Here is a 44,090-nt window from a genome sequence, read left to right on the forward strand (position 1 = left end):
GGCGGGCGTGGCTGTGAGGTCGAAGCGGAACGGGTTGGTGTCAGCAACCGAATCCTACGCCGTTTCAGCCACCTATGCTATGCTCGCCAGCCTTCGAACGGCGCCGTCACGAATAAGATGGGCTAGCTTCGCCTCTTGGGCTCTTGCCGAAAGCGGCGCGTCTGACGCAAAATGCGTCTGATTGCGAGTATAGCCGATGGCGTCGGACGAATTGCGCAAATTCAGATTGCAGCGCGCGAAGGATTTCGCCGAGCGTGATCGATCGAATTCGGGCGCCAATATCTCCCCCGAAGAACTCGCCGCCATCACAAAAAAAGCCGTCGATCTCGACGCCATTCAAAAATCTGTGTCGGACGCGGCGGCGGTCGGCGCGCCGCTTTGGCTCTCCTATATCTTCCTGCTGTTTTACGTCGCCCTTGCCGCCGGCGGCGTCACGCATACGCAATTGCTGCTCGAATGCCCGGTCGATCTTCCGTTTCTCAACATCAAACTGCCGCTGAAAGCCTTCTTTATCCTTGCGCCCATTCTGTTCCTGATCGTCCATGCTTACGTGCTCGCGCATTTCGCCATGCTGTCGGACAAGGCGAAAGCCTTTCACGACCGGCTTGCTGCGAAAATCACCGCAGAGGTCGAAAACGACCACGCGATTCGCGAGGGGCTGCGCCAGCAACTGCCGATCAATGTCTTCGTGCAGTTTCTCGCCGGGCCGACGGATATTCGCGAAAGCGCCTTCGGGGTGATGCTCTGGGTCATCGCCTGGACGACGCTGGTCGGCGCGCCGGTCGCGGTCCTGCTGTTGCTGCAATTGCAGTTCCTGCCCTACCACGACACGCGCGTGACCTGGCTGCATCGCATTGTTCTTTGCCTCGATCTCGCGATCATCTGGTGGCTTTGGATGAAAATCCTCGCCGACCGAGACAGAAGCTGCCCGAAGCATCAAAGCCGCTGGATGAAGGCCTGGGACGATTTTCTGTGGTTTTTTCGAAAATTCGGCGCTCCGATTGCGACGGCGATGGTCGTTATATTTTCTGTCCTCTTCGCGACATTTCCGAGCGAGTGGGACGAATTACCGTTTCGTTGGGCGAAGTGGGCGGAGCCGAACGCCGCGACCGAATTCATATTCGGCAAGGTCGATGCGCTGAACGAGGACGAAAACAAACGCATCTCTGGAAACTGGCCAGTCAATACGCTGCGATTGCGCGAGTTTGATATTTACGCGGCGCAGGGAGTCGAAGGGCCGGGGAAGCTTACGTGGAAACCATACAGCTTCAGCCTCAAACATCGTCGCCTCGAACGCGCCGATCTGCGCGATGCATGGTTCGACAATATTGATCTGCGCGGGGCGAGGCTCGACGGCGCCCTGCTCAATGGGACGAAGCTGCAAAAAGCCAACCTCGATGACGCGCAGCTTAAGGGAGCGACGTTCTATGAGACGCAGCTTCAGGGCGCGTCGCTCGATGGTACGAAGCTTCAGGGCGCATCGCTCGATCGGGCGAAGCTTCAAGGCGCGTCGCTTATAGGAGCGTACCTTCAGGGCATGTCGCTTCAGGAGGCGCGGCTTCAAGGCGCGTCGCTCGGTGGGTCGCAGCTTCAGGGCGCGTATCTCGTGGGGGCGGAGCTTCAAGGCGTGTCGTTCGAGTCGGCAAACCTTCAAGGGGCGTTGCTCGGTGTGGCACAGCTTCAGGGCGCGTCGCTCAAGGATGCGCAGCTTCAAGGCGCGTCGTTCTTTGCGGCGGAACTTCAGGGCGCGGATTTCACGTTCGCGCAGCTTCAGGCCGCATCGCTCGAATCCGCCCATCTGTGGCGAGCGTGGGGCGAACTAGAATTTGATTCGATCCAACCGATCTTCTTGCCCAACGTCACTTGGGCGCCTGAGAGCCTTCGAGGCCCGAACGGCCCGACATCCTGGACGAAAGAGACCTATGACGAATTGTACAAGACGATCGAGGCTGTTCCGCAAGGAGAGCCGCGCAAAAATGCCTTGCGGCGCATCGCCCGTCTCGACTGCAAGGCGAAAGGAGACGATCTCGCCCCTTGCGCAGCGAATGCAGAACCGTCGCCCGCCGCCAAAAAGTGGCGCGAGCTTCTTGAAGCCGCTCAGGTCGACGAAGCGACATATGCGAAAGCGCTCGCGCCACGCCTGCGTGAGCTCGTGTGCAATTCCGACGCAAATGCGATCCATATCCTGCGCGGGATCAGCAAAAATTGGCGTCTGGTCGCCACCAGCCGCGAGGCGCCGGCGCTGATCGACGACATTCTCAAAGGGAATAACTGCCCCGTCTCGTCCGAGTTGACCGACACCGACAAGACACGCCTGCGGGAGATCAAGGCCGAGGTTCTGAAGGACACTTCGAAGCCGCCCGATGCGGCGAAGGCGCCGCAGCCCTCCCCTGTCGCTTCTCCCCCCGTCCCGCCGCCCAAAACGCCCGCCAAAGACACACGCGGCCCACCGCCCCGCGACCGCCCGCCGCCTTGACGAAACCGCGCCGCTCATGCCTTTTGGCCGCGATTGAGCCCGCGCCGGCGCGAGATTACGCCAGGGAGACGCAAATCCATGAATATCCATGAATATCAGGCCAAGGCCGTTCTGCGCGACTTCGGCGCGCCCGTCGCCGACGGTTTCGCCGTGCTGCATGCGGAAGACGCCCGCGCGGCGGCCGAAAAGCTTCCCGGCCCGGTCTATGTGGTGAAGGCGCAGATTCACGCCGGCGGGCGCGGCAAGGGCAAGTTCAAGGAAGCGAGCGCCGGCGACAAGGGCGGCGTGCGCATCGCCAAATCGATCGACGAGGCCGAAGCCTTCGCCAAAGAGATGCTCGGCGCGACGCTCGTCACGCTGCAGACCGGCGAGGCCGGCAAGCAGGTCAACCGCCTCTATATCGAGGACGGCGCCGATATCGACAAGGAATTCTACCTCTCGATGCTGATCGACCGCTCGACCTCGCGCATCGCTTACGTCGTCTCGACCGAAGGCGGCATGGACATCGAGAAGGTCGCGCATGACACGCCCGAAAAGATCGTGACCTTCTCGGTCGATCCGGCGACCGGCCTGATGCCGCATCACGGCCGCCAGGTCGCCGACGCGCTCGGCCTTAAGGGCGATCTCGCCAAACAGGCGGGGGAGCTGACCGAAAAGCTCTATGCCGCCTTTGTCGGCAAGGACATGGAGCTGCTCGAAATCAACCCGCTGATCGTCACCAAAGACGGCAAGCTGCGCTGCCTCGACGCCAAGGTCAGCTTCGAGAACAACGCCCTCTATCGCCATCCCGACATGGTCGAGCTGCGCGACAAGAGCGAAGAGGACGAGAAGGAAATCGAGGCGTCCAAATACGACCTCGCCTATATTTCGCTGCCCGGCAATATCGGCTGCATGGTCAATGGCGCCGGCCTCGCGATGGCGACGATGGACATCATCAAGCTCTACGGCGAATTCCCGGCGAACTTCCTTGATGTCGGCGGCGGGGCCACGACCGAGAAGGTGACGGCCGCGTTCAAGATCATCACCGCCGACCCGAATGTGAAGGGCATTCTGGTCAATATTTTCGGCGGGATCATGCGCTGCGACACCATCGCCGAAGGCGTGATCGCGGCGGTGAAGGAAGTGGGGCTGAAGGTTCCGCTGGTGGTGCGGCTTGAAGGCACTAATGTCGATCTCGGCAAGAAGATCATCAATGAATCGGGCCTCAACGTCATCCCCGCCGACGATCTCGACGACGCCGCGCAGAAAATCGTCGCGGCGATCAGGGGGACGTAAACGGCGCGCCTCTGGGCCGTTGCGCGATCGTTGGGTTTTTCCTTCTCCCGCTTGCGGGAGAAGGGTTCGCGCCGGTTGACTTGGCTACTCTCCGCAAGCGGCAATAGCCGAGCGCTTCTTTCGCCTTGCGGGAGTGGCGCAAAAGGGCCATGTTTGGCGGCGACTTTAGCCCTTCCCGGCGACCGCGCCTCAAGCGTCGCAGTTTTCGCGCCTCGCTCGGCCCGTCGCCTTTTAGGAAAGCGCCAGTGCCCAAATCAGCTCTTCTGCTTGCGTCCTCCGCCAGCCGCGCGAGACGCGCTCTGGCGCGCCTGTCCTGCGCTCTCCTTGCCGGAACCGGCGCCTTCGCGCTCTCCTGCGATAGCAGCCTGGCGGCGCGGGAAAACATTGTCATCGCCCGGCCCTTTGAAGTCGGCGCCAGCCTCTCGGGCAATTATCTTGCCGCGATCATCGCCGGCGCGCAGCGCGACACGCTGGCCGCCTCGACGTTTTTCCGCGAGGCGTTGCGCGAAGATCCGAAGAATCCCGATCTCGCCGACCGCGCCTTCGTCGCCGCTCTCGCCAATGGCAATATGGCCGAGGGCCTCGCGCTCACCGGGCGGGTGATCGCGCATGACCGCGCCAACGGCCTCGCGCATCTCGCGCGCGGGGTGGACATGATCAAGAACCGGAAATACGCCGCCGCGCGCGCTGAATTCGCGAAAGGCGGCGGCGACCGGCGCCGCGACATCACCTCGACCCTGCTCTCGGCATGGAGCTACGCCGGCGCCAAGGATACGCGTCGCGCGCTCGCGACGCTCGATACGCTCACCGAAGACGCCTTTGTGGTGTTCCGCGACTATCACGCGGGGATGATCGCCGATCTCGGCGGCAACAAGGCCGAGGCTGAAAAGCGCTTCAAGTCGGCCTATGGCGCTGAGAAGAATACGCTGCGCCTCGTCGACGCCTATGCGCGCTTTCTCGCAACGCACGGAAGGCGCGACGAAGCCAAGCAGCTCTATCTCACCTTTAACGAGGTCGCGCCCAATCATCCGATCGTCGTCGCGAGCCTCGCGGCGCTCGACGAAGGCAAGCCGTTGCCGCCCTTCGTGCGTAGCGCCAACGAAGGCGCGGGCGAGGTGCTGTATGGGCTCGGCGCCGTCGGCGGACGCCAGGGCGACGAACTCGCCTCGCTCATCTATCTGCGCCTGTCGCTCTATCTTGCGCCGGAAAATGCGCTCGCGCTCGTCACGCTTGGCGACGTCTATGAGCGCATGAAGCAGGAAGAGACGGCGATCGATCTTTATCAGAACGTGGCGAAGGATGATCCGCTGCGGGTCAACGCCGACGTGCAGGCGGCGCTGCTTCTCGAAACGCTCGGCAAATCGAAAGAGGCGACCGAAGCGCTTTCCGCTATCGTCGCCGCTCATCCGCAAAATCAGGAAGCTCTGACCGCGCTCGGCAATCTACAGCGCTCGCGCAAGGCGTTCGCCGACGCCGCGGCGACCTATACGCGGGTGCTGGATCTGCGCACGCCGACCGACAAGAGCCAGTGGCTCCTCTATTATTATCGCGGGATCGCCAATGAGCGGCGCAAGGATTGGCCGGCGGCCGAAGCCGATCTTAAAAAGGCGCTGGAGCTCAACCCCGATCAGCCGCTGGTGCTGAACTATCTCGGCTACTCCTGGGTCGACCGAGGCGCCAATCTCGACGAAGCCTTCAAGATGCTGCGCCGCGCCGTCGATTTGCGGCAACGCGACGGCTATGTCGTCGACAGTCTGGGCTGGGCCTATTACCGCCTCGGGCGTTATGACGACGCCGTGCGCGAATTGGAAAACGCGATCGACCTGAAGCCGTCCGATCCGGTGATTAACGACCATCTCGGCGACGCCTATTGGCGCGTCGGCCGTCAGCTCGAAGCGCATTTCCAGTGGAATCATGCGCGCGATCTCAATCCGGACCCGGACGACCTGCCGAAGATTCTCAACAAGATCAAGAACGGCATGACGGACAAGCCCGAGATCGCCGGAAACAACGGCAAGACGGGCGGCTAGATCGCGCTGCGTTCAGGCGGACTCGCCTGAACGCAGATAACGTGATCGATTCTAATAATTTAGATCGCGCCATATTCGGCTGCAATCGACCGATGCGCTGAGCGGCGCGCCTTAATGCGGCGCGTCTGGCTCGCGATTCCACCAGCCGCCGCCCAACGCCATGAACAGCGCCGCCGTATCGGCGAGACGCGTGGCTTCAGCCTGCACCCGCAACAGCGACGCCGAGAAATAGATTCGCTGCGCGGTAAATACCGCGATCTGGGAAACCTGGCCGTATTTGAGTTGCATGCGCACGATGTCCAGGCTGCGTTTCGCTGCGTCTTCGCTCTTGCGCGCGGTTTCGACGGCCCTTGCGTCAGACTGCAAGGAACGCAGCGCATCGGTCACGTTCTGAAACGCATTGACGACCGTGCTGCGATATTGAGCGTCGGCCTGCTCCAGCGCGGCGACGGCAGAACGCTCCTTGTTGAGAAGCGTCATGCCGTCGAACAGCGGCTGCGCCGCATTTGCGGCGAATGTGTAGAAGCCCGTGCCCGGCGCGAAGAGCTGCGCGAGATGAAAGGCGCTCGCGCCCAGATTGGCGGAGAGCGTGATGTTCGGCAGCCGAGAGGCGCGCGCCACGCCGACCGCGGCGGTCGCGGCATGAAGATTGGCCTCGGCGGCGCGAATGTCCGGACGTTGCTCGACGAGCGACGAGGGCACGCTGACCGGAACCGTCACGGGAAGTTTCAGTCGCGTGAGGCTGAATTTCTGCTCGACCTGGTCAAAGGAGAAACGGCCGGCCAAAGCGGTCAGAAGGTCGCGCTGGAGCGCGAGTTGCTTTTCCAGCGGCGGCAGCGCCTGCTCGGCCTGCGCGAGCGCCGCCTCCTGCGCGACGACATCGGCTTTGGCGATGGAGCCGAAGGAATATTGTCGATTGAGGATTTCGAGCGAGTCCTTCAAAATCGTGATGATATTCTTCGTCGCCTCGATCTGTCCTCTAATCGACGCCTCCTGAATGGCCGCGACGACGACATTGGAGGTCAGCGCCAACCGCGCCGCCTCCATCTGAAACGCCGCCTGTTCGGTCTGTGCCTCGAGCGACTCCAGCGATCGCCGGTTCAGCCCCCAGATGTCGGGGGCGTAAGTGATCGAGAGCTGCTTCAAGAACAGGCCGTAAGGCGCGTTCGGATTGGTCGTAAAAGGGCTCGGCGTCGGTTGTCGGGTGATGATGTTATAGGGGCTCGGGAAATACTGGTTAAAGAGGGACTGGTTGATCGCGCTCAGCGCGCGGTTGTTTGACTGGATGTTCTGGCTTTCGTTGGCGAGTATCCCCACCTGCGGCAGGAGCGCGCCCCTTTGCGCTTCGGCGTTGAAATAGGCGATGCGGATCGCCGCCTCGGCCGATTCGAGCGAGGGATTATGTTCGAGCGCCTCGCGCACCAGCGTGTCGAGCGGCTTTGACCGATAAAGCGTCCACCAGTCTTCCGGAATGTCGCGCCCTTCGGCGAAACGCTGACCCAACCCGGGCGATGTCGTCTTTTCCGGCGTGAAATGCGGGGCGTCGGGCGCGGGCGGCTTGATGAAGTCGGGGCCGACCATGCAACCGGAAAGCGACGCTGCGAGCCACGCTACGGTCGCGGCGCGCCTGATGCGCGCGGCGCCGGCCCGTGGCCTCGAAAGGTCGCTCGTCTCGTCCATCTGCAGATATCAGACCCGAAGAGCTTCTTTCGCGCTGCCGCTCATGCGCCTTTCTATAAAGCGTTCGATGACGAAATGCAGCGTTGGAATGACAAAGAGGATCAAACCTGTCGAGGCGAACAGTCCGCCGACGATTACGGTGCCGAGCCCGCGTTGAACGTCGCTGCCCACGCCTGTCGCCAGCGCCGCCGGCAACATGCCCACCATCGGCACGGCCGAAGTCATCAGCACCGAGCGGAACCGCTCCCCGGCGCCATCAAGAACCTGATCGCGGAAGCTCGCCTGCTCGTCGCCGATAATGTCTTCGTCTGTGGCATCCACCCCGAGATGGCGCGTGCGGGCTGACGCGACATGCACCGCGGTGACGCGATTGAGATGCGACACCATGATGATGCCGTTTTGCACCGCGACGCCAAATAGCGCGAGGAAGCCAACGCCTGTCGCGACATTTAGCGTCTCACGCGTCGCGATCAGCAAAATCAGCCCGCCCAGCGCCGACAATGGCACGACCCCCAAAATGAGCAACGCGTTTCGCAGCTTGGCGAAGCCGATGTAAAGGATCAGCAGCATCAGCAACAGCACGACGCCGACGATGATCGTCAGCCGCGCCTGCGCGCGCTGCTGGTTTTCGAATTTTCCGCTCCACACGACGCTGTTCGCCTGCTTGTCGTAGGAAACGGCCTCGGCGACTTTCTTTTGCGCCTCCGCGAGATAGGAGCTGAGATCCCGATCGGCATAGTCGAGGCGAATGGTCAACACGCGTTTCGTCTTCTCGTGGGAGATGGCGCTCTCGCCGTTCTGCAGCGTGATTTTCGATATTGCCGACAGGGGAATCTGCGCGTTAGAGGAGGAAGATTTCACCAGAAGATCGCTGAGCTCTTCCGGACTGCTGCGCGACTGAAGCGGAAAGCGCACCGTCATATCGTAGCTGCGGTCGTTCACGTAAACCTGTCCGATGGAGGCGCCGCCGACTCCGATCTGAATCATGTTCGAAACGTCGGCAACGTTTATGCCGTAGCGCGCAGCTGCGGCGCGATCGATATGAAATGCAATTTGCGGAATCGGCGGCTCCTGCACGATCGACGTCTGGGTCGTGCCTTTCACGGTCTTCAGCGCGGCGACGATCTCGTTTCCAATGCGGCGCGTCTCCTTAAGGTCTTCGCCGAAAATCTTGACCACCATTGCGCTGTGAGCGCCGCTGACAAGATCATTGACATTGTCGATGATCGGCTGGCTCACGCCGACATCCATCCCCGGAAGCTGGCTGAGGCGCCTTGTCAGCTTGGTGACGAATTGCTCCTTCGTCTCGCGATCGGGCCATGAATCATAGCGGTTCAGTCCGACCGGGGCTTCGATATGACTTGTCGTCCAGGGATCCGTGCGATCGTCGTTTCGGCCGATCTGCGTGATGACGTAAGAGACCTCCGGAAACTCCATCACCGCGTTACGCAGGTCGCTCGCCATATCCGACGCTTTTTCGAAAGATATGCCGCTCGGCAGCTGCACCTGCAGCCAAAGCGAGCCTTCGTCGAGATTGGGAAGAAAGTCGCGCCCGACCGCGCCGCCGGCCACGACGAGGCCCCAAATCGCCAGGGCTGTCGTGACATAGATGATCGGCGGTCGCTCAAGGCACTGATAGAGCATATCTTTGTAGCGCCGCTCCATCCATTCGAGCACGCGATTGTGAAAGGGCTTCGCTGGATAGCGCAGCGCCATATAGGCAAGACCCGGCACGAGCATCAACGTGCAAAGAAGAGCGCCGATCAGCGCGTAGGCGATCGTATAGGCGACGGGCGCAAAGAGTCTGGCCTCGACGCGCTCCAGTCCCAACAGCGGCACATAGCCGGCGATGATGATCACAGTGGCGAAAAAAATCGGGCGCACCACCTGGCCGACGACGAACTGAACGTCGACGACCTGAAGCTCGCGGTCGGGATTATGCTCTCGCAACCTGAGAATCGATTCGGTCACGATAATCGCGCCGTCGACGATGATCCCGAAGTCGATCGACCCGAGGGACAGAAGATTCGCCGGCAGCCTGGTGAAATTCATCAGGATGAAGGCGAAAGCCAGGGACAGCGGAATGGTCGCCGCAACGACGAGCGAACTGCGCGGGCTGCCGAGAAAAAGCATCAGCACCACGACGACCAGAACAATGCCTTCGGTCACCGTGTGCGCGACCTTTGAAACCGTTAGCTGCACCAGCTCGTTACGGTCCATATAGGGAACGATTTTCACCTCTTTCGGCGCAAGCTGTGCATTCAGCTCGTCAATTCTGTCGTGCACCGCCTTCAAAACCACCGTGGCGTTCTCGCCCTTCAGCATCTGCACGACGCCTTGAATGGCGTTCGAATTGTAATCCTTGCCGAGCATGCCTTCGCGCTCTTGCGCGCTGTAGCGCGGAGTCCCGACGTCCTTGGTCAATACCGGCACGCCGCCATGTTCGGTAATGACGATATTTCCGAGGTCCTCCTTGGTGCGCACAAGGCCGATGCTGCGAATGACGTAAGACTGTTCGCCGCGCGTGATGCGGCTGCCGCCGGCGCTGGCGCTGTTGGCGACGATGGAATTGGTGACGTCGGTCAATCCAAGCCCATAGCGCTGCATCGCGACCGGATCGAGCTGGAGCTGAAACTGACGCGTGACGCCGCCGAAATTGGCGACGCTTGCGACGCCAGCGACCTGGTTGAGCGCCGGGATGACGATCCAGCGCTGAATTTCCGATAGTTCTTCGATATTTTTTGCGTCGGACTCCAAAGTGTATCTGAGGATTTCGCCGGTCGGGCCGGTCAACGGACCAAGCGCAGGCTGAATATTGGGAGGAAGCGAGACCTGCGCGATTCGCTCCAACACGCGTTGGCGCGCCCAATAGTCCTCGACGCCGTCCTTGAAAACCATTGTAATGAGCGACAGCGCGAACGTGCTGGTCGAGCGTATCGTGAGGAGGCCCGGCGTACTCGCCAGCGCGCGCTCCAAGGGCACGGTGATTTGCTGCTCCACCTCCTCGGCGGCAAGCCCCGTCGCCTTGGTGGTGACGATCACCGTCACGTCGCCGATTTCGGGATAGGCTTCGATCTTGAGTTGCGTCCATGAGTAGACGCCGAAGGCGAACAGGATCGCCGTCGCCAATATCACCCCGTAGCGGTGCTTCAGGCAAAACTCGACGATGCGCTCAATCATTCAGGAGGACTCCGCCCCGCACGACGATGCGCTGGCCGGCGTTCAGTCCCGCAACCACCGTCACGCCATCGATGTCGGCGCCAGGCTGAACCGGCCGCCGCTCGAAAGTCCAGGGCGCGACTTCGACGAAAACGTTTGAGGTGTCGTTGACCATCATCAGCGCCGACGCCGGGACGACGACGCGTTGCGCCGGCGGCGAAAAAAAGCGCACCGTCGCGAACATGTTCAGTTTGAAGATGCCCTTCGGATTGTCGAAGGCGATACGGACCTTGTTGCGTCGCGTATCCGCTTCGAGCAATTGGCTGATGATTTCGACCTTGCCGGGAAACACTTCGCGCGGATAGGCGACGAGCGAAACTTCGACGCGCTCGCCCATTTGCACAAAGGAGAGATCCTTCTCCTGCACGCTCGCCGTGACCCAGACGCGATCGAGGTTGGAGATGGTCATCATCGGCGAAGTCGTATTGTCGATGAAGTCGCCGGGCGCCGTGTCGAGCGCGGTGATGGTGCCGTCGATCGGCGCGTTGAGGGTGATCTTGCGCTGGCCGGTGACCTTGCTGTTGTCGCCGATCACATCGAGCCGGGCTTCGGCGCGCTTCAGTTCCGAAGTCGCCTGCATATAGTCGTTCTGCGCCTGTTCTACTTCCCTCAGCGCAAGCCCGCCCGCCTTGTTCAATCCCGTCGCCCGATCCAAGGCGCTCTTTGTGAGCTTCACCGAGGCGCGGGCCTTTTCCGCGTCGGCGACGGCCTGCGCCAAATCGCCCGAATCGATGGTCGCGAGCGGCTGGCCCTTTTTGACATTGTCGCCAAGCTCGACGTCGAGTTCGCTGACGCGTCCGTTAACGGGCGCCAATATTCTCACTGTCCGGGCCGGATCGGCTTCGACCGCGCCAGGCACGACGCGACTGAGGCTGACATTTCGGCTTTGGACCGGCGCGACGGCGATATGGGCGCGATAGGGTGAGCCCTCGGGAACGAAGATCGCCTTTCCCTTGCGCATGAGCGGCGGAACGCGCCGGCGATCCGACGCCTGTCCAGCGTCGTTGCGGAATAAACTCCCCTCCGGACCGATCAGAACAAACAAGGCGCCGGCCAGCGCCAACGCGCCGACCGCCGCAATGAGAATTTGGCGTCGGCTCAATGGAATATGGCTCGCGAGACCCAACGCCTGTTTCACTTCCAGATTGTCGTCCAGCCGACCGGTTCCAAATGCCCGCGCCTTCTGTCACGAGCGCTAGAGCAGGATCAAGACATTACTCTAGGGGAGATGGACCATGACTGAATAATGACAGCGAACCCACGCAAATATCTTCGCCGAAAGCATTTTGTTTCTGAATCATTGCTGCGCCGCCGAGACGCCGGCCAAAAAAAGATCATTGGCGTCGGGGCTCGGGGGCCAACGCTCCAATGTATCGCCATCCAGGGTCAGCCGGTTCGGCGCCGGGCGCATCTTCTTACAAAAAAGTCAAAATACTCATAGTCATGCAGTCGCGACGGGCATGTCATGCGCATGCACGTCGCGGCCCGAGTGTTTGGCAAGAATATGCATGGCTTTTTCTTCCAGCTCTGAATTTCGCGTTCGCACCCAGAGCAGCAGACCGCCGTGGTCGAGTTGCTCTTGCAGATATTTTGCGTGACGCTCGTCCATATATTCGCCGAGCACGGCGCCGATCAGGCCGCCAAATTCGGCGCCGACGACGCCACTCACCAGAAGCATGGCGAGCGCTCCGCCCGAGGCGAGCACGGCGCCAGCCGCGGCGGCCGCGCCGACATAGACGAGAGCGCCGACGAGAGCGCCCTTTTTTGTGCCGCGCGATTCTCTTGGCACATAGGCGACGCGCGGCGCCTTGTCGTCGTTTTCGACCTGCTCGACCTTTTCATATGTATGGCCAAGCTTGCTTGCGACGGCTTTCTCTCCGGCAAGCAGACTGATGTCGCCAAGATCGAAGCCTGAATTCAGCAATTCCGCCACGGCGCTCTCGAGCGCATAGCCATCCGAGAAAACGCCGACCGCCTCGCGGGTTCTTCCGCCATCCGCACCAGTCATGCCGCCCTCCCCTCCGCTCGAAACGCCCTGAATCGGACTGCCGCCTGGGAACGGATCAGGGCCGAGAGTGCTGCGGAAGAGCGGCCTTGGCAAGAGCCGTTTCATGGCCAAAAAAGCCGACGCTAAGCCATACGAGACAGGGCGGCCGAGGTCGCCAGCAAGCTAAGGTATTCCCATGCCATCGTCGCGCCGGCGAGCGCGGTGATTTCGGAGACGTCATAGGCGGGAGCGACTTCGACGACATCCATCCCGACAAAGCTCACGCCGGTCAGTTTGCGCATGATCGACTGCGCCTGCCAGGTCGCGAGACCACCAACTTCCGGCGTTCCGGTGCCGGGCGCGAAAGCCGGATCGAGCGCGTCGACGTCGAAGGTCAAATAGACCGCCGCGCCGCCGACGCATTCGACAATTCTTGAGGCGACGGCGGCAGGTCCGATTTCGTGGACTTCCTGCGCGGCGACGATCGTGACGCCTTTCGCCAGCGTCCAGTCGTAGACCTCGCGCTGCACGGGCGAGCGAATGCCGATCTGAATCATCCGGCGCGGGTCGACAATCCCTTCGTTGATCGCGTGATAGAACATTGAACCATGCGCATAAGGCTGGCCGAAATTGTCGGGCCATGTGTCGACATGGGCGTCGAAATGAATCAGCGCCAGCGGTCCGCGCCGTTTCGCGCAGGCGCGCAGCAAGGGCAACGTAACGCCATGATCGCCGCCAAGAGTTACGAGATGCGCGTGGTTTGACGCCTGCGCCTCGATGAGTTTCAAACTCGCGGCGATGTCGCCCAGCGCGATGGCGAAATCGCCGACGTCTGCGAGCGAGAGATCGCCCGGCGACGTTCTGTGCGCGGGATGAGCGCCGTCAATCAACATTCGGCTGGCGTGACGAATCGCGGACGGTCCAAAGCGCGCGCCGCTGCGATTGGTCGTGCCGATGTCGAAAGGAACGCCGGCGATGACGACCGCCGCATCGGCCCGCGCTTCGACGCCAAGAAAGGTTGGTTTCGCGGCGAATGTCGGCGTATCGCTCATGGCGAACCGTCCAGTTTGACGAAGCGGAACACCGCCGCGGCGACCGCGCAGATCCATTCGCCGCGCCGTGCACCTTGCGCCGCAATGAGATTTTGCTGTTTGATGTCGGCGTCGCGCAGCGCGTATTCCAACGCTGTGAGACGATGACGATGCGCGCCGACGCCGCGCGTCAGGAAGACGCATTGTGGAATGGGAAACATCTCACGCGCTCCGCAGCGAAAGAAACCCGCCGCCTCAAATAGAACGAAAACGCCGCTTTGCCATAAGCGCGTAAGCGACCCGCGTCTATGGCCTCGCGCGCGCGAACCGGTTAGCATCGTCGGGCGTGGCTACGGTCCCTGACCTCTGAGGCAGATATCTCGACGACATGAAAATATTGCTGCTCGGCGGCTCCAACGCCGGAATACGGGATGGCTGGGCGTTCCAGTTTCAAAGGCAGGCGTCGGAGCACGAAGTCGAGAATCGATTTCTCGGCGCGGTTGGATCGCTCTACGGCTTAATGGCGCTGTTGAGGATGGAACGCGCAGGAGTGGCGCCTCCGGAGATCATCATTTTCGAATATTGTCTAAACGACATTTTGCTTTTCGCAGCCAATTGCCTGCGAGAAGCGCTCGTCGTCGATGCGCTGCAGGCTTTCGCAGCCTGCTGTGCGCGGCGGGGAATTCGGTTGATGTTCCTTTGCCTCGATCCCTGCCGGACGCCCTCCAAAGAGTTGCGCGGCGCAAGGCGGCGCGCGCGCCGGCTCTATGCGGAAGCGGCGACTCGTTATGCGACGCCTGCTATCTGGCTGGAGGAGATTTTTCCCGGCGGAGCGACGCCGGCGCATTATCAGGATCAAAATCACCTGACGGTCGAAGCCTCGGCGGCGGTGGCCGCCGCGGTCTTAAGGAAATTGGGCGAGGCCCGAATCCCCGTGGCGCGCGACGCAGAGATCCGTTTCGATTACGTCGACGCGACGCGCGCGCGGGCGAGCGACGCATGCGAGCGGCGCCACATTCAGTCCAAGGTTTTCGAAGGCGACTTCATCCGCCTGAAACGACCTAGCGAAAGCCATTGGCCCGGACACGGCCGGCTGGTTGGGCTGATGCTGCATTCCGACGAGACGAGCGGCGATTATCTCATTCGCGCGCCGCGATGCGTCCGGCGCAAAAATCCACGCTCGAAGATGCAGGAAATCGTCGCCAATCTCATGCTGCTACATTATGTGTCGAGCGTGATCGCCACGGACTGCGGCGTCGTCATTGCAATGCCTGACGATGAAGCGGCGCTGAGACGCGTTCCAGAGGATGCGACGCTTCTCGCCGTTCCGCCGACGGCGCGTTTCCTGGACCAGACGCTCGATATTCACGCCGCAATCTACTGGCGTCCGCGATCGCTTGCGAAGCGAATCGGGGCGCTCTTGGGCCGCCGGTGAGCCGCCAAACGCCCTTCTATTTTTTGCAGGCCGGGGTCGGCTGCAGGACCAAATCAGTCATATCGCCGCGCAAGACGAAGTCGCCATAGTCGAGCGTCAGCGCGCGAGAGACGCCGTTCTCATAAAGGTCGAAAGACAGCACGTAAATCGGCTGGCCGTCCTTTTTGCCGAGATCGAAATAGGAGATGGCCACCGGCCAGCGGCGCATGTTTTTGAGCTCGTCGACGCGCGCCGCCTTTTCCTGCGGCGGCTCGGTCGTTGGCTTGCCGATCACCGTCAAAGTGTCGAACGCCTTTTCGCCGTCTCCCGTGCCGTCGAAGATCCGCGCTTCAAGCAGATGTTCGCCGGCCATGGCCGTCTCGACGATTCTGCGCAAATGTTCGGTCGGAAAAAGCATTGGACCGACAAGTTCCACTCGCGCGCGCTTGGGTTTGGAGAGATCGACGGAAAGCCGGGCGTCGCTCGATTTTTTGGCAATTCCATCGACTTCCTCGGCGCGCGAATTGTCGACCTTGGTTTCCACCTTGAATCGGAAATCGGCGCCGTCGCCGCCCTCAAAAGTCGCCGAGCGCATATCGGAGAGCTTCGCGGCCCCCTCCGAGGGTTGAAGCTCGGTAATCTGGCGAAAGTTCTGCACATAGCCCTCGCAGGCCGATCCGGAGAAGTCGAAGGCGATACGGCCGCGCGCCTGGGCCGGCGCTTTCGCGCCGCTCGTTTTTAAGAGGCTCAGATCATACACGGCGCGATGGTTGGCGAGCGCAAGCGCGCGCTCCGCCAACGCCTCGCCGAGCGGCGTTCCCACGCAGATTGCGGCGGCCAGCACGCGTAACAAAATCATCGGACCTCTTTCAATGTCGGCGCTTCAACGCCATTGCGTCGCTTGAATTAGGAAACTAGGGTCGCGCATTCCTGGGAGCAACGACTTTCTCTTTGGGGAGGCGCCATGACCGCATCGACTGATACGCCGCTTGCGCGGCTGAAAGAACTGGGCCTGTCGCTGCCTGCGGCGGCAGCGCCGCTCGCCAATTATGTTCCGTTCGTGCGCGCCGGCGCTTTGCTGTTCATATCGGGACAACTGCCGCTCGGCGCCAATGGCGTCGACCCGGCGCATCGCGGCAAACTCGGCGCCGGCGTTTCACTAGAGGACGGTCAGTCCGCGGCGCGCCAGGCGGCGCTCAACGTCCTCGCCCAAGCCAACGCCGCCGTCGGCGATCTCGCCAAGCTGCGCGCGGTCCGGCTTGGCGGCTACGTCAACAGCGCGCCAGATTTCGCCTCACTGCCGCAGGTCGTCAATGGCGCTTCCGATCTCATCGCGACGGTTCTCGGCGCGAACGGCAAACATGCGCGCTTTGCGGTCGGCGTCGCGCAATTGCCGCTCGACGCCGCCGTCGAAGTCGAGGGGATTTTCGAGATTCTGGCGTGATGAGGCCTGATCTTTCATGGCTGACGGCGCGCCCGATCGCGCATCGCGGCCTGCATGACGCGGCCAAGGGCGCGATTGAAAATTCGATATCGGCGGCGCGCGCGGCGATCGCCGCCGGCTTTGGCGTCGAATGCGACGTGCAGCTGACCGCCGACAGCGAACTTGTCGTTTTCCATGACGAGACGCTCGAACGCCTGACCGAAGGCGCCGGCGCGGTCGCGGCGCAGAGGGCGGATGAATTGAAACGTTTGCGCCTGCGCGGTAGCAGCGACGCTATTCCCACTTTTTCGGAATTTCTCGCGGCGGTCGGCGGGCGAACCCCAATCGTCGTCGAAATCAAGAGCGCCTTCAATGGCGACACGACCGCAGCGCAACGCGTCGCGCTGGCGTTGGCGCGTTACGACGGCGCTGTCGCAATCGAAAGCTTCGACCCAGATCAGATCGCCTTTCTGCGCGCCCGCGCCGCGGCGCTGGGGATTGCGCATCGGCCGCTCGGCATCGTCGGCGAAGCGCATTACCGCGAGGAGGATTGGCCGCAATTGTCGGCGGCGCAGCGCGCCGAGCTTACGCATTTCCTGCATTACAAGCGCACGCTGCCGGATTTTCTGTCATGGAATGTGCGCGATCTCCCGCATGCGATTCCGCTGCTGCTGCGCGACGCGCTCAGGATTCCGGTAACCGCCTGGACGGTACGCTCGCCGGAAATGGCGGCGCGGGCGCGAGAATGGACCGACCAGATCGTCTTTGAAGGCTTTGCGCCGTAAAAGGCCGCGAATTTGAACGCGCCCTATTCGGCCGGAACCAGTCCGTTGACCGGTTCAAGCCCGCGCATCTCCTTCAACTCGACGCGAATATTGTAATCGCTGGCCGCCTTGATGAAATCCTGAATCGTTTCCATGATGTCCTGATCGACAAAGTTTGCGCGCGTGCCGTCGATCACGAGATAGCCGTTCTCCTCGATCTTCTCGAGCAGGCTGCGCAATTGCGCCTTGTTGAGGAAGGACACGTCCTTTTGCAGCCGCAGAAGGTAATTTCGGCCGTCGCGCGTCAGCGTGAACGCCGAGTGGTAATTCGCGCGCAACACGAAGAACAGACCGACGGCCATGCCGATGGCCATGCCTTTGAGAAGATCCGTCATAAGAATTGCGCCGACCGTCATTGCAAAGGGCGCAAATTGATTGAAGCCTTTTTCATATTGCTGCATGAAGAGCGTTGGCTTCGCGAGCTTATAGCCTGTCAAGATCAGCACCGCCGCGAGGCAGGCGAGTGGGATCAAATTGAGCAGGCTCGACAGGAACATCGCGCTCAACAAAAGCAACAGGCCGTGGACAAAGGACGCCGACTTGCTTCGCGCGCCCGCGTCGATATTGGCGGAACTGCGCACGATCACGGCAGTGATCGGCAGCCCGCCCAACATCCCGCTCAAGAAATTGCCGACGCCCTGAGCCTTCAGCTCGCGATTGGTCGGCGCGGTGCGCTTGAGTGGATCGAGCTTATCGACGGCTTCGAGACTGAGCAGAGTTTCAAGACTGCCGACCAGGGCCAGAGTCGCGGCCGTCACATAAATTTGAATGTCGATCAGCCGGGTGAAATTCGGAAAGTTGAGCTCCCGCGCGAAATCCATCGGCCCGAAGATCGCCGGAAGGTTGACGAGATGTTGCGAGGCGATCGCCAGCGAGGGAAACAGCGTCTGCGCCACGACGTTATAAAAGACGCCGAACAGGACCGCGACCAACGGACCTGGGGCGAGCGACAGGTAGCGATGCTTTTTGATATAGGGCGATTCCCAAAGCAGCAGGATCGCGAGCGACACAAGGCTGACGATCACCGCTCCGGTCGAAAATGAGCGAAACGCGTCCCACAGAAACGAAAGGCGCGTGTGGCTGTCGTCCTCGAGGAATGACAAATCGGCCTCTGCATCGGCGTCGTAGCCGACCGCGTGCGGCAATTGCTTCATGATCAGGATCAGACCGATCGCGGCGAGCATGCCTTTGATGACGGCCGACGGAAAAAAGGCGCCAATGACGCCCGCGCGCAGAAACCCCATGGCCAATTGAATCAGGCCAGACACCGCAACGGCGAGCAGCATGGCGTCGAAGCCGAGCTTTTCGACCGCGGCCGCCACAATGACCGTCAGGCCCGCGGCCGGACCAGAAACGCTCAACTGCGAACCGCTGAGAAGCGAAATAAGCAGCCCGCCGATCATCCCAGCAATAATTCCGGAGAACGGCGGCGCGCCGGAAGCGACTGCGATGCCAAGGCACAGCGGCACCGCGACGAGGAACACCACGACGCCTGCGGGAATGTCGCGATCTAGGTGACGGTAGTAGTAATCGATATGCCGCCTGAACACGCTTGAGCTCTCCTCGATTGGCGTTTTGCGCGCCTTGCTATAGATCGTCGCCGTATTGCTTATAGATGGCGTCAACGTCGCTGCCGGGCGGCAAGGTGACGAGCTGTTGCAATATTCCGTCTTGGAGGCCGAAAACCCAGCCGTGCAACATCGGCCGCTGGTCTTCTTTCCATGCAGTCTGCACGATGGAGAATTGCGACAAACGGATCACTTGCTCGATGACGTTAAGCTCGACGAGCCGATTGGCTCTTTCCGTCTCCGAGTTAAGCGCGTCAATCTCGTCGCGGTGCATCCGATAGGTGTCTTTGATGTGCATGAGCCATTTGTTGAGCAGCGCCAGATCGGGACGCTGTCGGTCGAGCGCGGCGCGAACGCCGCCGCAGTTATAGTGGCCGCAGACGATGATATGCGGCACTTTCAGCACCTGCACCGCATATTGAATGACGCTCAGGCAGTTAAAGTCCGTGGCGATCACCTGATTGGCGATATTGCGATGCGCGAAAATCGCGCCGGGCCGTGCATTGACGATGATGTCCGCCGGCACGCGGCTGTCGGAACAGCCAATCCACAGGAATTCCGGCTTCTGAGCGGCCGCGAGCCGATCAAAATAGCCCGGGTCGCGATCCTTGACTTCCTCGGCCCAGGCTTTGTTCTCAAGCAACAGTTTTTCGAAAGATTGCATCCGGCGCCCGTTTCTCCCAGCCGTCGCGCTTTGAAGCATGCCGGCAGCGACAGCAATATGGCGGCGACGGTTGCCGCTTGTGGCAACAGCGCGAATCGCGGCGATCTCTCGTCCGCATCGGCTGCGCCTACGCTCAAGCGTTTGAGTCTACGAAGGTCCAATCGTCGGGACAAGTCCACTGGCTGAGTTTCAAATGGCGCGGCGGCCACCTGCGCCGCTCTGAAAACCAATCACTTCAGAAGGTTAGTTCGGCTGCGCGGCGCACAGCTCCCGCCAGACCTGGGGCAAAGCGGCGATGACGTCGTCGGCGATCAATCCGGGGCCAAAAATCTCGGCCGCGCGCGCATGCATCCAGGCGGCGCAGGAGGCGGCGAGAAAGCCGTCCATACGCTGCGCCAGCAGGCCGGCGATGATTCCCGTCAGTACGTCGCCCGAGCCTGCGGTGGCGAGCCAGGGCGTCGCATAGGGCAGGATTGACGCGCGACCGTCGGGCGCGGCGACGACCGTGTCCGGCCCCTTGAACAGGACGACCGCGCCGCTGGCGCGGGCCGCCTCGCGCGCTTTGTCGAGCTTCGAGCGGCAGTCGCAATTTGCCTCGCAGGCGGCAAACAGGCGGGCAAATTCGCCGGCGTGCGGCGTCATTACCACCGGGCCAGGCGCGGCGCGCGTCGCCCGCCACAGTCGCTCCGGGTCGCCGGCGAAGCTCGACAGCGCATCGGCGTCGAGCACGGCGGCGCGGCGATAGGCCTGCGGCGCAAGCGCGGCTTCGACCTGCGCGCAGCTTTCTTCGCTCACGCCCAGCCCCGGACCGATGGCGACAGCGTTCTTGCGTTCGTCGGCAAGAACCTTGGCGAGGCCTTTTGCGCCGTCGGATGGCCGAACCATGACCGACGTCAGCGCGCTGGCGTTGACCGCGAGCGCTTCCATAGGGCTCGCAAGTGTGACGAGGCCGGCGCCGGCGCGCAGCGCAGCCGCCGCCGAAAGCCGCGCGGCGCCTGTAAAGGAGGCGCCGCCGGAGACAACCAATGCGTGGCCGCGCGAATATTTGTGGCCTTCGATCTGCGGTAGGGGCAGTTCGGCGCGCCAGAGCTGGGACATATTGACGAAAGTCGTCACGCCGATCGACTCGAGCGCCGAAGACCGAATGCCGATATGGGCGCAGATGAGTTGGCCACAATGCAAACGGCCCGGCAGCAGCATATGCCCGGACTTCACACGAAAGAAGGTGACGGTCGTATCGGCCTCGACCGCCGCGCCGCGCGCCGCTCCCGTGGTTCCATCGACGCCGCTTGGAATGTCGACGGCGAGGACATTCTGACCGCTTTCGCGACGCCAGCGGTTGAGACGGCGGACCAGATCGCAGGCGGCAGGGTCAAGGTCGCGCGCCAGCCCCGTGCCGAACAGCGCATCGATAACGAGATCGACGCCATCGAAGCGGCACTCGAGCGCGGAAGCGACCGGACAGGGCCATGAAGCGGCGGCCCGCGCCGCATCGCCGCGCAATTTGTCGAGCGGCGTCAGCGAAGCGACGCGAACCTTGTAGCGCTGCGCGCGAAGCAGCCGCGCCGCGACAAAGCCATCGCCGCCATTATTGCCCGGTCCGCAGAGCACCAAGACCCGCCGCCCGCTGGTGCGCTGAAGAATTTGGCTGGTCGCCCGCGCAATCGCCGTGGCGGCGCTCTCCATCAGCGTCATTGCCGGCACGCCGCTCTCGATCGTCAGGCGGTCGGCGCGCGCCATTTGATCCGTCGTCAGGATTTCGAGCGGGAGAGCAGAAGGCATGGCGCGATGGTGACCGAAGGGCGTCGCCCGCGCAATGGGCGCCGCTCATAAGATAAACGCAGCGCACGTTAATGCGGCGCCGCATTTCGCCACGCGCGCCTTTCCGCTATGTCAGCATGATGCTGAGCGCTGTTTTGATCGCCCTCGATTCCCCTGAGGCGCCGTTGCGCCGCGAGGCCGTGGCGCGCTCTCTCGGATCGCTCATCGAATCATGCTTGCAGGGGCTCGTCGCCGACGCCATCATCGTCGCGCAGGCAACGCGAGATCTGGAAGGACTCGCCGATGAAGCCGGCTGCGCGCTGATCGAAGCGCCTGGCGGCGACGGCGTCGCGCAGGCGCTGAAGGCGGCGCGGCGCGACCACGTCTTCCTTCTCCTCGCGGGATTTGCGGTGGAGCGCGGATTCGTCGAGGAGGCGCAGGATTTCTTCGCCTACGGCGATAAAAGTCGCGCTAGAACGCTTCGCGCGGCGCCGGATTCATTGATGACCCGCCTCGCGCCCGGCCTGGCGCGACCGGTCGGCCTCATCGCCGCCAAAAGCGCGCTTGCTGCGGCCAATAGCGCGGATTTTCGGCGACTCGCGCGCAATTTGCGCGGCGCGGACCTGACGAGCCGCGCCCGCCGCGTCTCATAGACTAAGGCGACGCCATGAAATTCTGAATCGGTCGCAGGAGCTTTGGCGAGCCTGGAGGCTCGCAGGGCTCCGACCAAGCCGGTGTTGCGCAATTAACTTGCGGCGCCGACTAAAGTCTCACGGACTCAATTCGCGAAAGTGTTGCAGGCGTCGATGCTGCCTGTGCGCAAACCCTTCAGCAGCCACTGGGTGCGTTGCGCGGCGGAGCCATGGGTGAAACTGTCCGGCACCACATAGCCGCGCGTCGCTCTTTGCATGCGATCGTCGCCGATCGCCTGCGCCGAAGCGACCGCCTGCTCGATGTCGCCCTCCTCTAAAATCGGCTTTTGCTTGTTGGCGTTGTTGGCCCAGACGCCGGCGAGGCAATCCGCCATCAGCTCCGCCCGCACGGAAAGCGCGTTGGCTTCCGACCGGCTGCCGGCCATTTGCTGCGCGCGCTGCACCTTCGGCAGAATGCCCAGCAGGTTCTGAATGTGATGCCCCATCTCATGAGAGATCACATAGGCATAGGCGAAATCGCCGCCGCCGCCGAATCGACGCTGCATGTCGCGGAAGAAGGAGGTGTCGAGATAGATGCGCTGGTCGAGCGGGCAGTAGAACGGCCCCATCGCCGACTGCGCCGGTCCGCAGCGCGACTGTGTATAGCCGCTGTAGAGGACGAGCCGGGGCGGCTGGAAGCGCACGCCCTTCTGTTCCGGCAGCACCCGGGACCAGACCTGCTCGTTGGAGCCCACCACCTTGGCGACGAAGGTCCCCATTTGATCGCTAGGCGGCGCGCTTTGCCTCGGCGTCTGCTGGCGGGGCAGCGCCGCCTCGCGGTCCGGGCGCATATTGTTGATCATCTGCGCGCCGCCGATGAGAATCGCCGGATTGATGCCAAGCGCCCAGCCGATCAATCCCAAAATCACCATTGTGCCCAGGCCGATGCCGCCCGCGCCCATACGCGGCCCGCCCCCCATCATTGGACCCTGGCCGCGGCGATCCTCGATATTTTCGGACGACTGGAGATCTTCCCATTTCATAACGTCACGCTCCGACCGGCGCCCTAGATCACGTTATCTGCGTGCAGGCGAGTCCGCCTGAACGCAGATAACGTGATCGATTCTAATACTTTAGAGCGCGATTCACGCGAAAAACCGGTTCCCACTTTTTCGCGGCGCGCTCTATGGGCGCTGCGACTGCTATTTAAGCGAGCCCGCCCGCTCTGGGTAGAGTAGACAGAGGCGCGATGTGCGCGGCCAGCCACCCCGCTCCAGGATCATGCAAAAAGAACATGCGCGTAGACAGCCCTCAAATACCGGCGGCCTCAAGGGATGAACATGCGTGCTGATTCAAGTAAAATACAAATAGTCGTCAGGGTTATTCATCATTATTTCATCTATATTATCGGCGTTTCTTATGTGGCAGCCGCGCTTTGGCCCGCGATCGGCCTGATGATTCGCGGCGTCGAATTCAGTCCGCGCGATCTGCTTCCTGTTCAGCTGAATGTTTCGCTGCCCACGGTGATGTTAGCCCTTTTACTTTTCAATGCTGGGTTCGCCGCCAGAACCGGCGACATCAAAAACCTGCTCAGCCGACCGAAATTATTGGCGCCTGCGCTGGCGGCCAACATAGTCGTTCCGCTCGCATTTATCGCCGCGATGAGCGCCACGCTGACCCTTTGGCACAATCCCCACGAGGTTCAACAAATCCTCGTTGGACTGGCCCTTATCGCCTCCATGCCGATTGCAGGAGCTTCCACGGCCTGGTCGCAAAACGCCAATGGCAATCTCGCATTGAGCCTAGCGCTTGTGCTGCTGACGACGCTGCTCAGTCCGATCCTGACTCCGGTTGTTCTCCATGGCGTCGGCTATGTGACGATCGGGGATTATTCCGAAGACCTGCATGAGCTCGCTTCCGGCGGCGCCTTCGCCTTTCTCGGCGCCTGGGTGATCCTGCCAACGGTTTTGGGGCTTGCCGCCAATCGAATTGCAGGCCAAGGCCGCGTCGCAGCCGCGAGCCCTTACCTGAAGATCGCCAATATGATTGTCCTGACGCTGCTCAATTATTCCAACGCTTCCTTGTCGCTGCCAAATGTCGTGGCCCACCCCGACTTCGATTTTTTGGCGGCGATTCTCGCGATCGTGGGCAGCCTATGCCTGGTCATGTTCGCTACAGGCTACGGTCTCTCTCGAGCCCTCGGCGCCAGTCGGGCGGACACGGTTTCGATAATGTTTGGCCTGGGCATGAACAACAATGGCACGGCTCTGGTGCTCGCTTCCACGGCCCTCGCCGAACACCCCGAAGTGATGCTGCCAGTCATCTTCTATAATCTGATCCAGCATTTTGCGGCGTCGTTCGTCGATCGCGCAGTATCTGAGTAGGGCTTTAGCGAAATCGTCGCGCCCGCTCAGGGCGCGCCCCATTCCTTCGGCCATTCTTCCCGGAGCCGACCGCCGAGCCGCACCGGCGCGATCATGGTGGCGAGACCATCGGCGCCGATCTCGGCGGCCACGCCGCAGAAGGTCGCCTCGCCATTCGCGGGCTCATAGCGCGCGCCGGGCGTCTTGCGCAGGAAGCGGCGCAGCGGCTCCTCCTTGTCCATGCCGACGACGGAATCATAGTCGCCGGTCATGCCAGCGTCGGTCTGATAGCCGGTGCCTCCCGGCAATATCTGCGCGTCGGCGGTCGGCGTATGGGTGTGCGAGCCGATGACCACGGAAGCGCGGCCGTCGACGAAATGCGCCATCGCCATTTTCTCGCTCGACGCTTCGGCATGCATGTCGATGATGATAGCGTCGCAGCCGACACCCAGCGGACAGGCGCCGAGTTCGCGCTCGATCGCGGCGAAAGGATCATCCAGCGCCTCCATGAACACGCGGCCCATCGGATTGATGACCAGCGCCTGCCGCCCGCCGCGCGCCGAAAAGATGCCGGCGCCGCGCCCCGGCGTTCCCGGCGGATAGTTGATCGGGCGCAGGAGCCGCGGCTGACGCTCGATGAAGACCAACGCCTCGCGCTGATCGAAGGCATGATTGCCGAGCGTGACGCAATCGACGCCAAGACCGAGCATTTCGTCGCAGATCGCTTCGGTGATGCCGAAGCCGCCGGCGGCGTTCTCGCCATTGGCGACGATGAAGTCGAGCGCCCATTTTTCGCGCAGTCGCGGCACGAAACGCGACAGCGCCGCGCGGCCCGAACGGCCCAAGACGTCGCCGATGAAGAGAAAGCGGAGCGGCGCGGATGTCGACATAGGCCGTCATAGCCTGCGCGCGCGACGAGAGCAAAACGAAGCGGCGGTTGCGCGACGACGCGGCGTTTCATAACTGGGGCGGGCTGATGTAACATCACTGTCGTTTGAAAGCTCCGCCACACATGCAAGACACCGCCGAACGCCCCGCCGTCCTGACGCAAAGTGACGCGCCGGCGCGGCCTTACGTCGTTTTCGAAGACGGCCGCAGCGGCGGGCAGGCGCTGTTGTTCGACGAGCCGGAGGACATCATCGTCGCGCGCGCGGCGACCGACGTCGCCGCCGCCTTCGAACGGATGGAGGCGGCCACCGCACGGGGCCTCTATCTCGCGGGCTACGCCGGCTACGAGCTGGGCTATGCGCTCGAGCCCAAATTCGCGACGCAGGCGACGCCGACGGCGCGCACGCCGCTGCTCCTTTTCGGCGCCTTTCGGGCCCCTCGGCCCTGGTCGCTGCCGCCGGCGGAAGGTGCCGCACCGAATATTCCGCTTTCGCCCGCCTGGACGCAGGAAGAATACACCACGCGATTCAACAAATGCCGCGAATATATTTTCGCTGGCGACGTCTATCAGATCAATCTCACCTTCCCGCTTTACGGGCGCTATGAGGGCGATCCGCTGGCGCTCTATCGCGGGTTGCGCAAGCGCCAGCCGGTCGCCTATGGCGGCGTCGTGGCGCTCGAGGCCGAAACCGTCGTCTCACTGTCGCCGGAAGTGTTTTTCGAAGCGCAGGACCGCGCCATCCGCGCGCGCCCAATGAAAGGAACGGCGCAACGCGGCGTGTTGCCCACCGAAGACATGGCGCGCGCGCAATATCTCGTCGAAGACGAAAAATCGCGCGCCGAAAATCTGATGATCGTCGATCTTTTGAGAAACGACCTCTCGCGCCTCGCCGTCGTCGGCACCGTCAAAGTCACCGATCTCTTCACCATCCAGACCTATCCGACATTGCATCAGATGACGTCGGGCATCGAAGCGCGGCTGCGCGACGACGTTACCTTGAAGGATCTGTTCACCGGGCTTTTTCCCTGCGGCTCGGTGACCGGCGCGCCAAAAATCCGCGCAATGGAGATCATCCGCGATCTCGAATGCGCGGCGCGCGGCGTCTATTGCGGGTCGCTCGGCATGATCGCGCCCGATGGCGACATTCGCTTCAATGTCGCGATCCGCACGCTGACGATTTTTCCAAAGGGCGACCTCGTCTGCAATGTCGGCTCCGCCGTCGTCGCCGATTCCCGTGCGCGCGAAGAGTATGAGGAATGTCTGATCAAGGCGCGCTTTCTGACGGGCGCGACAGCGACTTCGGCCTGATCGAAACGCTGCTGTGGACGCGCGGCGAAGGCTTTCATCTCTTGGCCGAACATCTCGCGCGGCTCGCCGCTTCGAGCGCCGCGCTTGGATTCGCCTTTGATGAAGCGTGCGTGCGCGACGCGCTGAGCGCCGCCGTGGCGAATGATGCGAGCGAGCGACTGCGCGCGCGGCTGGTTCTTTCGCGTAACGGCGCGATCGAAACGAGCGTCACGCCGATCGAACCGATTTCGCCGGAAACCGTCTGGCGCGTCGCCGTGGCCGAACGGCGCTTCTCTTCCGCCGACCCGCTGCTGCGCCACAAGACGACGCGGCGCGCGCTTTACGAGGACGCGCTCGCCGAGGCGGCGCAGCGTTGCGGCGCCGATGAAATTCTCTTTCAAAACGAACGCGGCGAGCTCTGCGAAGCGGCGCGCTGCAACTTCTTCGTTCCGCAAGGCGAGACCTTGCTGACCCCGCCGCTCGCCAGCGGCCTTCTGCCCGGCACGCTGCGCGCCGCGCTGATTGCGCAAGGACGCGCCCGCGAGTCGATCCTGCGGCTTGAAGACATCGCCCAGTCGGAGTTTTTCCTCGGCAATTCGGTGCGCGGACTTATTCGCGCGCGGCTCGTCACGTGATCCGATTCATGTCATTCCCGACGCGCGCAATGCGCGCGATCGGGAATCCAGAGCCACATCCGTAACTCATGTCGTCGCTCTAGATTCCCGGTCAGCCTTCGGCTGCCGGGAATGACAACACATCACGTTTGTCCCGGCTTCAGCCGGTAGAAGATGTGCCGGCCGATCACGTTCATTCTCCTGAGCGCGCGCGCCCAGCGCGGATGCACATAATTGGCGTGGTAATGCGTCGAGCGGCCGACGTCGGAAATATAGGTTCGGCCGATCATGACCTCCTTGGCGACGCGCACCGCCTGTTCCCAGGCGTCGCCTTCGGTGATGCGCAGCGATCTTCCTTCGCAGGCGAAGGAGAACTGGCAGCCGCGATAATGATGACGGTTCTGATAGACGACGCCGCAGACGCTCGCCGGATAGAGCCCGCTCTGGACGCGATTGAGCACGACCTGCGCGACGGCCGCCTGCCCCGCCTCCGGCTCGCTGCGCGCTTCGAAATAGACCGCCTCGGCCAGACAGCGGGTCTCGCGCCCGAGTTTTTCCGGATCGATGGAGGCTGCGTAATCCGGCCGCGAGGCTTCGTCCTTGCCCGGGGTCGCGAGCGCCAGCGTCGCGCCTTGGAAAGACGACACTTCGATCGGCACGGCGTCGGGCTGCGCCGGCGTCGACGAGCCCAGCGCGACGGCGCGTGGCGTCTGAGGCGAAGCGCCGTGCAGCGCGCGTTCGGTCGGCGCTTCCCGCCCGGCGTCGCGCGGGAGATCGGCGGCGGGGGGCGTCGAGATCGATGAGCTTTGCGACGGCGAGGCGGCGGCCGTCGATTTTTGGGTCGTCGCCGGCTCTGCCGGAATGTCGGCGACCGCCTCCTCCAGCGCCTCGTCGCCGGGGGTCTTGCCGCGCGGCGGCAGCGGCGTCGGCGTCGGCCGCGTCGACTTGCCCTCGATGCCGAAGGACAGCGGCGGCGAGTCGCTCAGCCCCAGATTGGCGGGCTCGCGCCGGCGCGTCTCGAAACCCGGACGCATGGCGACCACCGGATCGCCCTTGTGCCGCCGGTCGACCTGGGGAAAATTCTTCACATCGGGCTTGAGATCGACATGCGGCTCGCGCTCGTCGGGATCCGTCGCGTGCTCTTGCACGGCGCCGACGATGAGGCGCGCCTCCTGAATCCTGGCGCGCGTCTCGCCATAAAAGCCATACTCGCCGCTCGCCGCTTCGCTGAAGCCGATCGTCAGCGCGCCCGGCGCGCGCGCCGCGAGCGGAGAAATGTTCCAGTCGCTCGTCGGATCCTGGCCGGCGGCGGCTGTGAAGGACACCAGCAGGCCGACGCCGAGCGCCCAGGGCGCCGTGACGCTGATAGCCCAGGGCGTCACCCCTTTGCGGGCGGAGCGCGTTTTCGACTGACGACGCATAGACTGGCTCACCTGCGGCGATGCGTCTCGCACGGCGTTGCGATTCGCGCCGCCCCGGATGCGATCCTTCACAATTCTTATCGTTCATTAGCCTTGCGGAACCGTTGCCTCGGGCTTGGCGGCGCCGTGCCAGAATGAGGCGCCTGCCGCCTATTCGCCGATGAGATGCAACGCGATTTCGCGCCGATGCGCGCGCCGGCGGTGCTCAAAAAGATAGACGCCCTGCCAGGTTCCAAGCGCCAAAGCGCCGCCGATCAGCGGAATCGAGAGCTGCGTCTGGGTGAGCGCGGCGCGAATATGGGCGGGCATGTCGTCGGCGCCTTCGGTGTCATGGGCGTAATCCGCCCCCTCTGGCGCAAGCCGCTCGAAGACCGCTTCGAGATCGCGCAACACCGTCGGGTCGGCGTTTTCCTGAATGAGCAGCGAAGCGGAGGTATGCCGGCAAAAGACCGTCAGCAGCCCCTGCGTCATGCCCGCGTCACGCGCACAATCGCGAATGTGCCGGGTGAATTCGTAAAAACCGCGTCCCGAAGTATCGATCCGCAGCATTCGGCTCGTTTGTCGCATCGGGCGAATGTGCGAAAGCGCACGGGAAAGTCCAGTCCCGCGCGCTTGTGTTGATCGCGCGCCGAGGTTAAGCGCGGCATGAGGATGGAAGTCGGAATGTCTGAACTGATTGATGCGGTGACAAACTGGTGCGCCTCCGACGCGGGGAAAGCGGTGGGCGCGGCGGCGCTGACGGCGCTCGCCTGGGCTGAAGCCACGACAGTCGTCGGCGCCGCTTACATGAAGCGGATGATTCCGCTGCGCATCACGGCGATGCTCGGCAATGTGCTTGGCGTGACCTATGGACTCCTCACTTTCAGCCCGCCGACCATCGCCAAACATGCGATCAATCTGCCGCTCAATTTCACCCGCATGCGCGAAATGCGGCGCCTCATCGCCAGCGTGCGCGAAGCCAATGAAAATGACTTGAACATTGAATGGCTGAAGCCCTTCATGCATCCGCTCACGCTGAGACGCCGCGATGCGGTATTTTTGAAAGGCGACGAAGCCGACGAGGCGTATGTCGTCGTCGAAGGCCGGGTCGAGATCATCGAACGCGGCGCGATCCTTTCGGCCGGCGATATATTCGGCGAAATGGCGCTTTTCACGGCGCATGGCAAGCGCACCGCGACGGCGCGCTGCCTGAGCGACGTCAGCCTGCTCGTCATCACCTATGAGCAGTTCGAACAGCTCTATTTCCAGAACCCCGAATTCGGCCTTTATCTCGTGCGGCTGATCGTGCGCCGCTTCGAGATGAACCACCGCGACGAAGAGCTGGAGAGCACGTAAGGCATGGGCGGCGCGCACCTGCTGTTCGCGGTCAGGCGGCCTGCAGGCGCGCGGTCCAAGGGCGGCGCATCCTGGACCGCGAGCCTCCAGGCTCGCGATAGCCTACGCCGTGCTCGCCGCCTTTTCGCCGAGCGCGGCTTGCGCCGCCGCGAGGCGGGCGATCGGCACGCGGAACGGCGAGCAGGACACATAGTCGCAACCGATCTTGTCGAAGAAGGCGACCGACGTCGGATCGCCGCCATGTTCGCCGCAGACGCCAAGCGTGATCGTCGGATTTCCCGCACGGGCGCGATCGCAGCCGAGCCGCACCAGCTCGCCGACGCCGTCCTGATCGATCGTCACGAAGGGGTCGGCCGGCAGCAGCCCCTTTTCGACATAGGCGTTGAGGAAGGAGCCCGAATCGTCACGCGAAATGCCGAGCGTCGTCTGCGTGAGGTCATTAGTGCCGAAGGAGAAGAAATCCGCCGACGGCGCAATCTCGCCGGCGCGCAGCGCGGCGCGCGGCAGTTCGATCATCGTGCCGACGTGATAGTTCGGCCTGATCCCCGTCTCATCCTCGACGAGCTTCGCCATTTCGGCGACGCGCGCCTTGACGAGATCGAGTTCGGCGCGGGCGAAGACGAGCGGCGCCATGATCTCGATGTCGACCGGTTCCCCGGTCGAGAGCGAGGCTTCGATCGCCGCCTCGAAAATCGCCCGCGCCTGCATGTCGACGATTTCGGGGAAGATCACCGCGAGCCGGACGCCGCGAAAGCCGAGCATCGGATTGAATTCGGAAAGCTGCGCGGCGCGGCGGCGCAGCTTCACCGGATCGGCGCCCATCGCCTTCGCCACGGCAGCGATCTCCGAATCCGAATGCGGCAGGAATTCATGCAGCGGCGGATCGAGCAGACGGATGGTGACCGGCAGGCCCGACATGATTTCGAAGAGCTGCTTGAAATCCTCGCGCTGCATTGGCAGCAGCTTCGCGAGCGCGTGGCGGCGTCCCTCAATATCGTCGGCGAGAATCATCTCGCGCACCGCCACGATGCGCTCGCCTTCGAAAAACATATGTTCGGTGCGCGCGAGGCCGATGCCTTCGGCGCCGAAACGGCGCGCGGCGCGCGCGTCGGAGGGCGTCTCGGCGTTGGCGCGGACTTTTAGGCGCCGCTTCTGATCGGCCCAGGACATCAGCACGGCGAATTCGCCGGTGAGCTCAGGCCGCTGCATTTTCACCTCGCCGGCGATGACCTGGCCGGCGGAGCCGTCGATGGTGATCCGCTCGCCCTTGCCGTAGCGCTTGCCGGCGACGGTGAAACTCTGGTCCTCATAGTCGATGCGCAGCGCGCCGGCGCCGGTGACGCAAGGCTTGCCCATGCCGCGCGCGACGACGGCGGCGTGCGAGGTCATGCCGCCGCGCGCGGTCAGAATGCCTTCCGCCGCATGCATCCCGCCGATGTCTTCGGGACTCGTCTCGATGCGCACCAGGATGATCTTGCGGCCGTTCGATGAAAGCTTCGCCGCCTCTTCCGGATCGAAGACGATTTCGCCGACCGCCGCGCCGGGCGACGCCGGCAGGCCGGTCGCGAGAATATTGCGCTTCGCCGCCGGGTCGATCGTCGGATGGAGCAATTGTTCGAGCGACTGCGGCTCGACCCTTGTGATCGCTTCATCCTTGCCGATCAGGCCCTCGCGCGCCATGTCGACGGCGAGTTTCAGCGCCGCCCGCGCGGTGCGCTTGCCGGCGCGCGTCTGCAGCATCCATAATTTGCCGCGCTCGACGGTGAACTCCATGTCCTGCATGTCGCGGAAATGGCGTTCGAGCTTGTCCGAATATGATTTGAACTCGGCGAAAATCGCCGGCATCGCCGCTTCGAGCGACACTTTCTCGAAGCCGGAGGCGTGGCTCGCCGACTGGGTGATTGGCTGCGGCGTGCGAATGCCGGCGACGACGTCCTCGCCCTGCGCATTGATGAGATATTCGCCGTAAAGCTCGCGCACGCCCGTGGAAGGGTTGCGCGTAAAGGCGACGCCGGTCGCCGAATGCGCGCCCATATTGCCGAAGACCATCGCCTGGACACTGACCGCTGTGCCCCAGCTTTCGGGAATATTGTGCAGGCTGCGATAAACCATGGCGCGGTTATTCATCCAGGAGGAAAACACGGCGCGGATCGCGCCCCATAATTGCTCGCGCGGATCCTGCGGAAAGCTCTTGCCCGCGAATTTTTCGACGATCGCCTTGTATTGCGCCGCGACCTTGCGCCAATCGTCGGCCGTAAGTTGCGTGTCGAGCGCGAAGCCCCTGCCCTCCTTGAATTGCTCTAGCGCGTCTTCGAACTCATGATGTTCGACGCCGAGCACGACGGAAGAATACATTTCGATGAAGCGCCGGTAGCAGTCCCAGGCGAAACGCTCGTCGCCGGCATTGCGCGCCAGCGCTTCGACGGTGTCGTCATTGAGGCCGAGATTGAGCACCGTGTCCATCATCCCCGGCATCGAGGCGCGCGCGCCGGAGCGCACGGAGACGAGCAGCGGCCATTGTGGGTCTTCGTAGGCATGTCCGGCAATGCGTCCGATTTCAGCGAGCGCGTCATCGACCTGTCCAGCGAGATCGGCGGGGAAACTCTTGCCATTGGCGAAAAAATAGGCGCAGACCTCGGTGGTGAGGGTAAAACCCGGCGGCACGGGCAGTCCGAGCGCGGCCATTTCGGCGAGATTGGCCCCCTTGCCGCCCAATAGCTCCTTCATCGACGCCGACCCTTCAGACCGACCGGCGCTGAAACTGTATACCCATTTGGTCATGCGTCTGGTCGTCCGGCGAATGAGGCGGGCGACGACGCGCCGCGCCTATGGCGGTCAAGGGCGCTTCCGGCCGGCGCTTGAGCGGCCGCCGACGCTCCGCCCGCGCGGACCATCAAGCGCGCGGGAAATTACGCTCAAATGACGCGTCCCGACAAGTTGGCGCGTCGCGCCTCGGGCGCTATTTTGGCCGATGATCGAAGAAATTCAGCCGGGGCCGCAAGGCGATGAAAAGCGAAGAGGATGACGCTCCGCGCCGCCCGGCCCCTTTCGAGATCGGCCAGCCGCTCGATCTTCTCTCCATCGCCGAAATCGACGAGCGCATCGAGCGGCTACGGCAGGAGATCGCGCGGCTCGAGGCCGCCCGCGCGGCGAAGCAGGCGGCGAGCGCCGCCGCCGACGCCTTTTTCAAGAAATAGCCTCTTGTCGGCGCAGGGCTATCGAGTGAAGGGCTTCCTCATCCTGAGGAGCGTGCGCAGCACGCGTCTCGAAGGACGAGGAAGCCCGACTTCGCGCATGTTTTCCTCACCCTCGTCCTTCGAGACGGCCTCTTCGATCTCGGGCTTGCTCGAGATCGACATTAAATTCGCAAGTCGGGTAAACTCGACTTGCGGGCCCTCCTCAGGATGAGGGTGAGGAAAACGACGCTTCACCTGATTCCTCTGTCGGCCCCGCGGCGTTCGGCTTGACAGCCGATAACGGCCCATGCCCTTTCTGCGCCGCGAAACGCCCGATCCGTCCGGGATCGCGTCCTATTAACCCAACAGCCCGATGAGCCGGCCCTTGCACCGCTACCGTTCGCATAATTGTGGAGAACCAAACGAAGCGCTCGTCGGCGAAAAAATCCGCCTCTCAGGCTGGTGTCATCGCATTCGCGACCATGGCGGCGTGCTGTTCATCGACCTGCGCGACCATTACGGGCTGACGCAATGCGTCGTCGATCCGGATTCGCCGGCCTTCGCCCAAGCCGAGAAATTGCGCTCGGAATGGGTGGTGCGGCTCGACGGCGACGTGCGCAAGCGCCCCGCCGGCACCGAAAATCCCGACATGCCGACGGGAGAGGTCGAAATTTACGTCAGCGAGATCGAGGTCCTGGGTCCGGCCGCCGAATTGCCGGTGCCGGTGTTCGGCGACCAGCCCTATCCGGAAGACACGCGCCTAAAATACCGCTTCATCGATCTACGGCGCGAGAAGTTGCATCGAAACATCATGCTGCGCGGCCGCATCATCGATTCGATCCGCGCCCGCATGAAACAGGCTGGCTTCTTTGAATTCCAGACGCCGATCCTGACCGCCTCTTCGCCCGAGGGCGCGCGCGACTTTCTCGTGCCCTCGCGCCTGCATCCGGGCAAATTCTATGCGCTGCCGCAGGCGCCCCAGCAGTTCAAACAGCTCATCATGGTCGCCGGCTTCGACCGCTATTTCCAGATCGCGCCCTGTTTTCGCGACGAAGACGCGCGCGCCGACCGCTCGCCAGGAGAATTCTACCAGCTCGATGTCGAAATGAGCTTCGTCACCCAGGACGACGTGTTCGAGGCGATGGAGCCGGTGCTGCGGGGCTTGTTCGAAGAATTCGCCAACGGAAAGACCGTCACGCAGAAATTCCCCCGCATCTCCTTCCGCGAGGCGATGCTCAACTATGGGACCGACAAGCCGGATTTGCGCAATCCGCTGATCATCGCCGACGTATCCGAGGAATTCGCCCGCGAGGACGTGAGCTTCAAGGCGTTTAAGGGCAAGACCGTGCGCGCCATCCCGGCGCCTGGCGCCGCCGCTCAGCCGCGCAGCTTCTTCGACAAGCTGAATGACTGGGCGCGCAGCGAAGGCGCGCCGGGGCTGGGCTATGTGATTTTCGAGGAAGAAAACGGCGCGCTTGCCGGCAAGGGTCCGATCGCCAAGTTCATTCCCGCCGAGGCGCAGGCGGCGATCGCCGCCAAGGCCGGCGTCAAGGCCGGCGACGCGATGTTCTTCTCTGCCGGCGAAGAGACGCCGGCGGCAAAACTCGCTGGCGCGGCGCGTATCCGCATCGGCGACGAACTTGGCCTATCGAAGAAGGACGTGTTCGAATTCTGCTGGATCGTCGACTTCCCGATGTATGACTGGAACGAGGACGAGAAGAAGATCGACTTTTCGCATAACCCTTTCTCGATGCCGCAGGGCGGGCTCGACGCGCTCGATACGATGGAGCCGCTCGACATCAAGGCGTGGCAATACGACATCGTTTGCAACGGCGTGGAGCTCTCATCCGGCGCGATCCGAAACCATCGTCCCGACATCATGCGCCGCGCTTTCGAGATCGCCGGCTATGACGAAGACGTGCTCATCGACAAGTTCGGCGGCATGTATCGCGCCTTCCAATATGGCGCGCCGCCGCATGGCGGCATTGCGCCCGGCGTCGACCGCATCGTCATGCTGCTCGCGGATGAGGAAAATCTGCGCGAAGTGACGCTCTTCCCGATGAATCAGCGCGCCGAGGATTTGATGATGGGCGCTCCGTCGGAAGCGACGATGAAACATCTGCGCGAATTGCACGTCAGGCTCAATTTGCCGGAGAAGGGGTGAAGCAATCCCGGCCGATGAGTTTGACGCCTATCTCCAGGCCTGCAGCCTTGCGAGCCGGGCGAATTTCTTGGACTGGTGGCGTTCCATCCGCGTAATGACGTCCCGCAGGAAACGCACGCCCTGGGGCAGATAATCGCCCTTGTTGAGCATGACGCAGTCGGCGCGTTGCGCCATCGCGGCGTCGGTGGTCTCGGGCCGGCTGGCGACGCCTTCGCGCACGAGTTGGTCCAGCACCTGCGTCGCCCAGATGACGGGGACATGCGCCGCCTCGCACAGCCACAGGATTTCTTCCTGCATCTCGGATAGGCGCGCGAAGCCGACCTCAACCGCAAGATCGCCGCGCGCGATCATCACCGCCGTGGGATGACGCGCCGCCGACTGGACGATCAACGCTGGGAGGTTGCGGATGGCGAGCGGCGTTTCGATCTTCAGGACAAGCGCTTGCGCAGGCTTTTCGCCGCGCCGCGCGGCAAGTTCGGCCTGCAGGAGAATCACGTCTTCCGCCCGCTGAACGAAGGAAAAGCCGACGATATCCGCCGAACGCGCCACGAGGTCGAGATCGGCGATATCCTTCTTGGTGAGCGGCGGGAGTTCGAGGTCGATCGAGGGAAGGTTGACGCCCTTGTCCGGCTTCAGCCGCATGCCTTTCGTCCGCGCCGCAATAATTTCGATCTCCACGCCCTCGTCATCCACCGCGACGATGCGCCCTGTCGCCTTGCCGTCGTCAAAAGAAATCTCCGCGCCTGGGCGCAGTTGCGAAACGACTTGCGGAAAATTTAGCGAAAAGGCGACGGGGCCGCCGCGCTCGTCAAGGCGGGCGACAAGACGCGGACGCTCCCCCGGATGCAGGCGGTAGTGCTCCGGGGCGCGCACCGCCTCTATCCGAAGCTTCGGCCCCGCAATGTCCATCAGAACCCGGCAGGGCCGGTCGAGACGCCGCGAGGCGGCTCGGACGTTGTCGATCATCTGGCTCCATGCCGCAACGTCGTCATGGGCGCAATTGATGCGGGCGCAATCCATGCCGGCGTCGATCAGCGCCGCGACGAGGCTCGCATCGGTCGCGGCTTCGCTCGGCAGCGTCGCCATGATGCGCGTCTGGCGCACGCCCCCGCTGTCGCCAAAGATTTGGTCGCAGGCGCGGATCAGCGCATCCTCGCCCGCGCGCATCGCTTCGCGCGGAGGATAGGCCGCTTCTTCCCCGCACAGCCTGCGCAGCGTCGTCAGCAGCGCGTCGAGCGCCGTCATGACATCCGCTTCGCTGCGGCCGAGCGAAGACAGCCCGTAAGCGGAAAGGCGCAGCTGCAGCGCGATCAGATCATGGCTGCGGAGCGCGAGATAATGGGCGAGATTGCGCGCGCCCTCGCCGCTAACGCCCCAGTCCAGGCGGCGCGTCTCGCTTTCGCGCGCCACGGCGTCGCGCAGCGCGGCGACCTCGTCTCGGATTTGGCGCAGCTCAAAGGTTGCGTCCTCGGCCTTCAGGCCCACGTCTATAACTGTCTCATCGCTTGCCATGAGCGCCATCTGCCCGAGACACGACGACAGATTTATAACATCTGCCTGCGCACCGGTGCGGCAATCTTGCCATGCCCCGCGCCGGCCTCTATAACCGCCGCCGGCGCCTGCGTTTCCGACACCCCTGGAGGCGAGCAGCGCCTTTTCTTTTGACTTGAAGGACACCGACATGGCCGAGACCAAGAAGCTCGCGGCCGCGGTGCGCAGCGGGACAGGCAAGGGGGCCGCCCGCAGCGTTCGCCGTGAAGGCCGCATTCCAGCAGTGCTCTACGGGGGCGGCGAAGCGCCGCAGCCGCTCTCGCTCGACAAGAAGAGCGTCTCCCAGCTCATCTTCGCGGGGCATTTCCTCACGACGATTTTCGAGCTCGACATCGACGGCAAGAAGGAGCGCGCCATCCCGCGCGACTATCAGCTCGACGTCGTCAAGGACACGCCGATCCATGTCGATTTTCTGCGCCTGAGGCCCGGCTCGCGCCTGCGCGTCAATGTCCCCGTGCATTTCATCAACCAGGAAGCCTCGCCCGGATTAAAGCGCGGCGGCGCGCTCAACATCGTCTTCCATACGGTGGAGATGTGGGTGCCGGCCGACAATATTCCGGAAGCGATCACCGCCGACCTGACCGGCACGGACTTCAACGATTCGCTGCATATTTCGGCGATCCCGTTGCCCCAGGGCTGCAAGCCGACGAATCCCGACAAGGATTTCACCGTGGCCAGTCTGACGCCGCCGGCCGGCGGCGGCGCGGCAGAGGAGGCTCCAGCAGCGGCGGCTGCGCCAGCGGCGGCTCCCGCCAAGGACGAAAAGAAGAAGTAACGGCGTAAATCTGCCGTGTTAATGGCCGGGTTCGCCCGGCCATTTTTATGTCATACGAATTCCGCCTGATCCGTTCGCTTGGACCTTGTCATTCCCGGCAGGCCAAAGGCCTGACCAGGAATCCGGAGTCAATCCAAGAACGCTGGTCTTGCTCTGGATTCCCGATCGCGCTTCGCGCGTCGGGAATGACAGACCCCGAGCCGTTCAAACCGATGTCGTATCAGAGGCTGAAAAATGCTGCTCCTCGTCGGACTCGGCAATCCTGGCCGCGCTTACGCCAGGAATCGACACAATGTCGGCTTCATGGCGCTCGAAGCGATCGCGAAGCGGTATGGCTTCCCGCAGGCGCGGGCGCGGTTTCAGGGCCTCGTCAGCGAGGGGACGATCGGCGGCGAACGCGTCATGCTGCTGGAGCCGCAAACTTACATGAACGAAAGCGGCCGTTCGGTCGGCGAAGCGGCGCGCTTTCACAAGATCGGCCTCAACGAGATCGTCGTCATCCACGACGAACTCGATCTCGCGCCGGCCAAATGCCGGATCAAAACAGGCGGCGGCGGCGCAGGACATAACGGGCTGCGCTCGATCACCGCGCATATCGGCAATGACTACAAGCGCCTGCGGCTCGGCATCGGCCACCCCGGCGACAAGGTGCTCGTTCACTCTTATGTGCTGAGCGATTTCGCCAAGAGCGAGGAGCCCTGGGTGAGCGCGCTCTGCGAGGCGATCGCCGATAACGCCGCGCTGCTCGTCAAGGGCGACGACGCCGGCCTGCAGAACAAGCTCCATCTCGCCTTGGACGCGAAAGGCTTCAGCGCGGTGAAGCGGGTGGGCGAGACATGAGGCGCAAAGGCGCTTCGCTCCGCTCTTTCCAAGCGCAAATGATCGGTCGCTGATCATCGCCCCTCACTCGTCGATGAAGCCGGAATGAACGGCGATTTCAGCGCCGGTTCAGTGGGCGCGTCGTAGACAGTTCAGGGGCAAAAAAGGGATGCAAAATTCCCTCATCGGAGACTAGCCATGAAACTCACGACGATACTGGCTCTCGGCGCCCTTCTCGCTGCGCCGATGGTGATTCATTCGAGCGCCGCCTTCGCAGCCGCCGGCTCAAACGAACCGACCGCCGTCGAAACGGCCAAGACGCCGCAAGCGAAGCACAAGGCCACAAAGCGGCACGGCAAGCACCAGACGAAACTGCAGGGCAAGCACTACGGCAGGTCCGTCCACCATCCGATGAAGCATAAAGCGGCGTAAGCGGAGCCGTTTGAAAGCAGCGGCGGTGGCGAACGCCTCCGCCGCCGCAGCCCTTCTCCACAGTGGTTCGAGACCACGCCCTTTCACAAATTCCGGCAAACGCCTATATTCACTGCGCCGTCGCTTGCGGCGGCTATGGCGATAAACGGACACCGCAATAAACCATTCGGACCCGGGGGCGGTACCCGGCGCCTCCACCAAAGCCCGTCAGAGCGGCGGGTTTCGGCGGGGGCGAAATAGGATCGACGAGGGCGTAAAGGGTGATTTTTCGCTCGGCATGATACCGCCGTTATCGGGTCAAACCTTATAGTTGCCAACGACAACTATGCTCCGGTGGCCGTCGCTGCGTAATGCAGCGCCCATACCGGGATCAAAGCCCTAGGGGTTTGCACTTCTAGGCGGGGTCCGGAGGCGCCTGGCAACAGAAGCCTCCACCTATTTTTTTTCGCGCCGCGCCGCGGTGACGCAAAGCGCGATAACATCATGGTCGGAAGCGGCAGCCGGACGACCATGCAGATGGTGGTTTGGCGCGACGCAATGGCCAATGACATTATTCGGTACGATCTTCTCGTCCAGGACGCCATGCGCAGCGTCATGCGCAAGGTATTGGGCGACGTCGCCGAAAGCGGCTATCTGCCGGGCGATCATCACTTCACTATCAGCTTTCGCACCGATGAGCCGGGCGTGATCATTTCGCGCCGCCTCGCCGAACAATGGCCGCGCGAGCTGACGATCATCCTGCAGCATCAATATTCGAATCTCGAAGTTGACGACGAAGGCTTCGGCGTCACTTTGTCGTTCCGCTCAATCCCTGAACATCTTTACGTGCCCTTCTCGGCCGTCACAGGCTTCTTCGATCCCGCGGTCAAATTCGGCTTGCGCTTCGAGACCGCCGAAGACGCGGAGGAGGAAACGGAGGACGAAGCGCCCGACGTCGGACCAAACCTCGTCGCCAAAACACCCGAGCCGGCGAGGGCGCTGAAGCCTGCCAAAGCTGAACCCCGCAAGATCGAAGCGGGTAAATTCGAAACGGTAAAGCTCGAGTCGGCGAAGTTTGAGTCGGCAAAGCCGGAGCCGGCGAAAGCGGCGAGCGGCGAGAAGCAACGAAAGCTGAGGCCTGTCGAAACGACGGAAGAAGGCGACGAAAAGGTCGTCTCGATCGACGCCTTCCGCAAAAAACCCTGATGGGCGAGACCGTCAATCTGCGCCGCGCCCGCAAAGCGCGCGATAAGCGCGCGAAGGAACAGGCGGCGCAGGCGAACCGCATTGCGCATGGGCGCGCCAAAGCTGAACGCGAGCTGACGATCGCCCAGGCGCGGCTGGAAAGCGCGAGGCTCGACGGCCATAGACGCGCGCGCGACTCGGACGATCAGGCGTGAGCGAGACGCAAGCGCTGCAGGACGCCAGCTCCCGCCGCGTCGTCAAACATTCCGTGGTCATCGCCGGCCATCGCACCAGCATCTCTTTAGAGGATGCTTTCTGGCGTACGCTGAAAGACATCGCCGCACAGGAAGGCGCGTCGCTCGCCGCGCTCGTCGCCCGTATCGACGCTGGACGCGGCGACGCGAATCTATCCTCGGCGCTCAGAGTGTTCGTTCTGGAGCGGGCGCTCGGGCGTAATTGAAGTCCCGCCAAAGTCGTAATGAACGTCTCGATTGCGCCGGAGGAGCGCTTTCCTGAAGCGCGTCGCGACGGCTGGCTTATTCAACCGACTCGGTCAAAAAGCAACGCCCGGTGTGACGCGCCCAGCGCCTTCGGCAGCCCGAACATATAGACGAGGCCGATGATGAGGTCGCCCAGACCCAGCAAAGCGGCGATCAGCCCTATGTCGCCAAACAAGCCAGCAGGGATCAGCACAAGCGCCGCGACATAGCGCAGCAGGGATTCCCAATAGACCAATGCTCCACGCCCGGCCAAATCCCGGGAAGCGAAAATCAGCGCGATGCTGGTGTATGCGAGGAAGCCCGCAATGAGCCATCCCCAAATGGGAGAACAGATGTTCAGTCCAATCCTGTGATAGATCGGCGGGAACGTTAGAACCAAAGCCAAGACGGCGTTGTAAACGCCGGACCAAAACACGAAAGTGGACAGTTTGAAGAGCATGTATGCACGCCTCGCCTGTCGCGCACGCTGCGCCGGCCCACCGAATGATTTGCAACATGCCCGCGATCGGCGGAAAGCTGAACCCCGAAGTCGACGCCAATCAATCGCGATGTAGCGGTTGTTTCAGTTTGTCCATCACCTGGTCGATCGAGAAACTGGCGGACTTCTGACGAGGCGGGAAGTCTTTGAACGTCGCCAGATATTGTCCGACATAGGTCTGCGCGGGGATCAGCATGAACGCATGATCCAGCAGCCAGTCGTAATAGGTGTTTGACGTAATGTTCGCGCGCTCATAGGGGTCCATGCGAAGGTTGAAGATCAGCGGCACGCGAAGATTGGTGAGCGGTTCAGCCCAAACCCGCAAAGTGCCTGGCGCTCTTTGTTCCGAAAAGACGAACTTCCAATTGTCGTACCGAAGTCCCGTGAGATCGCCATCATCGGAGAAATAAAAGAATTCTTTTCGCCGACTCTTTTCTTCCTGAGCTGTGAGATATGGCAGTAGATTGTAGCCATCCAGATGGACCTTGTAGTTCGATTTTCCGATCTTGTACCCCTTAAGCAATTTTTCCTTTATGTCCGGCGCGCCTGCGGCTGCGAGAAGCGTCGGCATCCAGTCGAGATGCGAGACGATCTCGTTGGAGACCGAACCAGGCTTGATTTTGCCAGGCCAACGAACCATCGCCGGCACGCGATAGGCGCCCTCCCAGTTGGAGTTCTTCTCGTTGCGGAAGGGAGTCATCGCCGCATCCGGCCAGGAATTCATGTGTGGGCCGTTGTCGGTCGAATAGAAGACGATCGTCTGATCCTCGATCCCGAGATCTTTGATTTTTTGAAGAATCGTCCCGACGTTTTTGTCGTGATCGATCATCACATCCGCATATGGCCCGTTCCAGCGTCCCGATTGGCCAACGCTTTCCGGCTTTGGGTGCGTGCGAAAATGCATGTGAGTGAAGTTTACCCACAGAAACACAGGCTTATCGCCTTTCACCTGCCTTTCGAGGAAATCGACGACTCGCGCGGCGACGTCGTCGTCAATGGTTTCCATACGCTTTCGGGTGAGCGGCCCGGTGTCTTCGATTTTCTGCCCGCCATTCGCCGTCGCGAAGCTGTGGATGACGCCACGCGGGCCGAACTTCTTGCGGAAATTCGGAAATTCCGGATCGTTGGGCTTGGGATAGTCCGGCAGTTCGGGTTCTTCCTCGGCGTTTAAATGATAGAGGTTTCCGTAGAATTCATCGAAGCCATGCGCCGTCGGCAAGAACTCATCCTTGTCGCCCAGATGGTTCTTGCCGAACTGGCCCGTCACATAGCCTTGCGCCTTGAGAAGCTCTGCGATCGTCGGGTCTTCCTTGCGCAATCCAAGGTCTGCGCCCGGCAGACCGACTTTGGTGAGGCCGGTGCGCAATCCGCTCTGCCCCGTAATGAATGAGGCGCGCCCGGCGGTGCAGCTTTGTTCGCCATAATAATCGGTAAAGATCATTCCCTGCTGGGCGATTGAGTCGATGTTGGGCGTCCGATAGCCCATGAGTCCGTTCGTATAGGCGCTGATGTTCGACTGTCCGATGTCGTCGCCCCATATGACGATGATATGAGGTTTTTTCGTCGTTTCGGCTTGCGCGGCGGCGAGCGGGCTCGCCAGCGCGCCCACGAGCGTTAAGACCGCAGTCAGTCGCATGAGCGTCTTCCTCACTTAAAGGCGATTTTTATATGCTTCCGCAGATAGCGGCCTTCTTGGCTTCGACAAGCCTAAACCGGGCCGGCGAGCGCTGTTCCTTCAGCGCCAAGCGCAGGCCCGCCGAGCGAGCACAGGGAGTGAGAGCCGTGAGAGCGTTCGTCTTCGTCGCGTTCACATGGGCGGCCCTTTTCATGCGGCCAGCGCTGGCGCTCGACGCTCTGCCATCCTGGAATGACGGCGCCGCCAAACAGGCGATCATCGCTTTCGTCGCTCGGGTGACGGCCGAGGGCGGGCCCGAATTCGTAAAGCCCGAGGATCGCATCGCGGTTTTCGACAATGACGGAACGCTTTGGACCGAATGGCCAGCCTATTCGCAACTCTTCTTCGCGCTGGATCGGGTAAAGGCGCTTGCGCCCAAACATCCCCAATGGCGCAAGAAACAGCCCTTTAAGGCGGCGCTGGAAAATGATTTCAAAACGCTTGCCGCCGGGGGCGAAAAAACTGCGTTGCGACTCGTCACCGCGACTCATGCGGGCAATACGCCACAGGAATTCCAGGCGACCGTGGCGCAGTGGCTTGCGACCGCGATCCACCCCTTTTTCAAGCGGCGATATGACGAACTGGTTTATCAGCCGATGCTCGAATTGCTTTCCTACCTGCGCGCCAATGGCTTTAAGACCTATATCGTTTCGGGGGGCGGCTCGGAATTCATCAGAGCTTTCGCCGAGCGCGTCTATGGCGTGCCGCCCGACATGGTGATCGGCTCGACGATCGTGACGAAATTCGTCGTCAAGGACGGCGAACCGATGCTGCTACGAGAACCACGAGTCAATTTCATCGACGACAAGGCTGGAAAGCCGGTCGGGATAAATGAATATCTCGGCCGACGTCCGATCGCCGCCTTCGGCAATTCCGACGGCGACTTCGAAATGCTGCAATGGACGACCGCCGGCAAAGGCGCGCGCTTCGGCCTCATCGTTCATCACGACGACGCGCAGAGAGAAGCCGCCTACGACCGCAAATCCGCCGTCGGGCGCTTGAATCGCGGTCTCGACGAGGCGCAGTCGCGCGGCTGGATTGTCGTCAGCATGAAGAACGACTGGAAGAGGGTTTTTCCGAAGCCCGGTCTTTAAACGGATCGACGAACATCGACGCGCCGGCGTGGATTGACGGGGAGTGAACGAGGCATTAGGCGCTGCTGGACGCCAGTTCCCGGGTTCGCGTCAAACGTTCCGTCGTCGGCGCTAAGGGCGCTTGTGCGGGAGCGGGCGCCGGGGATGCACATATCACCCTATTGATAACTCACATTTCGGGCTCGATCTTAATCTCTTCACACATCAATTTGTAACGCCGCAACATTTCTGGAGCTGAGGTTCTAGCCCGTCTTATTCGTGACGGCGCGACTTTCGGCGTCGTCGTGATGTCGGGCGGCATGGCCGCGCGGCGGCGTTCGGGTTTTTCACCCCTTCTAGGACCGCACTTTATGGAACGCGTTGGAGGGA

The 44,090-nt window shown here is 62.4% G+C and carries 38 protein-coding genes and 1 other RNA gene; 21 read left to right on the forward strand and 18 right to left on the reverse strand.

The annotated features are described in order from the left end of the window. Positions 1–196: 196 nt before the first annotated feature. The 3 genes from AB7I51_RS09130 to AB7I51_RS09140 all read left to right on the forward strand — a co-directional run bounded on the left by AB7I51_RS09130 (position 197) and on the right by AB7I51_RS09140 (position 5,781). Complete coding sequence (locus AB7I51_RS09130) at positions 197–2,476, forward strand: pentapeptide repeat-containing protein (protein WP_428404989.1); 2,280 nt, start codon at positions 197–199, stop codon at positions 2,474–2,476. Positions 2,477–2,554: 78 nt separating this feature from the next. After that, on the forward strand, positions 2,555–3,751 hold the full coding sequence (gene sucC / locus AB7I51_RS09135) for an ADP-forming succinate--CoA ligase subunit beta (protein ID WP_428404990.1): 1,197 nt from the start codon (positions 2,555–2,557) through the stop codon (positions 3,749–3,751). Positions 3,752–3,996: 245 nt separating this feature from the next. Then, positions 3,997–5,781, forward strand: coding sequence for a tetratricopeptide repeat protein (locus tag AB7I51_RS09140; protein ID WP_428404991.1), 1,785 nt, complete (start codon positions 3,997–3,999; stop codon positions 5,779–5,781). A 111-nt stretch (positions 5,782–5,892) separates the two neighbouring features. On the opposite strand, the gene AB7I51_RS09145 is transcribed toward AB7I51_RS09140, so the two are convergent. The 6 genes from AB7I51_RS09145 to AB7I51_RS09170 form a co-directional block, all read right to left on the reverse strand. Beyond that, positions 5,893–7,461 (reverse strand): efflux transporter outer membrane subunit, encoded by a 1,569-nt coding sequence (locus AB7I51_RS09145; protein ID WP_428404992.1) that lies wholly within the window; start codon positions 7,459–7,461, stop codon positions 5,893–5,895. A 9-nt stretch (positions 7,462–7,470) separates the two neighbouring features. Continuing rightward, positions 7,471–10,641: an efflux RND transporter permease subunit gene (locus AB7I51_RS09150; protein WP_428404993.1), complete on the reverse strand. Its 3,171-nt coding sequence runs from the start codon at positions 10,639–10,641 to the stop codon at positions 7,471–7,473. Continuing rightward, positions 10,634–11,782 carry an efflux RND transporter periplasmic adaptor subunit gene (locus tag AB7I51_RS09155; protein ID WP_428404994.1) on the reverse strand — a complete coding sequence of 383 codons (1,149 nt, stop codon included), beginning with the start codon at positions 11,780–11,782 and terminating at the stop codon, positions 10,634–10,636. The genes AB7I51_RS09150 and AB7I51_RS09155 overlap by 8 nt, the downstream gene beginning before the upstream one ends. 339 nt (positions 11,783–12,121) lie before the next feature. Then, positions 12,122–12,688, reverse strand: coding sequence for a hypothetical protein (locus tag AB7I51_RS09160; protein ID WP_428404995.1), 567 nt, complete (start codon positions 12,686–12,688; stop codon positions 12,122–12,124). Positions 12,689–12,810: 122 nt separating this feature from the next. After that, on the reverse strand, positions 12,811–13,719 hold the full coding sequence (gene speB, locus AB7I51_RS09165) for an agmatinase (RefSeq protein ID WP_428404996.1): 909 nt from the start codon (positions 13,717–13,719) through the stop codon (positions 12,811–12,813). Beyond that, positions 13,716–13,919, reverse strand: a complete 204-nt coding sequence (locus AB7I51_RS09170; RefSeq protein WP_428404997.1) for a pyruvoyl-dependent arginine decarboxylase — start codon at positions 13,917–13,919, stop codon at positions 13,716–13,718. The genes speB and AB7I51_RS09170 overlap by 4 nt, the downstream gene beginning before the upstream one ends. A 167-nt stretch (positions 13,920–14,086) precedes the next feature. On the opposite strand from AB7I51_RS09170, the gene AB7I51_RS09175 reads away from it, so the two are divergent. Further along, positions 14,087–15,133 carry a hypothetical protein gene (locus tag AB7I51_RS09175; RefSeq protein ID WP_428404998.1) on the forward strand — a complete coding sequence of 349 codons (1,047 nt, stop codon included), beginning with the start codon at positions 14,087–14,089 and terminating at the stop codon, positions 15,131–15,133. Positions 15,134–15,149: 16 nt separating this feature from the next. Here AB7I51_RS09175 and AB7I51_RS09180 read toward each other — a convergent pair whose 3' ends face one another. Then, positions 15,150–15,971 (reverse strand): cell envelope integrity EipB family protein, encoded by an 822-nt coding sequence (locus tag AB7I51_RS09180; RefSeq protein WP_428404999.1) that lies wholly within the window; start codon positions 15,969–15,971, stop codon positions 15,150–15,152. Between the two features lie 105 nt (positions 15,972–16,076). Here AB7I51_RS09180 and AB7I51_RS09185 point away from each other — a divergent pair, with 105 nt between their 5' ends. Together AB7I51_RS09185 and AB7I51_RS09190 are read left to right on the forward strand one after the other, a co-directional pair. Next, positions 16,077–16,556: a RidA family protein gene (locus AB7I51_RS09185; RefSeq protein ID WP_428405000.1), complete on the forward strand. Its 480-nt coding sequence runs from the start codon at positions 16,077–16,079 to the stop codon at positions 16,554–16,556. After that, positions 16,556–17,320 carry a glycerophosphodiester phosphodiesterase family protein gene (locus AB7I51_RS09190; protein WP_428405007.1) on the forward strand — a complete coding sequence of 255 codons (765 nt, stop codon included), beginning with the start codon at positions 16,556–16,558 and terminating at the stop codon, positions 17,318–17,320. Before AB7I51_RS09185 ends, AB7I51_RS09190 begins: the two co-directional genes overlap by 1 nt. Before the next feature lie 23 nt (positions 17,321–17,343). On the opposite strand, the gene AB7I51_RS09195 is transcribed toward AB7I51_RS09190, so the two are convergent. The 3 genes from AB7I51_RS09195 to AB7I51_RS09205 form a co-directional block, all read right to left on the reverse strand. Beyond that, positions 17,344–18,909 (reverse strand): SulP family inorganic anion transporter, encoded by a 1,566-nt coding sequence (locus AB7I51_RS09195; RefSeq protein WP_428405001.1) that lies wholly within the window; start codon positions 18,907–18,909, stop codon positions 17,344–17,346. Between the two features lie 37 nt (positions 18,910–18,946). Next, a complete protein-coding gene (can, locus tag AB7I51_RS09200; RefSeq protein WP_428405002.1) occupies positions 18,947–19,591 on the reverse strand; it encodes a carbonate dehydratase in 645 nt (214 codons plus the stop codon). Between the two features lie 243 nt (positions 19,592–19,834). After that, positions 19,835–21,373 (reverse strand): NAD(P)H-hydrate dehydratase, encoded by a 1,539-nt coding sequence (locus AB7I51_RS09205; protein WP_428405003.1) that lies wholly within the window; start codon positions 21,371–21,373, stop codon positions 19,835–19,837. A 71-nt stretch (positions 21,374–21,444) separates the two neighbouring features. Here AB7I51_RS09205 and AB7I51_RS09210 point away from each other — a divergent pair, with 71 nt between their 5' ends. Beyond that, positions 21,445–22,005, forward strand: a complete 561-nt coding sequence (locus tag AB7I51_RS09210; protein ID WP_428406186.1) for a transposase — start codon at positions 21,445–21,447, stop codon at positions 22,003–22,005. Between the two features lie 125 nt (positions 22,006–22,130). On the opposite strand, the gene ypfJ is transcribed toward AB7I51_RS09210, so the two are convergent. Then, positions 22,131–23,027, reverse strand: coding sequence for a KPN_02809 family neutral zinc metallopeptidase (gene ypfJ / locus AB7I51_RS09215; protein ID WP_428405005.1), 897 nt, complete (start codon positions 23,025–23,027; stop codon positions 22,131–22,133). A 291-nt stretch (positions 23,028–23,318) separates the two neighbouring features. On the opposite strand from ypfJ, the gene AB7I51_RS09220 reads away from it, so the two are divergent. Beyond that, positions 23,319–24,368, forward strand: coding sequence for a bile acid:sodium symporter family protein (locus tag AB7I51_RS09220; protein WP_428406187.1), 1,050 nt, complete (start codon positions 23,319–23,321; stop codon positions 24,366–24,368). Between the two features lie 26 nt (positions 24,369–24,394). On the opposite strand, the gene AB7I51_RS09225 is transcribed toward AB7I51_RS09220, so the two are convergent. Further along, a complete protein-coding gene (locus AB7I51_RS09225) occupies positions 24,395–25,237 on the reverse strand; it encodes a TIGR00282 family metallophosphoesterase (RefSeq protein WP_428405291.1) in 843 nt (280 codons plus the stop codon). A 122-nt stretch (positions 25,238–25,359) separates the two neighbouring features. Between AB7I51_RS09225 and AB7I51_RS09230 the strand changes: the two genes are divergently transcribed. Then, positions 25,360–26,544, forward strand: a complete 1,185-nt coding sequence (locus tag AB7I51_RS09230; RefSeq protein WP_428405292.1) for an aminodeoxychorismate synthase component I — start codon at positions 25,360–25,362, stop codon at positions 26,542–26,544. Beyond that, entirely contained in the window at positions 26,493–27,158 is a 666-nt protein-coding gene (locus tag AB7I51_RS09235) for an aminotransferase class IV (protein ID WP_428405293.1), read from the forward strand. Before AB7I51_RS09230 ends, AB7I51_RS09235 begins: the two co-directional genes overlap by 52 nt. A gap of 122 nt (positions 27,159–27,280) precedes the next feature. Here the strand turns inward: AB7I51_RS09235 and AB7I51_RS09240 are convergent, their stop codons facing one another. Beyond that, positions 27,281–28,558 (reverse strand): cell wall hydrolase, encoded by a 1,278-nt coding sequence (locus tag AB7I51_RS09240; protein WP_428405303.1) that lies wholly within the window; start codon positions 28,556–28,558, stop codon positions 27,281–27,283. A 150-nt stretch (positions 28,559–28,708) separates the two neighbouring features. Beyond that, complete coding sequence (locus AB7I51_RS09245; RefSeq protein WP_428405294.1) at positions 28,709–29,125, reverse strand: secondary thiamine-phosphate synthase enzyme YjbQ; 417 nt, start codon at positions 29,123–29,125, stop codon at positions 28,709–28,711. Between the two features lie 96 nt (positions 29,126–29,221). Between AB7I51_RS09245 and AB7I51_RS09250 the strand changes: the two genes are divergently transcribed. Continuing rightward, on the forward strand, positions 29,222–29,893 hold the full coding sequence (locus tag AB7I51_RS09250) for a Crp/Fnr family transcriptional regulator (protein WP_428405295.1): 672 nt from the start codon (positions 29,222–29,224) through the stop codon (positions 29,891–29,893). Positions 29,894–29,995: 102 nt separating this feature from the next. Here AB7I51_RS09250 and ppdK read toward each other — a convergent pair whose 3' ends face one another. Beyond that, positions 29,996–32,674 (reverse strand): pyruvate, phosphate dikinase, encoded by a 2,679-nt coding sequence (gene ppdK / locus AB7I51_RS09255; RefSeq protein ID WP_428405296.1) that lies wholly within the window; start codon positions 32,672–32,674, stop codon positions 29,996–29,998. Between the two features lie 224 nt (positions 32,675–32,898). Here ppdK and AB7I51_RS09260 point away from each other — a divergent pair, with 224 nt between their 5' ends. Both AB7I51_RS09260 and aspS read left to right on the forward strand, forming a co-directional pair. Continuing rightward, positions 32,899–33,090: a DUF1192 domain-containing protein gene (locus AB7I51_RS09260; protein WP_428405297.1), complete on the forward strand. Its 192-nt coding sequence runs from the start codon at positions 32,899–32,901 to the stop codon at positions 33,088–33,090. A gap of 364 nt (positions 33,091–33,454) precedes the next feature. Beyond that, positions 33,455–35,233, forward strand: coding sequence for an aspartate--tRNA ligase (gene aspS, locus AB7I51_RS09265; protein WP_428405298.1), 1,779 nt, complete (start codon positions 33,455–33,457; stop codon positions 35,231–35,233). Between the two features lie 27 nt (positions 35,234–35,260). Here the strand turns inward: aspS and AB7I51_RS09270 are convergent, their stop codons facing one another. Beyond that, complete coding sequence (locus AB7I51_RS09270) at positions 35,261–36,718, reverse strand: pyruvate kinase (protein ID WP_428405299.1); 1,458 nt, start codon at positions 36,716–36,718, stop codon at positions 35,261–35,263. 196 nt (positions 36,719–36,914) lie between these two features. Here AB7I51_RS09270 and AB7I51_RS09275 point away from each other — a divergent pair, with 196 nt between their 5' ends. The 7 genes from AB7I51_RS09275 (at position 36,915) to AB7I51_RS09305 (ending at position 40,434) form a co-directional block, all read left to right on the forward strand. Further along, positions 36,915–37,559 (forward strand): 50S ribosomal protein L25/general stress protein Ctc, encoded by a 645-nt coding sequence (locus AB7I51_RS09275; protein WP_428405300.1) that lies wholly within the window; start codon positions 36,915–36,917, stop codon positions 37,557–37,559. Between the two features lie 234 nt (positions 37,560–37,793). Further along, a complete protein-coding gene (gene pth / locus AB7I51_RS09280; RefSeq protein WP_428405301.1) occupies positions 37,794–38,399 on the forward strand; it encodes an aminoacyl-tRNA hydrolase in 606 nt (201 codons plus the stop codon). A 177-nt stretch (positions 38,400–38,576) separates the two neighbouring features. Beyond that, positions 38,577–38,810: a hypothetical protein gene (locus AB7I51_RS09285; RefSeq protein WP_428405302.1), complete on the forward strand. Its 234-nt coding sequence runs from the start codon at positions 38,577–38,579 to the stop codon at positions 38,808–38,810. A gap of 77 nt (positions 38,811–38,887) precedes the next feature. Beyond that, positions 38,888–39,246: a transfer-messenger RNA gene (gene ssrA / locus AB7I51_RS09290) on the forward strand. A gap of 47 nt (positions 39,247–39,293) precedes the next feature. Then, positions 39,294–39,995, forward strand: coding sequence for an SspB family protein (locus AB7I51_RS09295; RefSeq protein WP_428405577.1), 702 nt, complete (start codon positions 39,294–39,296; stop codon positions 39,993–39,995). Further along, a complete protein-coding gene (locus AB7I51_RS09300; RefSeq protein ID WP_428405576.1) occupies positions 39,995–40,189 on the forward strand; it encodes a DUF4169 family protein in 195 nt (64 codons plus the stop codon). The genes AB7I51_RS09295 and AB7I51_RS09300 overlap by 1 nt, the downstream gene beginning before the upstream one ends. Then, positions 40,186–40,434, forward strand: coding sequence for a ribbon-helix-helix domain-containing protein (locus AB7I51_RS09305; protein ID WP_428405575.1), 249 nt, complete (start codon positions 40,186–40,188; stop codon positions 40,432–40,434). Before AB7I51_RS09300 ends, AB7I51_RS09305 begins: the two co-directional genes overlap by 4 nt. Positions 40,435–40,514: 80 nt before the next feature. On the opposite strand, the gene AB7I51_RS09310 is transcribed toward AB7I51_RS09305, so the two are convergent. Together AB7I51_RS09310 and AB7I51_RS09315 are read right to left on the reverse strand one after the other, a co-directional pair. After that, entirely contained in the window at positions 40,515–40,913 is a 399-nt protein-coding gene (locus AB7I51_RS09310) for a hypothetical protein (RefSeq protein ID WP_428405574.1), read from the reverse strand. Between the two features lie 100 nt (positions 40,914–41,013). After that, entirely contained in the window at positions 41,014–42,588 is a 1,575-nt protein-coding gene (locus AB7I51_RS09315; RefSeq protein WP_428405573.1) for an arylsulfatase, read from the reverse strand. Between the two features lie 191 nt (positions 42,589–42,779). On the opposite strand from AB7I51_RS09315, the gene AB7I51_RS09320 reads away from it, so the two are divergent. Beyond that, positions 42,780–43,721, forward strand: a complete 942-nt coding sequence (locus AB7I51_RS09320) for an HAD family hydrolase (RefSeq protein ID WP_428405578.1) — start codon at positions 42,780–42,782, stop codon at positions 43,719–43,721. Positions 43,722–44,090 lie beyond the last annotated feature (369 nt).

The sequence above is a fragment of the Methylocystis sp. genome (assembly GCF_050246715.1).
GTDB lineage: Bacteria > Pseudomonadota > Alphaproteobacteria > Rhizobiales > Beijerinckiaceae > Methylocystis.

Excerpts from the sequence above, each read along its gene's own strand:
- AB7I51_RS09145 (WP_428404992.1), bottom strand. The coding sequence starts at position 7,461 with ATGGACGAGACGAGCGACCTTTCGAGGCCACGGGCCGGCGCCGCGCGC.
- AB7I51_RS09175 (WP_428404998.1), top strand. The coding sequence starts at position 14,087 with ATGAAAATATTGCTGCTCGGCGGCTCCAACGCCGGAATACGGGATGGC.
- AB7I51_RS09250 (WP_428405295.1), top strand. The coding sequence starts at position 29,222 with ATGTCTGAACTGATTGATGCGGTGACAAACTGGTGCGCCTCCGACGCG.
- AB7I51_RS09230 (WP_428405292.1), top strand. The coding sequence starts at position 25,360 with ATGCAAGACACCGCCGAACGCCCCGCCGTCCTGACGCAAAGTGACGCG.
- can (WP_428405002.1), bottom strand. The coding sequence starts at position 19,591 with ATGCAATCTTTCGAAAAACTGTTGCTTGAGAACAAAGCCTGGGCCGAG.
- AB7I51_RS09310 (WP_428405574.1), bottom strand. The coding sequence starts at position 40,913 with ATGCTCTTCAAACTGTCCACTTTCGTGTTTTGGTCCGGCGTTTACAAC.
- AB7I51_RS09320 (WP_428405578.1), top strand. The coding sequence starts at position 42,780 with ATGCGGCCAGCGCTGGCGCTCGACGCTCTGCCATCCTGGAATGACGGC.
- AB7I51_RS09245 (WP_428405294.1), bottom strand. The coding sequence starts at position 29,125 with ATGCGACAAACGAGCCGAATGCTGCGGATCGATACTTCGGGACGCGGT.
- AB7I51_RS09210 (WP_428406186.1), top strand. The coding sequence starts at position 21,445 with ATGCGGCGCCGCATTTCGCCACGCGCGCCTTTCCGCTATGTCAGCATG.
- AB7I51_RS09220 (WP_428406187.1), top strand. The coding sequence starts at position 23,319 with ATGAACATGCGTGCTGATTCAAGTAAAATACAAATAGTCGTCAGGGTT.
- AB7I51_RS09130 (WP_428404989.1), top strand. The coding sequence starts at position 197 with ATGGCGTCGGACGAATTGCGCAAATTCAGATTGCAGCGCGCGAAGGAT.
- speB (WP_428404996.1), bottom strand. The coding sequence starts at position 13,719 with ATGAGCGATACGCCGACATTCGCCGCGAAACCAACCTTTCTTGGCGTC.
- AB7I51_RS09300 (WP_428405576.1), top strand. The coding sequence starts at position 39,995 with ATGGGCGAGACCGTCAATCTGCGCCGCGCCCGCAAAGCGCGCGATAAG.
- AB7I51_RS09150 (WP_428404993.1), bottom strand. The coding sequence starts at position 10,641 with ATGATTGAGCGCATCGTCGAGTTTTGCCTGAAGCACCGCTACGGGGTG.
- ppdK (WP_428405296.1), bottom strand. The coding sequence starts at position 32,674 with ATGACCAAATGGGTATACAGTTTCAGCGCCGGTCGGTCTGAAGGGTCG.
- AB7I51_RS09190 (WP_428405007.1), top strand. The coding sequence starts at position 16,556 with ATGAGGCCTGATCTTTCATGGCTGACGGCGCGCCCGATCGCGCATCGC.
- AB7I51_RS09275 (WP_428405300.1), top strand. The coding sequence starts at position 36,915 with ATGGCCGAGACCAAGAAGCTCGCGGCCGCGGTGCGCAGCGGGACAGGC.
- AB7I51_RS09240 (WP_428405303.1), bottom strand. The coding sequence starts at position 28,558 with ATGCGTCGTCAGTCGAAAACGCGCTCCGCCCGCAAAGGGGTGACGCCC.
- AB7I51_RS09285 (WP_428405302.1), top strand. The coding sequence starts at position 38,577 with ATGAAACTCACGACGATACTGGCTCTCGGCGCCCTTCTCGCTGCGCCG.
- AB7I51_RS09235 (WP_428405293.1), top strand. The coding sequence starts at position 26,493 with ATGTCTGATCAAGGCGCGCTTTCTGACGGGCGCGACAGCGACTTCGGC.
- AB7I51_RS09260 (WP_428405297.1), top strand. The coding sequence starts at position 32,899 with ATGAAAAGCGAAGAGGATGACGCTCCGCGCCGCCCGGCCCCTTTCGAG.
- AB7I51_RS09295 (WP_428405577.1), top strand. The coding sequence starts at position 39,294 with ATGGTCGGAAGCGGCAGCCGGACGACCATGCAGATGGTGGTTTGGCGC.
- AB7I51_RS09185 (WP_428405000.1), top strand. The coding sequence starts at position 16,077 with ATGACCGCATCGACTGATACGCCGCTTGCGCGGCTGAAAGAACTGGGC.
- AB7I51_RS09315 (WP_428405573.1), bottom strand. The coding sequence starts at position 42,588 with ATGCGACTGACTGCGGTCTTAACGCTCGTGGGCGCGCTGGCGAGCCCG.
- AB7I51_RS09160 (WP_428404995.1), bottom strand. The coding sequence starts at position 12,688 with ATGACTGGTGCGGATGGCGGAAGAACCCGCGAGGCGGTCGGCGTTTTC.
- pth (WP_428405301.1), top strand. The coding sequence starts at position 37,794 with ATGCTGCTCCTCGTCGGACTCGGCAATCCTGGCCGCGCTTACGCCAGG.
- AB7I51_RS09205 (WP_428405003.1), bottom strand. The coding sequence starts at position 21,373 with ATGCCTTCTGCTCTCCCGCTCGAAATCCTGACGACGGATCAAATGGCG.
- AB7I51_RS09170 (WP_428404997.1), bottom strand. The coding sequence starts at position 13,919 with ATGTTTCCCATTCCACAATGCGTCTTCCTGACGCGCGGCGTCGGCGCG.
- AB7I51_RS09225 (WP_428405291.1), bottom strand. The coding sequence starts at position 25,237 with ATGTCGACATCCGCGCCGCTCCGCTTTCTCTTCATCGGCGACGTCTTG.
- ypfJ (WP_428405005.1), bottom strand. The coding sequence starts at position 23,027 with ATGAAATGGGAAGATCTCCAGTCGTCCGAAAATATCGAGGATCGCCGC.
- AB7I51_RS09180 (WP_428404999.1), bottom strand. The coding sequence starts at position 15,971 with ATGATTTTGTTACGCGTGCTGGCCGCCGCAATCTGCGTGGGAACGCCG.
- sucC (WP_428404990.1), top strand. The coding sequence starts at position 2,555 with ATGAATATCCATGAATATCAGGCCAAGGCCGTTCTGCGCGACTTCGGC.